Origin of the sequence: Paenibacillus campinasensis (genome assembly GCF_002272015.1) — a bacterium.
Lineage (GTDB): Bacteria > Bacillota > Bacilli > Paenibacillales > Paenibacillaceae > Paenibacillus_AQ > Paenibacillus_AQ campinasensis.
On record NZ_NPBY01000047.1, the window covers coordinates 1 to 57671 of the forward strand.

Genomic DNA, 57671 nt, shown 5'->3' on the forward strand with positions numbered 1-57671 from the left:
TTTCTATACCGGTGCGGGGCAATTTTGCAGCTCTATTCGCTGCAATAACCCGGCCATAGGGTGCGCAGGAAGCGCAAGTGGCCGGATTACGACTTGCCAATCAGCAGCGACAGCAGCCCTGCCGCAATGAGCGGGCCGACCGGTACGCCGCGCAGCAGGGCGACGCCAAGCACCGTGCCGACCAGAAGGCCGGCGACGACGGTCGGGTTGCTGCCCATGAGGGAGGCGCCGCGCCCGCCAAGATAGGCAACGAGCATGCCGACGGCAATCGCAAGCAGCGACTTCCAGTTCAGAAATGATTCCCCGATGGTGGCCAGGCTCATCTTGCCGCTCGCCAGCGGAGCCATCACCCCAATCGTCAGGATGATGATTCCGATATTCAGTCCATGCCGCTCCAGCCAGGGAAAGGCTTGGTGAAGACCGGTTACCCGGACGAGCAGCAGCACAATCATGGCGATGGCAACCGGAGCGTTGCTGCTGATGATGCCAAGTGCGGCCAGTCCGAGCAGGACCAATGCGATAACATCCATTCGTATCATCCTCCTTTCGAATGAGGTGGTTTCTACCTCAAGCTCATTCAGGCCTGAGAGAATTGAAATGACCGCAGTTCCGATCAGCGCCTGGAGGCGATAATATCCTCGGCGATAAGTCGGCCGTGGAAGCGGCCGGTCTCGATGAACACTTCGTTGGCGTTGCGGCCGGATGCGATCACGCCGGCCACGTACAGTCCGTCCACATTGGTTTCCATCGTCTCAGGGTTCAAGCGAGGCTTGTCCATACTGTCGTCCAGTTCAACCCCGGAGGCTGTCAGCAGCTGCCGGTCCGGGCGGAAGCCGGTTAATGCCAGCACGAAGTCATTGTCGATCTTCTTCGTTTCTCCGCTGGCAGAGGTGATCGTAATGGTGTTCTGCTCGATCTGGGTTACCCGGGATTCCAAATGAAGCTGGATGCGCCCTTTTTGCACCATGCTTTCAAACAGCGGGCGCACCCACGGCTTGATGTTGTCTGATACGGCGCTGCCGCGGTACACCATCGTAATGTCTGCCCCGACACGAATCAGCTCCATGGCAGCGTCTACCGCGGAGTTGCTGCCGCCGATAATGGCTGTTCTCATTCCTGCATACGGATGCGCTTCGCGGAAATAATGCGTAACCTTGTCCAAATCCTCGCCCGGAATGCCAATATAATTTGGATGATCAAAATAGCCGGTGGCGATGACGACATGCTTCGCTTGGCGGACGGATTCCTCCCCGCTGCGTTTGCGTGTCTTCACTTGGAAGCTGCCGTCCGGCTGCTTCTCAACCGCTAGCGCCTCTTCATAAGCCGAGATTCTGAGATTATAATGAGCCGCGACCCGGCGGTAATAGGCCAGTGCTTCATGCCGATACGGTTTGTCATTGGATATGGCAAAAGGAATATCTCCGATCTCGAGCATTTCTGCCGTACTGAAAAATTGCATATGTGTAGGATACAGGTAGATGGAATGAACGACATTATGCTTGTCGATCAGCTCCACGTCAAGACCGCGCCGGCCGCATTCGATGGCCGCCGCAAGCCCGCACGGTCCTGCGCCGATGATGAGTACATCTAACATGGGTGAACCTCCTTATGTAAATAGCTTAGGCGAGATCAATCAGCATATTCATCCTACAGCAATTGACGGCATAAATCCAGAATGAGGCCGGATTTTTCATAGGTCTTGTAGGAGGGGGTGTTGACTTTGGTTTAATAATTAGATTAATATCTAATTAGATGATTGTATAATTAGATTGGTATTAAATGATGGGCCTAATAACAGGTGAGAAACGAAGGAGATGCGGAGACGGGAGAAGCAGAGCGCATGCCTCTTGTCCCTGGATATCAACCGCCAGAGACGGTGAATGAAGAAATCCGGGGCAGAGCGATCGGAGTGTCCTCTCCATCCTGCCTTATTGTGCCGTTATCCTTTCCATATCATTCTGGTCATTCTGGGCAGAAGGAGCAAGGAGATGCAGCTGGATAAAATCGTAAATGTACATAAAGTGCTTGGAGATCCGAACCGGATGCGGATATTGATGATGCTCAGCGGAGGGGAGATGAACGGACAGATGCTGGCGCAGCGCCTGCATCTGTCGCAGCCGACAGTGACCTTCCACGCTTCCAAGTTGAGGGAGGCGGGGCTTGTCCGGGAGCGGAGGGACAAGAACCATGTTTATTTTTCGCTCCAGCCCGAGTATATAAAGGAAGTGTTTGATGCGTCGCTGTCGTTTATTTTTAACAAAGGAGGTGAGTCGTCTATGTCAGTGGCCACGAATGAGACGTTTAAGGCGTCGGTGCTGAAAAATTTCTTTGGCAAGGATGGCAGGCTTCGCTCGATTCCGGCCCAATATAAGAAGAAGCTGGTGGTGCTTGAATTTATGGTGGAACAGTTGTCTCCGGGGCAACCATACAGCGAGAAGGAAATCAATGAATTTATTAAGCAATTCCATGAGGATTATGCTACGATCCGCCGTGAATTTATTATGCATGAGTATATGTACAGGGAGAACGGCATTTATGTGCGGAACCCGCGCGAGATGTGGACGAAATGGGAAGAAGTGCATTAAGCGAATGAGAAAACCGCCTGCGGTCAAGACCGTCAGGCGGTTTGGGTTTACATCGGAGTCTGTGCTTATTCACAAGCCGGGAGCTTATATTAGAAGCCTGCAGCTGTTTTTCTTACAAGCTCAAGACCGGATTGGACAATGTTCTCTGCTTCAGCAGGAAGCTGGTTGTGACCTTCGATGACGATGGTCTCGATGTCTTGCACGCCCCAGAAACGAAGGGAGTTGGTGATGAAGTTAACAGCCATTTCCGCTGCAGCCATTGGGCCTTCGGAATATACGCCGCCGCGGGCGTTCAGGAGAACGACCTTTTTGTCCGTTACGAGACCGACAGGGCCCTCAGCTGTATACTTGAACGTTCTGCCTGCTTGGTTCAGGTAATCCACATAGGTATGAAGGACGGCAGGAACAGTCATGTTCCACAGCGGGAAAGCAAATACGACTTTATCGGCAGCCAGGAATTGGTCCAGATATTTATTTACAGTGTCTGCAGCCGCTTGCTCTTCCGCAGTCAACGCAATGCCGTTAGCCGCTTTATAAAGGCCGACAATTGCATTGTTGTCATAGTAAGGAAGATTCTCCGCGAACAGGTCCAGCTCCGTAATGCTGTCTTGCGGATGGTTCTGCTTGTAAGTTTCTACAAACTCATGATACATTTTCACACTGACCGATTGATCAATGCTGCGGTTGTTGGCTTTGATGAATAGTACGTTAGACATAAATAGGTAACTCTCCTTAAGAAGTATTGTGATTAACTTTACAAAGTATAGTATATATCCTTTCTCCTGTTTGTCAACCGCATCATTGTACAATCGTAATATTGCCGGAGTAGGTTTCCACTGTAATCGTATCGGTCGTTTCCTTCGGTGAATCAGGTGCCTTTACGTTGCCGGAATCAGTTTTTAGATCATAGAACCCTCGGAAGGTGGAAGCCGGTTGTACCGAAATATTGCCTGATCTTCCCTGAATGTTGACGGGGAAGTTGTCGCGCATGACCAGATTGATGGAGCCGGAATACGATTCAATGTTTACCGGACCGCTGACTTGATCAAGCTTCACATTTCCGGAGCGGCTCAGCAGCTCGATGGGAGCCTCGATGTCGGAAGCTACAATGTTGCCGGAGGATAGATCCATGTGGAGCTGATCTGCTGTTATGTTGGCCAGTGTAATATTGCCGGATCCGACAGAGATGTCAATGCGCTTGGATGCGGCGTTATTTAATTTGATATTATTGGCATGAGAGGAGATCGTAAATTCCTCAAGACGGCTCTGGTCCGGGAGCACGACGTCAATTGTGCCCTTGGGCGTACGGATATCGGCAGCCATAATTTGTGGTCTCATCGGAGACATAATGTCCATATCCAATACGGAGCCTGAAAGCTCCAACCCTTCGAGCGCCTCAACCAGCTCAGGAGGAATGAGTCCTTCGAACCGGATGTAGCCGCTGCTGCTTTCACCGGCACGGACGGAAATGTTCATGTTGATGCCGCTTTTAATATCGAGTGATACTAACTGATCTTCCTTCAGTTCCCACTCGCGGGTATAGTTCATATATTCCGGGCCGAACTTGAACTTGTTAACTGCCATGCCCGCGAAACCGACAGCGATAAGTAGGACTGCCAGGATCTTCATCTTTTTGTTCATTGGTGTGTTCTCCCTTTCATCACGCGCGTATTCCAGTTTGAATAGCCGCGGGTAAGCTTGGTCAGCGCGGAAAAAATGAGCCGCGATGCCTGCCACAGAAATAGGCCGAATCCGACGAGCGCGATGCTCAGAAACAGCTTGGCGGGATAGAAGCTGTCTTGAAGTATATAATCCACGACGACCAGGGCAGGGCTTATGACAGCGGCGGCTGCGCTTAAAGCGACGCCTCCGCCGGTGATCCACAGAGCGGCCAGGAGCGGATAGGCTATCAGCCCGAACAAGGCCAGGCCGGTTGCAATGAATGCTTTAGCCACGGTGTTCCGTTCGTTGGCAGGCGGTGCCTGAAGCGGGTGTAGATCTCCAAGCGCCTCGCGCGCGATTACGAATGGGTCCCCAAGCTCCTCGGCAATCTCCTTCTCCGTGCGGCCGTTCTGAAGCCCGAAGGCAAAATGGGCTTCCATATCCTGAATGAACTCTCGCCGTTCATCCGCAGGTAGAATGGCAAGCCTTGATTCCAAAATGGAGATAAACTGTTTTTTTGTCATATTAATTTCCTTCCTCTATCAAATTGGTGACATTGCGTACGAATGCCGACCATTCCTTCACCATCTCCTGCATGTAAATGATCCCGCTTTCGGTTAGCCGATAATACTTGCGTGGCGGCCCCTCCGTGGACTCGCGTAAATAGGTTGTGCAGTAGCCCTCCTTGACCAGCCTGCGCAGAAGGGGGTACAGGGCGCCTTCGGCCACCTCGATATGCCTGGACACGGACTGGGCCAATTCGTAACCATATTGATCCTTGCGGTGAATCAATACGAGAACGCACAGCTCCAGAACGCCTTTTTTAAATTGAATATTGACATCCATGGGTCATGGCCCCTTTTCAACTCATTGGTAGTAATTAATAATCAGTAGCTGATAATAAATATATCATTCAGTACTGAATAATGCAATGTACTAGTTATAAAAACGATTCAGAATGGAGACGTGCCGCATCATTTCGGCGTTTGAACGCGTCAATACGAGGTTAATAGAATTTACAGAACATTCGTGAACAGGGTTCATTTTCCAATTCCCAATGAAAGGATGGGCAGCATGTCGATCGATCGGTTTATCGTCAGGAAACTGGAAACATGCCGGGAGTTAACGACAAGGAGTAATCTCGTCAAATTGCTGCAGATTCGGATTGCTAAAGTATGGGAGGCGGAGGAGAGGAGCCGGAAAGGTTAAATGACAGTGGTACGATTATATCAATGGTCCGCTCATTCCCCGTAGCGGGTACTTTGCTTGAAGCGAAGCACGGGTTCGGGTATGAGCCCAAAAAAAGGGCTATCCCTCTTTAGAAGAGGGATAGCGCAAGGGAATCATTTTCACTTTTGCTGTGGAGAATAGCCTCGGAGCCCTCGATTTCAATGCTGATCAGGGAGTTGAGGCATTTTTTCAGCGCTTTTTTACCATTGTGAATTTTATGATCAAGTGCGCTGCTCAACAATTTTAACACCTTTTGTACCGGTTGCTTGCTATCTGTCGTAAAATAGACAGGGACCGGCTTGTTTTGAAACATGATCAACGTTCTCATTATAATCACCTCACGAAAGTTATTTCATGATATTTGCATTATAAAGGGCCAATCTTAAAATAACCTTAAATTCAGAATATTAATCAGCAGCTATTTTGCAAGATTGACAGATTTGTGAACGCAGGCAGGAACCGGGATTCAGCTCGATTCGATGGGAGATGGCTTGCTCTTGAATCTTGCAATTGAGACTCAAGTATCATATCTTTCATATGGAGTGATAGTACATAGGAAATATGACACAAATTGACAGGGTCAGATCTGGAATGATATAGTTACAATAATGTAACTTTTTAAAAAGGATAAATGGAGGGAAAGTTTCTTCCTTAATGAACAAGAGCTAGTAGGGATAGAAACGACGAAATTTTCCGGAAAATCCCATAAAAATTGCCGAATTAAGACTTTGGACATATGTTTGGACTTTCGTAATGGAATAAACTATGATTACGATGATTTCAGGAGGGCGAGCTCACGATGATACTCACCGTGATCAGCGGACGTAATGAACGAGATTGGTTTGATATTGAAGTGCCTGACCATTGCCAGGTCGGAGAATTGATCGAATTGCTGGGATTGCGGCTCTATCAAAGTGCATCTCAAGAAGGAATTCAATATATATTGGAAGGGAAATTTCCGGAAGGTCTGTGGTTTAAGGTCGAGGAGGGGGCGAGCCTCGCGGAAGCAGGACTGAGGGAAGGCACCTGTATCCGGTTACAGCGGGCGTTCTCCACAACGGAAGAGGAAGCGCCGATCTACGGCAGAAGATCGCTGTTTCAGGAAACTTGAGTTTGGGTATATAACCCTTTGATTTCCATTGAATCGATCGCCTGCATATTTCAGATGCTCTGGATTAGGGGGAAATGAGAATATGAACTTGCTGTATCAGCGTTCGCCGCGCATTAAGCCGGCTTTGAGTAAAGAAGATCTAGAGATTTTAAGGCCTCCGTCAGAGCCGAGCAAACCGTCATTCTCGATCATTTCGATTATTATACCGATTGTTATGACCGCGGCTACCGTCGGGATGTATGTGTACATGTACATGAGCGGAAGAATGGGCAACAGCAATCTGATGATGATTCAGTTAATGATGGTTTTTATGATGATGACATCTTATACGCTTCCGTTTTTTGTGTACTTGAGCAACAAGAAGACGTATCAGAAGAAATTGGAGGAACGGAGTCAGAAATACCGTGCTCAGCTGGACATTCACCGTGAACAGTTGAAGGAGCGGCAGCAGGAACAGGTTCAGGTGCTGTTTGATATTCATGGCGATCCGGAGGTTTGCTATCAGATCGTGAAGAATCGGAACAGCAGCCTGTGGGAGCGTTCGCCGGAGGATTCGGATTTTCTCGAGGTGTGCGTAGGGCAAGGGGAGGTCCCTTTTCATATCGAGGTGAAGCCTCCAAGAGCTGACGGGTATGATAAGGAACCGCTCATTGCTGCGGCAGAGGAGCTTGCGGCGGAATTTCAGACCGTTGAGAACGCGTCGATATGTCTGCCTTTGTTCCAGTCCAAAGTTATAGGCATTGTAGGCGCGAGGGAGCAGGTGCTCAGCGCGCTGCGGGTCATGATGGCCCAAATTACGGTAAGACATTCGCCGGATGAAGTGAAGCTGGCTTCCTTCTATGAGGAGAAAGAGGCGGCCGAGTGGGAATGGCAGCGCTGGCTGCCGCATATATGGGATGATGATCGTTCGCTGCGCTACATGGCCGACCGGAGAAGCGTTGCGCATCAGCTGGCGGACCAGCTGTTTACCCAGCTTCAACGCCGCAAGAGCAACCAGACCGAGTATAACAAGAAGACGATTGAAACCCCGGTGTACGTCGTTGTGCTGTCCGACACCCGCCTGATTGAGGAGGAGCCGCTGTTGCCGCTGCTGCTGGAAGATGCGGAGAAGGTCGATGCGGTGACGATTATACTGTCGGACCGCAAGGAAAGCCTGCCGATGCAATGCCAGCTCATTGTGGACGTAGAGCGTGGACGGGCGGTTTCAACCATGAAGAAGCCGGATGCAACCGTCTCCTTGCAGAGCTATGTTCCGCATACGATCAGCCGTGAGCAGTCGGAAGCGATGGCCCGCTATATGGCGCCGATTCGGCTCAAGCGATCGTCCGCCTCGGATATCCCGAGTGTTCTGACACTGTTTGAAATGATGGATGTCCAGAAAGTGCCCGAGCTTGAGGTGCTGCGGCGCTGGAGACAGAATCGTTATCCGGACACATTGCCGGTACCGATGGGCGTAAGAGCCGGGGGCAAGAAGATTAACCTGAATCTTCATGATAAAATCGAACGTCAGGGTCATGGGCCCCACGGGCTGATTGCGGGCACAACCGGCTCCGGTAAAAGCGAAGTCATTCAGTCGATCGTCGCTTCGCTTGCCGCCGAGTTTCATCCCCATGATCTGGCGTTCATGCTGATCGACTACAAGGGCGGCGGGATGTCCAATACGTTCATCAATCTGCCGCATGTGGTGGGCACGATCACCAACCTGGACAACAATCTGATCGAGCGGGCCAAAGTGTCGCTGAAGGCCGAGCTTGTCAGACGCCAAAAAATATTGAACGATGCCGGCAACCTGCAGCATATCGATGAATACTACAAGCTGCTGCGGAGCCGGCATGGCGAGCCTCTTCCGCATCTTGTCATCATCATTGACGAGTTTGCGCAGTTGAAGAAGGATCAGCCTGAGTTTATGGACGAGCTGATCAGCATCGCCGCGATCGGACGTACGCTCGGCGTGCATCTGATTCTTGCCACGCAGAAACCGGCAGGCGTCGTGGACGACAAGATATGGAGCAACTCGCGTTTCCGAATTTGTCTTCGCGTACAGAGCGAAGGTGACAGCCGGGACATGCTGAAAATCCCGAATGCGGCCTGGATCAACAAGCCGGGCAGAGGTTACTTTCAGGTGGGCAGCGACGAAGTGTTTGAGGAGCTCCAGTTTGCCTGGAGCGGTGCTCCTTATATTGAAGATACCAAACAAGAGGGAACGATTGTGGTCAAGGAGGTCCGCATTAACGGTAAGAAGGAGCCGATGCTTAGCGTCGATCCGAGAGGCAGCGCCCAAGAGGAAGTTCCGAAGCAGCTTCAGGTGTTCATCGACCATTTGGCCGAGCTGGCCAAGGAAGAAGGCATCCGGAAGCTGCAGGGGCCTTGGCTTCCTCCGCTGCCGGAGCATATGGACCTTGACGAGGTGCCAGGCAGCGATGCTGCCGAAATCCAGGGCGAGGCGCTGGCAGCTTATGTCGGAATGCTGGATGATTTGCCGAATCAGTGCCAACGGCCATTCGTGTTAAATCTGGAGCAGGGCCACTGGGCTATCTATGGAATGCCTGGACTAGGCAAAACGACATTTGTACAGACGATCCTGATGTCGATCGCCAGACGTTTTACCCCTGACCAGTGGCATGGCTACATTGTGGATATGGGGAGAATGCTGCGCGATTTCAGCGGATTGCCGCATATCGGCGGCGTTATGAATGCGGAAGCGGATGACCGGATTCAGCGCTTGTTCCGCTATTTGTCGAAGACGGCCAATCAGCGCAAGGATCTGATCGCGGAGGCCGGTGTCAAGACGATTGCCTCCTACCGCCGGACGACAGGGGAGCAAGTCCCGCAGATTGTGGTCATCATCGACGGCTATTTGAACTTCCGGAACAGCTATCCGGAAGAGAACGAGATGATCGAGTATTTGCTCCGGGAAGGCGGCAGCCTGGGCATGACGTTCATTATAACGGCGAACCGGATATCCGACATGTTCGAGAAGGTTCGCAGCAACATTGCCAACGCCGCAACCTTTGAGCTTGCCGACCCGGCGGACTACTACTATGCTGTCGGGCGTCCGTCCAGAGCGCCAAGCCAGCTTCCTCCGGGAAGAGGACTGGTGAAAGGACAGGTTCCGCCGCTGGAATTCCAGATTGCGCTGCCTGCAGCCGGTCAGGATGAAGGCGCGCGTTCCGGCGCATTGCGGGCAACGATCCAGGGGCTCAAGCAAGCGTGGCAGGGCGATGCCGCACCGCGCATCGAATCGCTGCCGGAGAAGATTATGCTTCACCCGCTGCTTGAGCGGATCGGCAGCGGGCCGGCAACGGACCGATTGGCCCGGTACGAGGTGCCTGTCGGCCTGACCACCGATGATTTATCGCCGTTTCGAATCAATCTTCAGGACGGCCCGCATTTCATCGTTGCCAGCCCGATGGAGGGAGGAAAGTCGACGTTCCTGCTTAGTTGGATTTTATCTCTTTCCTACTGTACAGCGCCGGAGAACCTGGAGATTTATACTGTGGATACGAGGTATGGGAGCAGCGGCTTGAGCAGCCTGCGCGACCTGCCGCATATTAAAGGCCATGCAACAAATGAAGAGGAGCTGCGTCCGATTATTGAGGAGCTGTATCACAAAATCCAAACTCGTACGAAGGACGGGGATGATCCGGCGATCGTGCTGTTTATCGACGATGCCGATGTGCTCAGCAAACAGCTGGCCGACTTTACGGTCAAGGATCAGCTGACCGCGATTGTGCGTCAGGGTCGGGACCGCGGGGTTCATGTCGTGCTTGCCGGCGTGCCGGCAGACTTCCCGACCTTCGGGGTGGACTGGGTAACGGATGTAAAAGCAGCTCAGAACGGATTTTTATTTGGAACATTGGATACGAACGATTTATCGTTCTTTAGAATTCCTTTTTCAGAGTCTACGAATAGTCCTGGAGGGCTAAAGATCCTTCCGCCGGGACAAGGGTACTATGTCAAACGTAAGTATTTCCGGATAAAAAGTGCCGTTCCGTTCGATGACCAGTGGAACGCCCAGAAATGGGTCTCAGAAATTCGCGACATATGGCATGTTGTAGTTTGAGAGGAGGTGGCTCATAATGTTGACGATTCGTGCTTCCAAACAGGATACGATTGCACTGAGCGAGAAGGAATTTTTCTTCTTGGCCGGAATCATCGGTTCGGACCGGTTGCTTGGCGTGGAGGACCCGTTTAGCGGGTATCTGGCCGAGGAAATTGCCGAGGAATGGGAAAGAACGAAGGAGTCGCTGCTCAGCAAGCAGTATTTGCTCCTGAAAGAGAGCGGGGAATTGTCTATCCCGCCTGAAGTGTTCTCCCGGGTGGCGATTGCAGGTCTTTCGGACCGCGCATGCTGGTTGAAATACGAAAATCAGGATAGGGAATTTGAAGGATATTTGCATGTGACCGATGAACGTGTCATTCAGGTATGCAGAAGCGGCGAAAAAAACCGATATTACATGTTGAGTGAACTCGGTTCCATCGAGCAAACCTGCGATCAACTGGTGGAGGATTTGGCGCTCAGCGATCAAAATTGGGGGGATATTCCCGCCTTGCTGCTCAGCCGAAAAGAATTCGGGGACATCTACACCTCCGCCTCTGAATTGACATCGGACGAAATCAGCGATCGGTTGGCCAGATTAACCGATGATGAGGAAGGTTCCATCGCGCTTGCAAAATGTTTGAAAAACAAGGTTTCCTCAGGGGAGCTTCAGCTGTCCATATGGAACGGATTGAATTGGGAAAGTCAAAATGCTGCATTTGTTGTGAATGAGTCCATGAATTGGCTGCTGCGTATGAGCCTGGAGGGGGACCAGGACTGGCTCACCGCGGCGCCAGCTACAAAAGAGCAGTTTCGTCATATGCTTCTCATGTGGCTGAAACAGTAAGATGCCTGTATGACCGTATGAAAGGTGAGGACCTATGCGTATTTCTGTTGAGCCGGAATCTCTCCGGACGTTAAGCCGCCAGCTTAAGCAAAGTGGCGATGAATATCTGGCGATTACGAGAGCGCTGAACGAGGCGATAACCTCGTTAGTCTGGGAGAGCTCTCACAGCACCGCAGTGATGGATGAGTGGCAGACAGCCAAGCGTCTTGGAGAGCATCTGGGGACTCTGCTTGGGCAGATGAGCCAATATCTTCAGAGCAAAGCGGATCAGTTCCAGGAAACCGATCACGAGTATCGAACGATTCTGGAGCATGTCCCGGCAGGGGCGGTGTCCGCGGCTGCATTGTTTGCCGCTTCCAAATTGGAAGGGCGCACGTCGATATTGCCCGAATATGGGAACTACTCAACAGTGATTTCAAATCCGAGCTCAGTTGCCGCGGTGGTCGGCGTAAGCAGTTCGGAGAGTGGCAGCACGGTGAAACAGGCGGCTCTGGAAGGACAGGGATGGACGTTTACCGATCCTTCTCTAGGTATTGCTAACTGATCGGACTGCCATTTTTAGGGATAAAGACTGGAAAATGATTCAAACCGGGACGTTCAGGGTAATTGGAAATTAGGTCCGATGACATTTTGATAATCAAAGACCCATAGGCTAAGATTTCAAGTGTCACAAAAATCAGAAAAGTTGATCAAGGAGGTTACATACATGGCAGGACGCATTTTAATTACACCCGAACAAATCGACCAGGTAGCGAATCAATTTAAACAAAGTGGTGATCAAAGCCAGCAGATCGTCACCAGCCTGACTCAATCCATCAACGGGATGGAAGGTCAATGGGATGGTATGACGAAGCAGCGCTTCTTCCAGGAGTTTCAAGAAGCCAGCCGTCTGATGAACTCTTTTGTTCAAACGCTGGAAAGCATCAGCACTGAGCTGAGAGCAATCTCTCAAAAGTTCCGCACTGCAGACGAATCCCGTTAATTCGGAAAATCAGTCATCATGGTTCCTTTTACTATATAATAGCTGCATAGACACAGAAAACCGGGTCTGCTTCTTCAGCCCGGTTTTCTTGCCATCCAGAAGTTATTGTGGGTGCGGGACGTCTATGTAAATTGAATGAAGCGCTACGTGAGGTGATGTTCATGGCTTTTCAGCCCAACCCGGGCGATCGGATTACGATTAATGAAACAACGTATATTGTTGGACAGCATCCGGCGGCTCCAGGCTTAGCTTATGCCCAGGCCGGAAGACAAGGTATCGTGTACCAGCTGATTCCGGAACATGGTGAAATTTCTGAGGCGAGGGCCTTGAAGGTGTTCTTCCCTAAATTCCGGATTCCGGCGATGGTGTATCAATCGGAGCATATGAGCCCATACAGCGAAGTGCCGGGGCTGGCCGTATGCAGTCGAGAGGTGCTTACTCCCGAAAAAAACGGAGACTTGATAGCGGCATATCCGGATCTGCTCTATGCCGTCGTGATGCCGTGGATTCATGGGGTCACCTGGTTTGATGTCATCAGCGAGCAGCGCTCGCTGAATCGCTCCGAGAGCCTGATGCTGGCCAAGTCGCTTGCTGCGATCGGCTCGAAAATGGAGCAGCGGGGACTCGCGCATTGCGATTTGTCCGCCCCCAACGTCATGCTTCCGTTTTTTTCGGAAGTAAAGTTACCGGAGGAACAATCGGCTGTCGAACTGGTCGACGTTGAGCAGATGTATAGTCCGAAGATGGACCGGCCGGATGTGCTCCTTGCCGGCTCGCCGGGATATGCGGCTCACCGTACCGTGCACAGCGGTTTATGGAGTGCGTACGCCGACCGCTTCGCCGGCGCGGTCATCATTGCCGAAATGCTAGGCTGGAGCGATCCGGCGGTGGTCAGCAAGGCATGGGGAGAGAGCTACTTCGACCAGCATGAAATGCAGACCGCTTGCGAGCGGTACTTTCTGCTGAAAAAGTCGCTGGAGAACCGCTGGGACCCTGCGGTTGCCGAGCTGTTCACACGCACCTGGGACAGTCAGGATGTGCGAAGCTGTCCTACGTTCGGCGAGTGGTTGATTACGCTGTCTGCACTCTTGCCGGCGGAGCCCGAACCGGAGCCGGAGCCGGTCCAGGAGACGGCCTCGCCTGCGCCTGTATCAGCCGCAGCTTCAACTGCGGAAGCGGCCGACATTCCGGACGAAGTGCTGGCGGCAATTCATTTGCCGGCCGGGACGCGGGAAGTGAATGAACAGGTCATTGAGCGTCTGTTTCATCAGGCCCGCGATCTGGAGAACGAGGGGGATCTGTCAGGAGCGCTCGAAATATTCCGTTCCGCCTATCATTTTGTGAAGAAGGGGAGCCCGCTGGAGGTTGAGCTGGCAGCGGCGATTCGCGGTTTGGAGGAGCAGCTTTATCCGCCGGAGTCGGATAAAGCGAAAGGATTTAAGGCGCTTCTAACTTCCCGGAAGTTTATGATTTCCTCGGCGGCAGCACTCGTCATTTTGACTGGCTCAGCCTTTACGGTGAATCAGATCCTGGCCGACAAAGCGGTCAGCAAGCAGCAGCAGGAAGAGCAGCGCCGGCTTGAAGAGGAAGCTCGTCTCCAAGAAGAAGCAAGATTGCAGGAGGAAGCGCGCAAGCAGGAAGAGGAGGCGCGGCAGGCTGAGGAAGCCCGGAAAGCCGAGGAAGCGCGGCTGGCTGAAGAGGCGAAGAAGGCGGAGGAGGCCGAGCTGGCCCGCAAGGAAGAGGAACGGGCAGCGCTTCAGGAGAAGTATGAGCGTCAGGCCAGATATGAGGCCTATCTGGCTCAGCTGGAGGAGAAGAAGAAGCGGCAGGAGCTTCAGGAGAAGTATGACCGCCAAGCCAAGTACGAGGCGTATCTGGCCCAGCAGGAAGAGAAGAAGAAGCAGCGGGAGCAAGAGGCCCAGCTCGCAGCCGCGCAGGCGGCAAAGACCGAAGCGGAAGCCAGAGCCAAGGCGGAGCGGGAGGCGGCTGCCAGAGCAGAGGCTGCGCGCAAGGAGAAAGAAGCAGCCGAGCGCTTGAGGAAGCAGCGGGAGGAGAACGTTACCGAGCTGACCGCGCTATATAAAGCCGCTTTTAACGCCCAGAAGGCAGGGAACAAGGATCGCGCGAAAAATTTTGCCCGTGAATTTGTCAAAATCTATGATTCGGATGCGGCCTATTACCGAACGGTGACGAATATGAGAAGCCGCTACAACAATGCCGTGAAGTTTATAGAAGACGAAAGTCACTGGATGCCAAGTCTGTAACAGGGGTGAACGTAACTCACGATGAACTATACCATTCAAGCATCGCAGCGCACGCCAGCGCTTATCATATACCTTATTGACATCAGCGCTTCGATGAACATGCTCATGGAGGATCGCAGACGGATCGATATCGTCTACGATGCCTTGTCCCTTGCCATCCGGCAGATGGTGTTCCGTTCGACCAAAGGCAACCGCCTTACACCGCGCTACCGGATTGCGATTCTGGCCTATAGCGACGATGTGTATGACTTGCTGAACGGAATCAAAGGGATCGACGAAATTGCAGCGATCGGCTCTCTGCCTGATTTGACGCCGAAGCGTTTCTCCGATTCGGCGAAGGCGTTTCTGCAGGCCGAACGGATTCTTCAGGCCGAAATTCCGAATATGCAGGATTGCCCTGCGCCGCTCGTCTGCCATATGACAGATGGTGTGGCAACAGGCGATGATCCAGAGCCGATTGCACGCCGAATTATGAGCATGAGCGTGCCGGATGGCAATGTGCTGGTCGAGAATATATTCATCTCTGACCATCTGCTGGATCAGCCGATTGCCGAGCCGCGGCGATGGAAGGGCATTCTGCCCGATACCGATCTGAAGGATGAACACGCCCGGAAGCTGATGAACATGTCCTCGGTGCTTCCGGAAAGCTACAGGGAGATGCTGGTGGAAGCCGACTATCAATTGAGCCCGGGCGCCTTGATGATGCTTCCTGGCACTTGCCAGGAGCTCGTGTCGATCGGGTTCCAGATGTCGGCAGCGACACCGGTGAGGTGAGCCTCATGAGACGGTCGAATGCAAGAGCAGAGGCGATGTCATCCTATTCCTTTACGGATACCCGTTATCGTTACGAGAGCAAGCAGACCGGGGAGCAGCCGCTGACAAGGGTAGAGGGGCGTTTTACGTGCCGATACGCATACGGCAGAGCTGCGGAGACGGTGAAGCTGTCCGAGCAGGGGCAGGACTTTATGGCATTCAGTATGAATGACCAGACCTGCTGCTTTGTGCTGTGCGACGGGGTCGGTCTGAGCTATCGCGGCGATGTGGCTGCACGCTTTCTGGGACAGCGTCTGATGTCCTGGCTGACAGCAGCCGACCAGCCCTCCGGCGCCGCACTGGAGAAAAGGCTGAAGGAGCTGACGGCGGAAGCGGAGGGGGAGATCAATCGGCTGGAGGTCGATGACGGCACCCCCGAGCTGCTCCGTGACGTGCTGCGGGAGAAGCAGCGCATGGGCAGCGAGTCGATGTATATATGCGGCCGCATCGAGCTGCCTGGCCGTTTCCAGCGCAAGGGCAGGCTGTGGCTCGCCTGGCAGGGCGATTCCAGAGTGCGCCTGTGGCGGCATCACCAGGAAGTTACCGCCGAGCTTGGCGACCGATTCCGGACGACAGAGCGCTGGTCCACACGTACAGGTCCGATCGGCGGCAAGCCTCATGAGTATGAATGCAGGCTCGATCAAGGAGCAGGCTATCGGCTGCAGCTGTACAGCGATGGCTTGAATGATCTTGATCCGTTAACGGAGCTGATCCCTGACGAGCAGGTGCAGGTGCTGTTTAATGCGCGTCACACTGACGGGCTTGAGGATGACGCTTCCTTTCTGGAAATTGTATGGTAGTCCGCGAGAATGGCATAAGGATGATAAGAAGCTGAGCGAACGATAGACTGACATATCGGAGGACGATATGGCCGAGGTCTCGTTAGGCTCGGCTTTTTTTGTGATGGGATTTTTTGCGAAAGCGATTATAAATCTGTTGCAATTGGGTAATCTTGTGACAGGTGAACCTAAGCTGTTACTAGAAAAGGAGCGTGGATCTGGATGAACCAAGCAAAGGAACGATTTCATGGGAAGACGGCTATCATTACCGGTGCAGGATCGGGCATCGGCAAGGCAGCAGCGCTGAAACTGGCTGCGGAGGGCGCGAATGTGGCGTTGTTCGATTTGTTGGATGATCGCACGAACGAGACGGAAGCCGAGATCAATGCCATTCGGAACGGGGCGGCCAGAGCGTTTGATGTCGATACGAGCGATCCTGCCCGTGTTGAGAAGGCGGTTCTGGAAACGGTTCAAATCTTCGGCGGCGTAGACATCGTGTTTGCCAATGCGGGCATTAACGGCGTGCTGGCTCCGATTGAGGAGATGGAGCTGAAGGACTGGGAGAAGACGCTTCAGGTTAACTTGAACGGAACATTTCTGACCGTGAAATACTGCATCCCTCATCTGAAGCAGCGCGGAGCCGGCAGCATTATTGTCACCAGCTCGGTCAACGGCACGCGCACGTTCTCGGGCTTTGGCATGGGCGCATACAGCACGACCAAGGCCGGGCAGGTCGCGTTTGCCAAAATGGCCGCACTGGAGCTGGCCCGGTACAAAATCCGGGTGAATGTCATCTGTCCCGGCGCAATTTCCACCAACATTGACCAGAGCACGAAAAAGAGCGAGGAGCTGGAGGAGATCGTCATTCCGGTAGAGTACCCGGAAGGCAGCCAGCCGCTGAAGAATGGACCGGGCAAACCGGAGGAGGTGGCCGATCTTGTCGCTTTCCTCGCCTCGGAGGAATCGCGTCATATTACAGGCGCCCAAATCTTCATCGACGGAGCCGAGTCGCTGCTGTAAGCGCCCGACAGGCCCCCTTGCTTGGATTATGACCGGCTTTCGGATAAGATAGAGGTAAAGTGAAACCGAAGGAGGATGCAGAAAATGGGCATCTTTTCCCGATTGGCCGAGGAGCGGATCGAAGAGGCTGTGCGCAGCGGGGAGCTGGACAATCTGGCATATGCCGGAAAGAAACTCCCGATCGATGATCTTGCTCATATCCCAGAAGATTTGCGCATGTCATACCGCATGCTGAAAAATGCCGGTTATGTGCCGGAAGAGGTCAGTTTGCGGAAGGAATGCGTCCGCCTTCATGACCTGCTCACGGCTTGCCGCAATGAAGGAGAGCAGGCGGAGCTGAAGCGCAAGCTGAGTGAGAAGGAGCTGCGGCTCCGGATGCTGCTGGAAGAGCGGGGGCTTAGCGGAAGCAGCGCCTTTTTCCAGTATGAGGACAAGGTGAGAGATCAGCTGACCGGCAGCGGTAAGGCGGAGCAGGAGTAAGACGGTTTGCGTTATCAACTGCTTGTATTCGATCATCGACAAAGCGCCAGCGATTTTCCTGGATATCCGGGAGTCGCTGGCGCTTTGCAGTTCAAGGGTGTAGCGGGAACAGGAGCCGGAACGCTTCGTCGGTCAGCCGGATCGGCTCGCTGTGGACCTTCGAGAGGTCGAATCCGCCCACTAGTTCGCTCGGGGAAACATCTTCCGGGCGGTCAAGCAGGCCTGCCGACCAGGCGAGCCATCCGACCACATGTTGGGGGCGGATGCCCTGGGCCCGCAGAAATGACAGGCTGAGCCCGCGGCTTCGCTTGGCCAGCCGTCGGCCTTCCGCATCCACGATCAGCGGCGCGTGGGCGAAGCTTGGCGCGTCATAGCCCAGCTTCTGGTACAGGAGGAGCTGCCTTGGCGTCGAATCCAGCAGATCAGCCCCTCTTAATACATGCGTGATGCCCATCAGCGCATCGTCCACAACGACGGCGAGCTGGTAGGAAATGATCCCGTCCGCCCGCTTCACAACGAAATCGCCGCCATCGGACAGGCGGCATTCATTCACCCCGGCAATGCCGTCTTGAAACAAGAGAGGATCTTCAGGCGTGATGATCCTCAAGGAGGGCTGCTTGCGCACGGCCTTCGCCTGGGCTTCCTCGGGGCTAAGCCGTCGGCAAGTGCCGGGGTAACGCTTGCCCTCGGAAGCCAGTCCGTGCGGGGCGCTGGCCGCGGCAGCGATGTCGGCACGGCTGCAGTAGCACGGATACAGCAGCCCTTGCTCATGCAGCTTCTGAAGCTCGTGCTCGTACAGCTCTTGCCGCAAAGACTGGCGATACGGTCCGCACGGACCTCCCCGGTCAGGGCCTTCATCCCAGTCCAGGCCCAGCCACTTCAGATCGTTCACCAGCGCTTCGGCCAGGTCCTCTCTGGAGCGGTTCACATCAATATCCTCGATACGCAGAACGAATTGACCGTCCGCGCTTCTCATCTGCAGCCAGCTCAGCAAGGCGATCAACGCATTGCCGATATGCATCTTCCCCGATGGGGTCGGGGCGAAGCGCCCGCGTGGCATGTTGTGCTGCATCATCATTTTCACCTTCCGACTTATCCGACCTCAGTACGATTCATGCTATCGTTAACCTTACGCGAGCAGGAAAGCTTGAGCGGCGCTTAGCCGGATTCTCACTTCCTGAAGCTTGGTTTGCGGTTCAACTCTCTATTATAATAAAAAGTACTTCAGAAAAATAGGATAGGATGACGTGAGGTTCATATGAATAATTCCTTGTTACCGATTCATCAAGTGCTGCCCCGACTACAAGCCGCTTTATCCGAAGGGTCGGCCGCTGTGCTCATTGCGGAGCCTGGCGCAGGCAAAACGACACAAGTTCCGCTGGCTCTGCTTAAAGAGCCATGGCTTGGAAATAAGAAGATCATCATGCTGGAGCCGAGGCGCCTTGCTGCGCGCACGGCCGCCCGTTTCATGGCTTCTGCCATGGGCGAGCAGACCGGGGAGACGGTCGGCTACCGTGTGCGTTCGGAAAGCGTTGTCGGCCCGTCTACCAGAATCGAGGTGGTGACCGAGGGCATTTTGACCCGGATGCTGCAAGGTGATCCTTCGCTCCCGGACGTCGGGATGATCATCTTTGACGAGTTTCACGAGCGAAGCCTTCCGGCTGACACGGGGCTTGCGTTTGCGCTTGAATCCCGCGCTGTGCTGCGGGAGGATCTCAAGCTGCTGGTGATGTCCGCCACGCTTGATGCGGAGCCTGTCGCCCGTCTGCTGGGCGGGGCTCCCGTCATTCGGAGCGAGGGTCAAAGCTACCCGGTGGAAACGGTCTACTGGCCGCAGTTCAGCGCAGCCGGGAAAGATCTGCCTCACTCGGTTGCCCGAGCGGTTCTCCAGGCGCTGCACGAGCAGGAGGGGGACATGCTGGTGTTTCTCCCCGGCGCAGGAGAGATCCGGAGGACGGCGGCAGCGATTTCGGCCGGCCTCACGGGCACCGGTGTCGTCATTCGGCCGCTGTACAGCGCGCTGCCGTTTCGCGAGCAGGATCTGGCGATTCGGCCGGATGCGGAGGGCCGGCGCAGAATCGTGCTCGCCACCTCGATTGCGGAGAGCAGTTTAACGATTGAAGGCGTGCGTGTGGTGGTGGACAGCGGTCACGTTCGGACAGAGCTTGTATCTCCGCGCACTGGCCTGCCGCAGCTCGTCACCAGGCGGGTGTCCAAAGCCTCGGCCGATCAGCGCCGCGGCAGAGCCGGACGTCTGATGCCCGGGGTATGCTACCGGCTGTGGAGCCCGGAGGAGCATGCCAGGTTGCCGGACATGGAGGTGCCGGCAATCCGGCAGTCAGATCTGGCTCCGCTGGCGCTGGAGCTGGCTGCCTGGGGAACGCGCGACCCGGAGCAGCTCGCATGGCTGGACCCGCCTCCGGCCGCCGCGCTCGGGTCGGGGCAGCGTCTGCTCCGGCGACTCGGAGCCCTGGATGAGCGCGGCGCGATTACCGATCACGGACGGGAGCTGGCCACCCTTGGCCTGCATCCGCGCCTGGGGCATATGCTTGTGAAAGCGAAGGCGCTCGGAGCTGCCGCGCTCGCTTGCCGACTCGCCGTGCTCCTGCAGGAGCGGGATCTGCTGCGCGGAAGCGAGGCTGCCAGAGACTGCGACATGAGGACGCGGCTTGCGCAGCTGCTGACTTATGAGAGCGCCGGACGGCTCTCGCAAGCGGACGAGGAGCAGCTGCCGGCCATGATGCGGGAGGTCAAACGACTGGTCCGGCAGCTTCAGATTGACGAAGGAGAACGGGTGGAGCCGGAGCTGTGCGGCCTGCTGTTATCCTTTGCCTATCCGGACCGCATCGGCAAGAACCGGGGGGATGGATCCTTCCTTCTGGCTAACGGCAGGGGGGCCAGGCTGGCCGAGCTGCAGCCTCTGAGCCGCGCTTCATACCTAGTTGCAGCCGCTATTGACGACAAGGGAACCGACGGGCATATCCAGCTTGCGGCTGAACTGGATGCGGCGATAATCGAACGCCATCATCCGGAATCCATCCTTGTTCATAAGGAGGTCAGATGGGACGCAGGCGCGGGGGCGGTCAGGGCGAGAAAGAGCTGGAAGCTGGATGCGATTGTGCTCAAGGAGACGCCGGACCCGAATCCGGCAGCGGAAGAGATCGCAGCAGCCGTGCTGGACGGTATGCGATCCGAAGGTCTGGGACTGCTGCAATGGGGTAAGGCTGACCTTCAGTACCGGGAGAGAATGGCCTTCATGCATGCCCATAATCCCGATTGGCCGGACGTATCGGATGAAGCGCTGCTTGACCGCATGGAGGACTGGCTGCTTCCCTTCCTGGATCGGGTGGAATCCCGGCGCGATTTGCAGCGGCTGAAGCCATCAGCGATGCTGGAGCAGCTGCTGACCTGGGATCAGCGCCGCCTGCTTCAGTCCGAGGCGCCGACGCATATCCAGGTGCCGAGCGGCTCGAAGATTCCGGTCGATTACAGCGATCCGCAGCGGCCGGCCCTCGCCGTGCGGCTCCAGGAAATGTTCGGATTAAGCGAGACGCCGCGAATTGCAGGCGGGAAGGCGGCGCTGACGATTCACCTGCTGTCGCCCGCCCAGCGGCCGGTTCAGGTGACTTCGGATCTGGCAAGCTTTTGGGCTCATGGATATTTTGAAGTGAAGAAAGATTTGAAAGGGAGATATCCGAAGCATTACTGGCCGGATGATCCGTTAAAGGCCCAGCCGACGAGCCGCGTCCGGCCCAAGTCATAATCCCGGGGGGACAGGCGTGTTTTGCCGCTGGCAGATGAGGGTAATGGTTACATATTGATGAGAGCAAGCAGCCTGCTTCCGCTGCGATAAGCGCATGATGTTGATCGGGACGAGGGGCAGGCGGCTTGGCTGATCAATATTCTGTAATTTCACTATATGAAAAATTCACAGAAATAAAATGACGGGTATGCCGTATCCCTTGCTCCTTCGTCCACTTAGCTACTTTTCGTGCTCCAGCTTCCTTCTCCCATGCTGTTATAAAAGCGGGCTTCCGTTATGCACCAAGGGAAATGTTGGTTTATAATGGTTACAAACGGACAAGCTGCGGAAAGGAGACGGGACGGATGGCATTTATGATTGCGCAAAGAGCGTTTATTAAACTGTATCTGATCACGATGGTGGAACAGCATCGCGGGTACGGCTATCAGATGCTGGAGGAGCTCAGGCAGCAGTTCAAGAGTCATGGCTATGCGCCGCCGCAGAGCGAAATCTATCGTGCGCTGCATGAGTTGGTGCAGGAGGGAGTGCTGTACCGGACCAAGCAGCTGAAGGGAAACGACCCCCGTGTCGATTTCCAGGAAATCGTGCTGTATCATTTTACGGCGGATGGTGCGGAAAAGGCTAAGCTGTACAAACAGCAGGTGAAGCAGGATCTGGATCGCTGTCTGGGCATTCTTCATAAAGCGGTGAATGACAACTACGGATGACCTGAACATCCATCGCAACCAAAGGAGGAATGACCCTATGGGGAAAAAACTGCGCTTTGGGATTATGAGCACGGCTCGGATTGCTAAAAATTCAATGATACCCGGGATATTGAAGTCTGAACGCTGCGAGGTGGGGGCGGTGGCCAGCCGCGATGCGGCCAAGGCCAAGGATTTGGCGGATCGTTATCAAATTGGCAAGTCCTACGGCTCCTACGATGAACTGTTGGCGGACCCTGAGATTGATGCAGTCTACATTCCGCTGCCGAATCACCTTCATAAATCGTGGACCATCAAAGCCGCGGAAGCGGGAAAGCATGTGCTGTGTGAAAAGCCGGCAGCGCTGACCGTAGCCGATGTGCGCGAGATGGCCGAGGCAGCCCGGAAGAACGGCGTGCTCTTCGCGGAAGCCTTCATGTACCGTTATCATCCGAAGCATGCGCGGGTGCGCGAAATTATCGAGAGCGGGGAGATCGGGGAGCTGCGCGGCATACACGGCTCGTTCACCTGCAACAATGCGGATGATAAAAGCAATGTCCGCTACAGCAAGGAGATGGGCGGCGGTTCCATCTATGATCTGGGCTGTTATCCGATCTCGGCTGCGCGGATGATCTATGGCCGCGAGCCGCTCGCTGTGACGGCCCATGCGCTGTTCTCCGAGGAGCATGGCGGTGTCGATATGATGGTGCATGGCATGATGGAGTTCGAGGGCGGTCTTGGCCTGACATTTGAATGCGGCATGTGGACCTATGCTCGCTGCTCGCTGGAAATCGCCGGGACAGAGGGAAGAATTGAACTGCCGTCAGCCTTTGGCTGGGAGCGGATGGAGCATATGAGCCAGATTCTGGTTCATACGCCGAAAGGAACGCGGGAGGAGAAAGTCGGCATCTACAATCACTTTGCACTCCAGGCCGATGCGCTGGCTGCTGCGGTGTTCGATGGAGCCCCGCTTCCTTACGGTCCGGAGGATGCCATTCGCAATATGAGCGCGCTTGAAGCATGCCTGACTGCGGCACATTCCTCATCGCGCGTGCAGGTTCTCACAGAATAAGAAGGCATACCGCATTTCAACGTAAATCGTCCTGATCAGGGCGGTTTATTTTTTTTGTTGCAATTTTCCTCCACATCGTTAAAATAAAATTAACGTTAAAATTATTTTAACGTTATAAAAATATGAACGTTTGTATAATTTTAACGAGAGGAAGATGGAAAAGTGGAGAGGACCGCCGTATTGGAACAGAAGCAAGGGCTGCGCGAGCTGATGAAGATTCGCTCGTTCATGGTGTATGTCGCCGCTCAGACGATGACGAGATTCGGGGATTCCGTGGATTCGATTGCTTACAGCTGGCTTGTCTACATTCTGACTGGTTCGGAGCTGCTGATGGGATCCTTGTTTGCTTTCAATTTTGTGCCTAATCTGTTATTCAGTCTGTTTACAGGAACGCTCGTCGATCGCTGGTCGAAAAGGAAGGTGCTGGCTGCGGTATATATCGGGCGGGGCGGGATGGTGGCTGTGACCGCAGCGCTGTATGCCTTGGGATGGCTTGAAGTATGGCATTTATTTGCGATCACCTTTATCATCTCCACGCTGGAGTGCTTCTCCAAGCCGGCCGAGATGTCGGTTGTGCCTAGGCTGCTGCCGAAGGAGCAGCTGCTGGCAGGCAATTCAATCTTCAGTTCCTTGAATCGAACGGCGGAGCTTGTTGGCTTATCGGCTGCCGGGGCGCTGATCGCTTTCATCGGAATATCGGGCACGATTCTGGTGGTCAGCGTCACTTTCACTGTTGCAGCGGTGACCGTGCTGACGTTGAGGGGGCTGGACGCCCAGGATCCGGCAGCTGATGAAGAGGAGAAGGCAGGCGGGGCGGTGCAGAAGAGCAGGACCATGATCGCAGATATTAAAGAGGCGCTTGCCTTTGTGAAATCCCATTCCTTGCTGCTTGGCACCACGGCGCTGGCTGTCGTCATTAACTTCTGTGTGGCGCCGCTTAATGTGCTTCAGCCCGTCTATGTAAGAGAGTCGCTCGGAGCGGGCAGCGCGGGGATGAGCGTGCTCGGGACGGCGCTGCTGCTCGGCATGATAGCCGGCAGTCTCGGGGTCGGACAATACGGCAAACGTTATAAAAAGAGCACGCTGATCTTTACCGGCTGTGTCCTGCTTGGCGCATGCTATGCTGCGCTCAGCATTCCGGTAATGCTGCCCGCCTATCGCCTGGAGACCGCGGCGGTGTTCATGTTCTTGCTCGGGGCTTCCGTCAGCATCCTGAACACTCCGATTTCCACCTACCTGATGGAGGTCACGCCCCGACATATGCTCGGCCGCATCGGCTCGTTGCTGGGCGTGCTCAGCACGTTGGCCATCCCGCTGGGTGGCTTTCTTACAGGGGTGGTCGCACAATATCAGACACCGCAAACGCTGTATATGATCATGGGGCTGTTCATGTTGCTGCCGGTGATCGTTCTGGGCAGGCGGAAGAGTTTTCGGGAAATCTAGTATGGGGACACTTTGATATTTCCCCATCCACACCCTATAATAAGAGACGGTAACTATTTTCAATCCGGAACTGGGGTGTTCGATGTGGAAACGAAAGAGCTGAGAACGCTGGAGGAAGTTAAAATATATTCGGATCCATATCGTCTCCAAATTTTGCAATTGATGCACAAAATGAACCGTCCGGCTACGGTGAAGGAGATTGCCGACGAGATCGGGGATGCGCCGGCCAAAGTGCATTATCATATGAAGAAGCTGGAGCGGATCGGCATGGTGTCCATGGTGTCCACCAAGGAGATTAACGGTATTATTGCGAAATATTACGAGCCGTTTGCCGGAATGGTGCAGATTAAGCATGCCACCAAGGAAGGCCATGGCGAAGAGCCGATGATCAAGGAACTGATTCGCTCGGAGACGAACAAGCTGCTGTCCACGATTTTTAATCAGAACAAGGAGCATTTCTTCAAGCAGATGGAGCAGTCCGAACCGTCGGCTGGAAATATGATAACGAGCACGCTCTACATGACGGAGGAAGAGAACAAGCAATTCGTGCTGGAGCTGGATCAGCTGATTGAGAAATACAAGAGGAAGCGCGATGAAGAAGACGTTCATGAATATGAGTTCTTTACCACGATGGTTCAGAACAAAAGGAAATAGCGTCATTGCAGGCAGAAAGCTGGCCCCCGACCGGGAGCCAGCTTTCCATTCTATTTTCTGCGAATCTTTCATATTCATGTATAGAGAGGGAGAAGCTTCAATATGGGACGGAGGCGACCTTAATCCTTGTAATCATCGGTCCCCGGCTGTGGCGACAGTGCAGGCGAGGTGGACGTTCCGTAATCCTGGACGGCTTCCCATGCGCCAGCATCGTCGAATTGGCCGGCATTCCGCTGGCGATTAACCCCTGCGCCCGAAGGTGGAGGCGTCATGACCTGTTCTTCTACAGGGCGTGAGTCCTCGGAGCTGTGGCTGGATGCATGCTCGATGCAGTGAATCGTGCTCGGCAGCGCCTCCAGCCGTTCATAGGGAATGTCCCGGCCGCACACGGCACAGGTGCCGTAGCTGCCTTCGTCCATTCGTTGGAGGGCGGTATCAATCCGATCCAGCTCTTGTGCCTGCTTGTCATGTATGGCGAGATTGCGACTGCGTTCGAACTCCTCGGTGGCCAGGTCAGCAGGGTGATTATCGGCTGCGCTCAGTTCCCCGGTGGAATCGCGAAGAGAATCCTCGCCGGATTGCTCCGGAGACCCGATCAGCTGTTCCAGCCTTGCTTTGTCCTGAAGCAGACGCTGTTCAAGTTCGTTCAATTGCGGTTGTGTCAACGCACTCATCGTGAGTCTCTCCTTTCGAGTCGTTCTATGTTTTGCATTACCCGCATGGACGGGACGGCAATCAGTCTTTCGGAAGGACAGGGAGGTGTTTTTGGAACTTTCTCTAAAAAAGCCCTGGGGTGGTTTTATTCTAAGACCCGGATATGATATAAAAAAGGTAGCAAGTTACTGGCTGCATCAACGGATGGAGGTAAATCGCAATGGATGAGCATATGAAACGCCGATTAGACAAGCAGAAGAAACTTTTTCGGCAGCTGGGTATTCAATTGGATGCTTTGTCAATCCATGAGAAGGAATTTTCAACCAAGCTTCGCGGCTACGATCAGGAAGAGGTCGATACCTTTCTGGACGATGTGATAAAAGATTACGAGCGTTTTTACGCCACAATTTCCGACTTGATGGATAAATGGCAGGAGCAGCAGATCATCATCCGGGATTTGAAGGCCGGCATCAAGCCTGAGCCTGAACGGCCGACCCTGGACCCGCTCAAGCTGGAGGAGACGGTGGCCAGACTTGAAGCGGACCTGAAGCTTTTGAAGAAGCAGATTCGCCCGGAAGAGAAGTTCTTTATCGAGTGAACTACATAGATTTGATGCTGCAGAACAAAAACCACGATGCAACGCGTTTAACGGTTGATCGTGGTTTTTCGTTGGTTGGCCAGCCACGGCGGGGATGGGGAGACAGCGTTCTGCCCGGATTTAAGCTGAGTTGTCTGATTCGCCGCCTGATTCGCCGCCTGTTCCATCACCGGATAAATTTCGCCTGAACGCCACGGCAGCAGCTCTTGTTGATGAGGCCTGTCCTGATTGTAGATCAGAAGGAGTTTCGTGCTCGGGGTTAGCGGTGTCAGCCAGTGGTACCATCCCGGTGGCGCATACGCGGCTTGACCCGGCTGCAGCAGGTAGATATGCGGGTTCTGCGCGGAAGGATCGGCAAGCGCGTAGCTTATTTCTCCGGATAAAAGGTAGCATAGCTCCCCGGCATCCGGGTGGCTATGGGGTGGAAGATGACCGCCGGGCTCCAGATGAACCTCGCTCACACATATCGATTCCATATGTGGAAGCTGCCCCGAGGAGAGATGGGCATAGCCTCTGCCCCGAAGGCTGCTGGCCTGGCTTCGTAGATCATAGCGATGTCTTGTCATCGTTATCCAGGACTCCTTCTTTGCCAATAATAGATGAAGAGGGATTATTCTATCTTATTCCAGGTCCGTTCCAGGTAGAATCGCTTTGAGCCCATATTACAGGCCGGGTTGTTGACGATAGGAAGCATCGGCATGAAGGTGCATGTCCGGATAGATGTAATGGACGGGCACGGGAAAAAGATCGAACATTGACGAAATCCGTGCAATTGTTTATGATGGCAATATCTATTTATATGGCGTGTTACCTTTACAGGGCATGAGCCAAGAAGAGATTCCCGTTAGCGGGTGTCTTATTCTTGGCTTTTTGTTGTGGATTCCCTGAAATGATCCTTGTCCATAAGGTTATGGCATTATCCAGGCATACTATACAGGAAAGGGGGAAGAACATGCGCGGAGACGAGACATATACAGTGGTACGGATCATAGGCAATAATGTGGTGATGGTGCACGGCGGAGCGAAAGCTTCGGAGTATGTCATACTTGGCAAGGGCATCGGCTTTGGAACAAAAATCGGCGATGAGGTGTCTTTGGATGACTCCCGCGTAGAGAAGCTTTTCAAGCTGGAGGATCGGGACCAATTGAATCAGTTCCATGATCTGCTTGAGGAGTTCGACCCCCTGGTCATGGAGGTTGCGGACAGCATCATTAACAGCATTTCTCAGGAATTTCCGGGCACGCTAAATAACAAGGTGTATCTGGCCCTTCCAAGCCATATCCAGTTTACCGTATTTCGTATTCGCAAAGGCATGGACATTATCAATCCTTTTCTTGAGGAAACCCGAATCAGCTTCCCCAAGGAGTACGACATTGCCGCCAGAGCGGCCGCAATGATCGAAGAAGCGTTTCACATCGAGGTTCCGGAGGATGAAGTCGGTTTTTTGACCTACCATGTCTATTCGGCTGTCAGCCATGTGCCGGTCGGACAGCTTGTCAAAGCCTCAAACCTTGTCAGCCGCCTCGTCGATACGATTGAGCAGGAGCGGAAGATCGAGTTCAACCGGAGCAGTATGGATTATGTCCGGCTGCTGACGCATTTGCGTTTCTCGGTGGACCGGATCATGAACCAGACAATGGATGTTGACAATCCGTTTGCCGATCAGATTCGCAGCAGATTTAAGAAGGAATATGCACTGGCCAAGCGTCTGGGTACTTATATGAAGCAAGACTTGAACCGGGAAGTTCCGGAATCAGAGATCTGCTTTCTGGCGATGCATCTGTATCGCTTGTTTCAGGGAAGGAAAGCCTCTAAAGATGACCCCAAGAAACCACATTAAGGGAGGAAACCATCATGTTTGGAAAATGGAAGAAGAAAAAAGCAGCTTCACCTATCGAGATCAAAGCTCCGCTGACAGGAAAGGCGGTGCCGCTGTCCGAGGTGCCTGATGAGGCTTTTGCCGCAGGACATATGGGACAGGGTATTGCGATTGAGCCGGCCGAAGGCCGGTTGGTGGCTCCTTTTGACGGGACAGTCGCGCATGTAATCAAATCCAAGCATGCTGTCATGCTCGAAGATGCACAAACGGGACTGCAGTATTTGTTCCACATCGGCATCAACACCGTCGGTCTGAAAGGCGAGGGCTATACAAGCCATGTCAACACAGGCGATCAGGTGAAAGCCGGTCAGGTGCTGATCGAGTTTGATATGGAGGCGATCCGAAATGCGGGCTATCCGCTCATTACTCCGATCATCGTCACCAATGCGGATGAACTGGCTTCCAAGGTGGAAGGCCAGACGGGACATGTTGCTGCCGGTCAGGATGTTGTCCTGAATGTGGAGCTTAAAGCATAGAATATGCTATATAGGCTGCGCTGGTATGAGCAAGACCGTAAAAAACTAGGAGTCTATAATAAGTATTGACAGCATTGACATGCTGAATTAAGCTTGAACACAGCATTATATCATTCATTGGCGTGTTACCAGTTGTGGGCATGAGCCAAGGAAAGTGGACCTGATGACGCAGGTTTCTTTTCTTGGCTCTTTTTTTGCTGCTATTTTTCTTCCGGATCACTTCTCGCATGGCAGAATAGTTCCTGCTCCCTTGCCGGATGATAATCGTAACCGCCGGAATAATTATGAATTTTGTCCGCAACTAGCCGGGCAGCAATCAGGTAATAAACCGCTGACGATTGACGATCAGCTTGAAGTTGAGCAGCAGGCCTGCGACGGCAGGGAGACGCGTCATTTTGAAGACGGTTTTACAATAAACCATTTTAGATCAGAGAAAGGATGATTTGAATGTTAGCCAAGTTACAAAGGCTGGGGAAATCGCTGATGCTTCCTGTGGCGACATTACCGGCAGCTGGGATTTTGCAAGGTTTTGGCCTCATCGATTATGAGAATGACCTTCATCTCGGGGCAGCAGTCGGTGGATTCTTGAACACGTATTTTGCTCCCTTCTTGAATGCAGGGGCAGGAGCGATATTTGGGAATTTGGCGCTTATTTTTGCAATTGGGGTAGCGATAGGATTTGCAGGGGATGCCGTAGCGGCGCTGTCAGCTCTTATTGCTTATCAGGTATTGATCAATGTGATGGATGCAGCTCCGGCTGCTTTCGGTTGGATTCCGGATGATACCAGTCTAAATATGGGGATTCTTGGCGGTATTATAGCGGGGATATGGTCAGCGTACCTGTACAAGAAATTCCATAATATCAAACTTCCTGACTGGCTTGGCTTCTTCGCAGGTAAACGTTTTGTTCCGATCATTACAGCGGCGAGCACGATGGTGCTGGCCGTATTGATCGGCATGATCTGGAGTCCGATCCAGGAAGTGATCAGCTCATTCGGCATGTGGGTGGTCGGCCTTGGCGGCATCGGCTCATTTGTGTTTGGCGTTGCCAACCGCCTGCTGATCCCGATCGGGCTGCATCATGTTATCAATGCAATCGCCTGGTTTCAAATCGGCGACTTTACGAATGCGGCCGGTGAAGTTGTGCACGGTGACTTGCACCGCTTCTTCGCCGGAGACAAATCGGCCGGCATGTTCATGACGGGCTTCTTCCCTATCATGATGTTTGCCTTGCCAGGGGCAGCTTTGGCATTTGTCCATACCGCAAAACCGGGGAAAAAGAAAATTGTTGCCTCCATCTTTATGGGTTCGGCGCTGGCCGCGTTCCTGACAGGCATCACCGAACCGCTGGAGTTCACTTTTATGTTCGTAGCGCCGATCCTATATCTGGTGCATGCAATCTTGACAGGGGTAGCGGGTTACATTATGTACGCCTTGGATGTGAAGCTCGGCTTCGCATTTTCGGCAGGCTTGATTGACTATCTGGTCAATATGAAGCTTTCGACGAATGCCTGGCTTCTCATTCCGGTCGGTCTTGTCTTCTTCCTCGTATACTACTTCCTGTTCCGGTTCATTATCCAAATGTTCAATCTGAAAACACCGGGCCGATCTGACGACCCGAATGAATTTGAGATGGACAGCGATGCCGGGGAAGCTGGTTCAACCGCCACCGCCTCGACAGACAGCAGGGCAGCCAAAATTTTGACTCACATCGGGGGCGCTGACAACATCGAATCCGTGGATGCATGCATTACCCGCCTTCGCCTCGTTGTCAAGGACGATCAGGTTGTCAACGATGCAGCGCTGAAGCAGCTTGGCGCATCAGGGGTCATGAGACTTGGCAAAGGCGCAGTCCAGGTTGTGTTCGGTCCGCAATCCGAGTCGATCAAGGACGAGATCAAAAAAATGCTGTAGGGCAACACATGAACCGGCAGGGCCGGAGACGATAGTCTCCGCCCTGCTTTTTATATATACATACAAGAGAAAGACAGCGGGTTCATTTACTAATTGGCCGTTGTGTACATAATGTCGAAGCAAACCCTTCATACTAGATTCAACTGTGCACAAAATCGCTCTGTGTGTGAATCGGGTAGGGAGGACAGAACGTGGAACATACTAAACATCGTAAACGAACTGAAAATACGCTGACCTGGTGGCAGCTGGCGCTGCTGGGGGTCGCCTCGACGATTGGAACCGGTTATTTTCTCGGCTCCAGTCTGGGGATTCGGCTGGGCGGACCGGCCGTGCTGATCTCGTTTGTGCTCGCGGCAATCGCTACGTTCATTGTTTTTGACGTGCTGGCACGCATGACAGCCGAAGACCCGCGTGAAGGATCGTTTCGTTCCTATGCCAAAAAAGCCTACGGCCGCTGGGCAGGCTTCTCGTCGGGCTGGATGTACTGGTGCTCGGAAGTGCTGATTATGGGCAGCCAGATGACGGCGCTCGCGATCTTCTCGCGCTTCTGGTTTCCTGCTGTTCCGATGTGGATATTTGCGGCCGGCTATGCCGTCCTCGGATTGTTGGTCATTTGGATCGGGAACAAGGGCTTCGACCGGCTGGAGAACGTGCTTGCTGTCATTAAAGTGGCGGCGATTGTGATGTTCCTCGTCATTGCCGCTGCGGCTCTGATGGGCTGGCTAAGCGGCGGCACACAGCCGAAGGTGCCTGCGACGGCAGGAGAATGGTTTCCGACGGGCGCGCTGGGCCTGTGGTCCTCCCTCATCTTTGCTTTCTATGCTTTTGGCGGCATCGAGGTGATGGGGGTGATGGCCATCCGGCTTAAAGATCCGAAGGAAGCGCCGAAATCGGGCCGGGTCATGATTCTGCTGCTCTCGATTGTGTATGTGATCTCGCTTGGACTGTCGCTGATGATGGTGTCATGGCGTCAATTTTCACCGGAGAAAAGTCCGTTTGTGGTCGCGTTAAGCTCGTACGATCTTCCGTTCATCCCTCATATCTTTAATGCGGTGCTCATCGTGGCCGGCTTCTCCACCATGGTAGCGTCGCTGTATGCGGTGACGACCATGCTCGTGACGCTGTCCGAGGACAAGGATGCGCCGAAGCTGTTCGCCAAAAAGAAATTCAAACGCAAAACTCCGGTGTTCGCGCTTGGATTGACCGCTGGAGGACTGATCGTATCGATTGTTCTGTCGCTCATTATGCCGGGGAAAATCTATGAGTTTTTGACGACCGGCGCAGGGCTGATGCTGCTGTACAACTGGTTGTTTATTCTGATCTCCGCCGGAAGAATACTGAAGCTGTCTGTCTGGGGTCAGATCAAACGCTATACAGGAATGCTGCTCATCGTGCTGGCCGTTGCAGGCACCGCCTTCCATCACACCAGCCGACCGGGGCTCTGGATCAGTCTGGCATTTGCTGCAGTCATCTTGATCGTGGTGCTCATCATGCAGTACATCTGGCGGAAAGCCGAGAAGCGCCAGAAGGAGCATGGCAATGACTCCAGGCTGCGGCCGAAGCCGGTCAGATGAGTGCCATGAAGCGGGTTATCCAAACAGGGCAAACACAGCCCGAATTCCAAAGTAGATGCCGAAGCCGACGAGGGATAGTCCGGACAGAATGGAGATCAGGGCAAGCGCGCCGTCGCTCAGAAACTTGCGGAAGGTGCTGGACAGCGTTGCCATGAAGAAGTCCCAAACAATGACACCGAGAATGACCGCCAGGCTGTAGAGCATCAGATCGCCCGTTCCGTGGTCGGCAGCGGTTTTGACCAGGACAGAACCATAAATGCCAAGCCAGAACAGAATCGTCATCGGATTAGAGATGGACATGAGGAAGCCGGATACAACCGATTTCCACAGCGACTCTTCCCCCTTGGCCTCGCTGATGGAGACGGTCCTGGAGTTCAGGATGCTCTCTATGCCTGTATAGATGAGTACAAATGCGCCAAAGAGCCACAGAAACGTCTGCATGAACGGTGTCTCAAGAAAATGGACAACGCCGAGATACACCATGGCCATGTACAGGATGTCCGCCGTCACCGCACCGATACCGAACATCCACGCATGCCAGAAGCCGCGTTTGATTCCTTTGTCGAGCTGAGCCGCATTAATCGGGCCGATTGGGGCCGAGAGGGACAGTCCAAGAAGCATGTAGCTTAAAAATAAACTCATCGTTATCCACCTGCCGTATCATTTATTATTACGAAGACTGCGAAGGCTTGTACGACCACTGTTTGTTCCCATTGTATTCAGGGGCATGTCCTATTTATGACACCATGAACGAAATAATTGATGGATTGCCGCTGAATAACCGCGCCGTTGAGGCGCGGTTTTATTTGGGCTTCAAAGTCTGGTAGGATATAGATTGAAGTTGGGACATCAGGGTAAGTATGAGGTAGCGTCTCTATAGAAACGCTGGCCGTTATGGAACAGATGGAGTGAGTGCTTATGTCGAGTGAAGAACTTGCGCAGCGTGTACATATCGGGTTGTCCGGCTGGGGCGATCATGACAAGCTTTACGATGAAGGCGCGAAGGCCGGCGATAGGCTGGGGATGTACGCGCGGCATTTTCCGGTAGTGGAGATGGACAATTCGTTCTACGCTATTCCCTCACCGGAGCAGATGGGCAAATGGTGTGATCAGACGCCGGAAGGCTTCGGATTTATTGTGAAGGCTTTTCAAGGGATGACCGGACATGACCGGGGCAAGGGGAAAAGTTATTACCCGAACACAAAGGCGATGTTTGATGCGTTTAAGCAATCGGTGGAGGTGCTGAGGGAGAAGGGGAAGCTGCGAGCTGTCCTTTTCCAGTATCCGCCATGGTTTCAATGCGAGCGGAAGCATGTTGAAATATTGAAGCGGACCCGGGAATGGATGGGCGACGCTCCGCTGGCGCTTGAATTCCGGCATCAAAGCTGGTTTGAGCCGGGGATGCGCGAGAAGACGCTGGCATTCATGCAGGACGAGGGCTGGATTCACAGCATCGTGGACGAGCCGCAGGCAGGATCCGGCTCCGTGCCGACTGTCCTTGAGCCGACCCGTGAGGATGCGGTGATGATTCGTTTACACGGCCGCAATATGAACGGGTGGAATTCCGGCGGGCAGGAGAACTGGCGCGAGGTGCGGTACCTGTACCGCTACAATGATGAAGAGCTTAGAGAGTGGCGGAATCACGTGCTCAAGCTGCTTAAGCATGTGCGGCAGTGCTGGATGATTTTCAACAACAATTCCGGCGGCGATGCCTCCGACAATGCGAAACAGCTGCTGCAGCTGCTCGGCATGGACAGCGGTCCCGAGCCGCTCAGGCAATTGGACTGGTTTGAATTACCCGGTATTTCTCAGGAAATAGAATGAAATGGAAACTCATACAAAAGTTATGTTGAAGAAAGGCGAAATCGTCAATATTTTGTCGCAAATCCATCTGTTTCCGAGATCAATATTATATAAAAAGGTTATTTTCGGTCTGATGCGGTTGTGTATTATAATGGGAGTGTAAAGAAAACGTTTAAATTTTAATAAAGAAATTCCGTCCAAGTACTATCAAAATAATCTGACGGAGGGAGTCAGCGATGAAGACCCTTGACAGAATGGCAGAAGGGCCCTGGCAGAAATATCACGGTCCGAACTTGGGGTACATTCAAGACCAATACGAGAAATATTTACAGAACCCTGATGAAGTGGAGCCTGGATACCGCGAGCTGTTTGCTAGCTGGGGACCGCCTCCATTTTTGGAAAACAATGAAAAGAAAGCGGATTCGCAGGGACAAGTAGCCCCTCTTGACCGCAACTTGCTGAAGAAGAGTGTGGATGCAGGAAAACTGGTATGGAATATTAGAACCTACGGCCATCTTGCCGCGGATATCGATCCGATCGGCATCGGCGAAGAAGCCGACACCCGATTGCTTCAACCGGAAACTTATCAGCTCAGCCAAGCAGACTTGGCTGCTCTGCCCGCGGAGATTGTGTGGGAGAATGCGCCTGGGGATGTGAAGAACGGCTGGGAAGCTGTTCAGCGGCTGCTGAAATTATATACGGGCACCATCGCATATGAATTCAGTCATATCCATGATGAAGAAGAGAGAAACTGGCTTAACCATCAGGTGGAGTCCGGGCGGTTCCCGGTCAGTCTGTCTGCGGAAGAGCGCAGGGATCTGCTGAAGAAGCTGCTTGAAGCCGAGCAGTTTGAAGAATTTTTGCACCGGACCTTCGTAGGGGCCAAGCGTTTCTCCGTCGAGGGGAATGAAGCGCTTGTTCCGCTGCTGGATGAGATTGTGCGTGAACTGGCCGAGGTGGATGTGGATTCGATCTTGATCGGCATGGCTCACCGCGGACGTCTGAATGTGCTGGCTCACGTGCTGGGCAAGGACTATCGCAAAATTTTCTCCGAATTCATGCATTCGCCGAACAAACATCTGGTGCCGTCGGAAGGCTCGATGGGCATCAACTATGGCTGGACCGGCGATGTGAAATACCATCTTGGCGCAGACCGTTTCCTGAAGAAGGGCGAAGGGCATGATGTCCGCATTACGCTTGCGAACAACCCGAGCCACCTGGAATATGTTAATCCGGTCGTAGAAGGCTTCGCCCGGGCGGCGCAAGAGGATCGGAGCCAGCCGGGATATCCGAAGCAGGATGTCAACAAGGCGGCAAGCATCCAGATTCACGGCGATTCGGCCTTCCCTGGCGAAGGCGTTGTTGCCGAGACGTTGAACTTTAACAAGCTGCCAGGCTACCGGACCGGGGGAGCAATTCACATCATCGTGAATAACCGGATCGGATTTACAACGGAAGGCAAGGATTCCCGTTCTACCCACTATGCCAGCGACTTGGCTAAAGGGTACGAGATTCCGATCATTCATGTGAATGCGGATGATCCGGAGGCTTGCATTGCCGTTGCGCGACTGGCAAGTGAATATCGCAATAAATTCAAGAAGAGCATTCTGATCGATCTCGTCGGCTACCGCAAGTACGGTCACAACGAAACCGATGATCCGGAAACGACACAGCCGCTGATCTATCAGAAAGTGAAAACTCATCCGACGGTCAGCACCATTTATATGAAGAAACTGGTGAATGAGCAGGCGCTGAGCCAGGAAGAAGTGGATCAGCTAAAGGACCAGGTTGTTCAAGTACTGAAGGATGCATACGACAATGTGAAGTCGAAGGAGCTCTCGGATTCCGCTCTGCTCGAACTGAACGCCAGCGACGGCAAGAGCCGTCCGGAGCCAGCCACGAACATCTCGGCTGAAAGCTTGCGCGGAATCAACCGTGAGCTGCTGAAATGGCCGGAAGGCTTCACGGTGTATCCGAAGCTGAAGCGGATTCTGGAACGGCGCAGCGGCGCCCTGAATGAAGGCGAGAAGGTGGACTGGGGGCATGCGGAAACGCTGGCTTTCGCCACCATCCTGTCCGAAGGCAAGCCGATCCGGATTACGGGCCAGGACGCGGAGCGCGCGACCTTCGCGCACCGGAATCTGGTGCTTCATGATTCGGTGAACGGCAGCACCTTCTGCCCGCTGCACCGTCTGCCGCAGGCGAAGGCATCGTTTGCCATTCACAACAGCCCGCTGACGGAAGAGGCGGTTCTCGGATTCGAGTATGGCTACAATGTGTACTCACCGGAGACCTTGGTCATTTGGGAAGCCCAGTACGGCGACTTCGTCAACTGCGCCCAGGTTATCATTGACCAGTTCATCTCTGCGGGACGTTCGAAGTGGAGACAGAAATCGAGCCTGGTCATGCTGCTCCCTCACGGCTATGAAGGTAATGGCCCGGAGCACTCCAGTGCGAGATTGGAGCGTTTCCTGCAGCTGAGCGGCGAGGATAACTGGGTTGTTGCGAATTTGTCGAGCGCGGCTCAATATTTCCACCTGCTTCGCCGTCAGGCTGCCATCACGAATACAGAGGACGCTCGTCCGCTTGTGCTGATGGCACCGAAAAGTTTGATCCGCAACCCGCGGGTGGCATCGCCGGTCCATGCCTTCAGTGAAGGCGGCTTCCAGAAGGTGTTGGAGCAGCCGGGACTTGGCAATAATCCGAAAAAGGTAGAGCGTCTGATTCTGTGCTCCGGGAAAGTGGCAATCGATCTGGAGGATGCGCTGGATAAACAGAAGGATGAAGATCAGTCCTGGCTTCATATTCTGCGGGTAGAGCAGCTGTATCCGTTCCCGAAAGAGGAGATTTCCCGCGTGCTGCAGAAGTTCCCGAATCTGAAGGAAATTCTGTGGGTTCAGGAAGAGCCTCAGAATATGGGTTCATGGTTCTTCATGGAGCCGAGAATTCGCGAAATTGCGCCTCAGGGAGTCGAAGTCCGCTATAACGGACGTCCGGAGCGCTCCAGTCCTGCGAGCGGCTATCAGGATGTGCATGCATACGAGCAACAGACGATCATTTCTTTTGCCCTTAATCGAAAAACCATTAATCAACAGATCTCATTGGGGAGGTAGCGGCTGTGAGCGAAATTACTGTACCAGCTATGGGCGAGTCCATCACCGAAGGAACGATATTTAAATGGCATGTCAAAGAAGGAGATGCTGTAAGTGTCGGTGATGTGCTGCTCGAGTTAGAAACGGATAAGGTCAATCTGGAAATCAGCGCGGAAGCGGAAGGGGTTGTGGAGAAAATCCTTCGTCAGGAAGGTGAGAATGTCACCATTGGCGAAGTGATTGGACAAATCGCTGCGCAAGAAGGCGTAACGAAGTCGGCTCCGGCTCCGAAGGCAGAGGAGCCAGCTCCGGCGAAGTCAGAGGCTGCTCCGGCAGCGGAAGCTGTGAAACCACCAGCGCCGGCACCGGTGGACAGCGGAGATGCTTCAGGCACAACCGCTTCGCCTTCGGCACGCAAGCTTGCACGCGAGCGCGGGATTGATCTGGAACAGGTACAGGGCCGCGACCCGATCGGTCGCATCTATCATGATGACGTGAAGAACCATCAAGCGGGTGAAGCCAGCGCATCGAAGCCGGCTTCCCCGGCTGCGGCAGCCCCAGCTCCTGCTGCTCCTGCCGAATTCACCAAGCCTGTTGAGCGTGTCAGAATGTCGCGCCGCCGTCAGACGATTGCCAATCGTCTGGTCGAGGCCCAGCATACGGCAGCGATGCTTACTACCTTTAACGAAGTTGACATGAGCGCCATTCTGGATCTCCGCAAACGGAGAAAGGATTCGTTCAAAGAGAAGTTTGAAGTCAACCTCGGCTTTATGTCCTTCTTCACTAAAGCGGTAGTGGGCGCGCTGAAGAAATTCCCGCTGTTGAACGCGGAAATCGACGGCGAAGATATTATTGTGAAGAAGTTCTATGATATCGGTATTGCCGTCTCGGCGAAGGAAGGTCTTGTGGTGCCGGTCGTGCGTGATGCGGATCGCCTTGGCTTTGCAGAGATTGAGAAAGAGATCGTGAATCTGGCAGGCAAAGCCCGCAACAACTCGCTGTCGCTGTCCGAGCTTCAAGGCGGCACGTTCACGATTACGAACGGCGGCGTGTTCGGATCGCTGCTCTCGACACCAATTCTGAATACCCCGCAGGTCGGTATTCTCGGGATGCACAAAATCCAGCTGCGTCCGGTTGCCATTGACGAGGAGCGGATGGAAAACCGTCCGATGATGTACATTGCCTTGTCTTATGACCACCGGATTGTAGATGGTGCTGAGGCTGTAAGCTTCCTTGTCACCGTCAAACAGCTTCTGGAAGATCCGGAATCGCTGCTGCTGGAAGGGTAAGCAAGGATCGAACTTGTGCGAACATAACAAAGGCAGGTCTATGGATTTCCATAGCACCTGCCTTTTTTGTGCTGCACTCCAGCCAGCTCCGGTTGTTTCTCCTATGCGTATTTGCAGGAGGGGTTGCCAGAGAGGTCGGCCGGGAGCTTAGCGGGACTTTTCTTTACTCTTGGTCTTCTGCGGCTCGAGGTCGCGAGGATTCCAGTTCTCCGCCTGGGGCTCCACGTCCTGATGCTTATTTACCTTATCCCGCTGCTCCTGCGAATCATTATCCGTATATTGACGATTTCTGGCTTCATCACTGCTTGGTTGCTTCATCATACATACCTCCTTCAGGATGATGTAGAGTATACATACCCGGTTCCACGAAAAATAAACGGGAGCAAGGCAGCTTAGCATTTGATTTTCGATGGGGTTATCGTTAACATGGAATTTAAAGGTTTAACATATCTCATTGCACGGATGGATGAGAAAGGAGATACATAATGACGATTTCAAATTCACATCAAACCTTATTGTTTACCGGATCCTATGCCGAGAAGGACAGCCCGGGGATCGGGGTGTATCAGTTCCACCAGGAGCGCGGGGAATTAAAGCTGCTGGACGAGGCATCCGGCATTAAAAATCCGACTTTTCTGAATGTGGATATTTCTGCGCGCCGATTGTATGCCATTGGCGAAATTTCGGTACAGGGTCAGAAGGCGGCTGAAATTGTAACGTTTGCGGTCGATCCGGAGCTTGGGAAGCTGCAGGAGCTCAGCCGGGTACAAAGTGTCAGCAGTTCAACCTGCCATATCCAGCGGGATGCAGAGAGCAAATTTCTAATTGTATCGAGTTATCATGGCGGCTTGATCGGGCTTCATGCCATCCAGGATGACGGCACTCCGGGGCCGCTTCTGGATGAGAAGCGTCATGCGGAGCTTGTGCAGGTCGCGGACGGACAGCAGCCGCGGGCACATTCCGCCTTTTACAGTCCGGATGAGCAGTACCTGTTTGTGCAGGACCTCGGTTTGGACAAAATTATGGCTTATACGGTGGATGCCGATGCAAAGAAGCTGAGCTTCCACGGAGAAACCCAGCTGGCACAGGGGGCCGGACCACGGCATTTGACCTTTCATCCGCGCGGGGTCTATGCTTATGTCATCAATGAGCTTGACTCCACTGTAACGGTGCTGCGATACAACCGTGATCAGGGAAGTCTGGAAACGGTGGAGACGGTATCCACATTGCCGCCCGATTATGAAGGCGAGAGCTACTGTGCCGAGATTGCTATATCAACGGACGGGAAGACGCTGTATGGCTCCAATCGGGGACATGACAGCATCGTTGTGTATCGGGTTGACCAGAACACAGGCAAGCTGACTCCGCTGCAATATATGCCGACCGGGGGAGGGCATCCAAGGCATTTCAGCTTGATGCCTGGCGGCAAATTTCTGGTGGCTGCGAACCGTGATGGCAACAATCTGGTGCTGTTCACTGTTAATCCGGATGACGGATTGCTCGCTCCGAGCGGGCATACGGTTACCCGGGACAAGCCGGTATGTGTGAAGCCGGTCGTATTTTAACCAACCGAATGATGCGTTCTTCATCAGGAGCTGTTCTGCATGCTGTACTTGCAGAGCAGCTTCTTTTTCCTCGCTTATCGCAGCAGGAACACGATTCAGAGCGGAAGCGAACGGGTTATGTTATAAACAGAGCAAGCGAACTTTAGAAGGGGGTGGCACTTGATGCACAAACGATTGAATGGTAAAGTCGCAGTCATTACAGGAGCCGGGTCCGGGATCGGTCGTGCCGCAGCCCTTCTGATGGCAGAGCATGGAGCCAAGGTGCTGCTGATCGACAAGGAAACTGAAGGCATTCAGAAGGTCCGCAGCCTAATCGAGGAGGCGGGCGGCGAGGCGTTAACGGGTCAATGCGATATTTCCGATGGAGCCGCGGTGTCTGAATGCTTGCAGCTGGCTGCCAGAGAATGGGGCGTCATCGATATTGTGTTTGCCAATGCAGGGATTAACGGCGTGATCGCGCCGATCGAGACGATGGAGGACGAAGAATGGGATGCCACCATGAACACGAATCTGCGGGGCACCTTTCTTACTGTCAAGCATGCGATTCCTCACTTGAAATCAAGAGGCGGGAGCATCATCATCACCAGCTCGATCAACGGCAACCGCGTATTCACCAACTTTGGCTTCTCTGCCTACAGCACAACCAAGGCGGGGCAGGTTGCTTTCATGAAGATGGCTGCGCTCGAGCTCGCCCGTTACAAAATTCGTGTCAACGCGATCTGTCCGGGCGCCATCAGCACGAACATTAGCGCCAATACGTTGATCAAGCCGGAGGTGAAGGAGATCCGGGTTCCGATTGAGTATCCCGAAGGCGATCAGCCGCTCGCCCACGGTCCGGGACAGCCGTCCCAGGTTGCGAAACTGGTGCTGTTCCTGGCTTCGGATGATTCCGATCATATTACCGGCTCGGAAATCTATGTGGATGGGGCTGAATCGCTGATCCATTAGTCGGACTGCGAGGCTTCCGGATTTGACAAATCACCGCAAGTTCCCCATAATGAATTCATATTTTTATATAGAGGATTGTGGTGATCAGGATGGGCATTGTCGTGGTCGAGATCTGCGACAGCAACTTGATGAGTGCTTTGGAGCTGGAGCATTTGGAGGACTTGTATCCCGAAATCGCAGTCCTGCGCGCGGATTGCATGAATCTGTGCGGCCTGTGCAAGCTGCGTCCCTACGCGCTCGTCAACGGGAAGCGTGTATTTGGTAAATCGACCGAAGAATGCATCGAGAAGATCAAGGCAGCGATTGAAGAAGAGCTGGCGGTCTACGGTATGTAAGTATTCCGGAAGGAATGTGTCATAGATGAGGAAGAGGGGCCGTGTGCGTCAAGCTAGTGACGCTTGCGGCTTCTTTTCTTATGCACATGGCCAATAAAGTAAAAAAATGCGAGAACACGGAACGATCGTCCGTATCTCGCATAATATTGGCGTTACCGTTAGCTTCTGCCGATCAGGAGGCGTTGTGGCCTGCCAACACAATCTCCTCGCATTCCTTGGAGCAGCAGGCATGATGCAGCTCTTCGCACTCCTCGCAGCAGATGTGCTGAAGATGGCAGGCATCGTTGTCACAGTTGATGTAGCGGTCTTCCGGTTTGCCGCAGTGATGGCATTTGCCTACAATGACATCCTCGTCAGTCTGGTTGATCGGAACCGAGATCCGCTCGTCGAACACATAGCATTTCCCGTCGAACAGGCGTCCCTGCACCTCAGGGTCCTTGCCGTAGGTGACGATGCCCCCGTCAAGCTGGGCCACGTCCTGAAAGCCTTCCTTGATCATGAAGCCGGTCAGCTTCTCGCAGCGAATGCCGCCCGTGCAGTAGGTGAGGATCGTTTTGTCCTTGTGTTCGCTCAGGTTTTCCCGAATCCACTCCGGAAACTCGCGGAACGACTGTACATCCGGACGAATCGCATTGCGGAAGTGTCCGATATCATACTCATAGTCATTGCGGCCGTCAAGCACGATGACGTCATCGCGCTGCAAATATTCGTAGAACTCCTTCGGCGCCAAGCGCTTGCCGCTGATTTCGTTCGGATCGAGCTCGTCCTCCACACGGAATGTGACCAGCTCCTGACGGTGACGGACGAACATTTTGCGGAAAGCGTGGCCTTCCGAAGGATCGACTTTAAATACCATGTCAGCAAACAGCGGGTTTGCTTTCATGTCGCGCATATACTGCTCGGTCTGCTCGATGGTGCCGGACACGGTGCCGTTAATGCCCTCGGAGGCGACGAGAATACGGCCTTTAAGCCCGAGTTCCTTGCAGTATTGAAGATGCTCATCCTTGAACGCTTCCGGATCGGGGATGTGCACGAATTTATAGTACAGAAGAATATGGTACGATTGTTCAGCCATGGTTTTTACCACCTATTCTATATTGGAAATTACTCATTGGATTGAAAATTAGGTATACTTATAGAATTGTAGTGAATTGAGCCCACTTAGTCAATTTAAATGTATAGAAAGTTTGTCATCATTTGCCGGAAATCCGGATTGACGAAACGGGGGAGCAGCATATAATATATTCATAATAGACCGTTGTTCAAATTGTTCAATTGGAACAATATTTATTTTTACTTTAATGCTTTTTCCGGTAAAAGCGGGGAAGCGTTGTCGCTTTTAGTCGAAACGAACGGTTTATCAAGTAGAGAGAGGGGTTATTCTTTTGAAGAGAAAAATGTGGCTGTCCATGGCCTTGTCCGCATTGCTGCTGGTCGCGGCAGGCTGCGGCAACAATAGCAATAATACAGAGCCGAGCGAAACGCCGGGCACCGGTTCCGGTGAACAGGCGGAGACAACATCCTACAGCATTGCCTTTTCCCAGTATGTAGAGCATCCGTCGCTAGACGCGACAAGAGAGGGGATTCTGGCGGCGCTGAAGGAAGCTGGTATTTCCGAAGAAGACAACACATTGAGCATTGACTATAACAATGCACAAGGCGATCCGGGCAACAACTTGTCCATCGGCCAGAAGCTGGGAAATACGAAAGCGGATCTCGTCATTGCGATTGCAACGCCTTCCGCGCAAGCTGTGGCCGAGAACGTGAAGGAGAAGCCGATTCTGTTTGCAGCCGTTACTGATCCGCTTGATTCCAAGCTGGTCAATGACCTGAAGCAGCCTGGCGGCAATATTTCCGGAGCTTCGGACACGAACCCTGAAGCTACGAAGCAGCTGATGGGCTTTGTGAGCTCCCATTTCCCGGATGTGAAGACCGTGGGTCTGATCATTAATGAAGGCGAACCGAATGCAGTCGTGATGGCAAGAACGGCTGAAGAGGCGCTCAGCGAGCATGGGATTGAAATGGTGAAAGCCGCTGTCACGAATACGTCGGAAGTAAAGCAGGCCGCTGAATCGCTCGTAGGCAAGGTAGATGCGTTCTTTATTACCCTTGATAACAATGTTGTCAGTGGTGTGGATACGATTATCGAAACAGCCAAAGCCAACCAGATCCCGTTCTTCTCCAGTGACCGTGACACGGTGGAGAAGGGAGCCTTCGCGACTGTCGGCTTCAAATACTACGATCATGGTTATCAAGTAGGCCAGATGGCGGTTGAAATTTTGAAGGATGGCAAAAATCCGGGCGAGATGGAAATTACCGTACCGGATAAGCTGGATCTGATCCTGAACCTTGGGGCTGCGGCTGATTATGGCATTGAAGTGACCGATGCCATGAAAGAGGAAGTTAAAGATCCGGAAAACAACATCATCGAGTAACGCCAAGGCGCGGAGTGAACAGCCCGCGCCTTGCTTAATGCTGAAGGAGGTCAATACATGCTGGATTTTCTGAGCCGGCTGGATGGTCCGATTGAATTGGGACTGTTATACGCTTTAATGGCGTTAGGAGTATATATTACATTTCGAATTTTGGATTTCCCTGACTTGACGGTCGATGGGAGCTTTACCACAGGCGGCGCGATTGCCGCAGTCATGATCACTAGCGGGATCAATCCGTGGCTGGCGACCTTGTGTGCGTTTGCCGGAGGGGCGCTTGCCGGGATCTGTACAGGCCTGTTGCATACGAAAGGGAAGATCAACGGCCTGCTGTCCGGGATCATCATGATGATTGCCCTGTATTCCATCAATATGAGAATCATGGGCAAGCCGAACATTTCACTCAGTCAGCAGGACAAAATTTTCGGGTCGATGGACCCGCTCTATGTCATGCTGATCATTGTCATCATCGGCAAGCTGCTGCTGGATGCTTTCTTCCGGACCGATCTTGGGCTGTCTCTTCGGGCTACAGGAGATAACAAACGGATGATTCGCAGCTTCGGGGCGAACACGGACAATACGACGATTCTCGGACTCTGTATCTCCAATGGTCTGGTGGCGCTCTCCGGGGCTGTAGTGGCCCAGCAATCCAGCTTTGCCGACATTGGGTCCGGTATCGGGATGATCGTAATCGGCCTGGCATCGGTCATTATCGGGGAAGCGATTCTTGGAACAGGCTCGGTATTTCGGACAACGCTGGCCGTTATTTGCGGTTCGATCATTTACCGAATCGTTGTTGCGGCAGCATATGAAATTCGATGGCTGGAAGCATCGGACCTTAAGCTGATCACAGCCATTATCGTCATCATTGCCCTAGTGGTCCCTACGATCCGGAAAGCGTTTAAGCAGCGCTCACAAGCGAGAAGGCGAACGATCGAACTGACAAACGCCACGCACGGGCAAACGACAGAAGGGGGGACGCGATAATGCTGGAACTGAAACAGGTGTCCAAGCTGTTTAACCCCGGAACGGTCGATGAGAAGGTTGCGCTCATGAACATTAACCTTCATCTGAAGCCAGGTGACTTTGTTACAGTGATCGGCAGCAACGGAGCGGGCAAATCGACATTGATGAACATCATTTCCGGCGTTATGAAGCCGGATGCCGGCGAGGTGCGGATTGACGGCAGCCCGGTGGGCCATCTGCCGGAGTTTCGCCGCAGCCGCTGGATCGGCCGGGTCTTCCAGGACCCGATGGCTGGAACAGCACCGCAAATGACGATTGAGGAAAATTTAGCAATGGCTTACCGGCGGGGACAATCCCGAGGCTTGAGCATCGGCGTTACCGCTGCGAAGCGGAAGCATTTCCGGGAGCAGCTGGAGCGGCTTGGCATCGGGCTGGAAAATCGTCTGCGGGCGAAGGTTGGCATGCTGTCAGGCGGAGAGCGGCAGGCGCTCAGCCTGCTGATGGCGACGTTCACCAAGCCGCAAATTTTGCTGCTGGATGAACATACGGCGGCGCTTGATCCGGCCCGGGCGGATTTGATCACCCGGATTACGGAGGAAATTGTCCGTGATATGAAGCTGACAACTTTAATGGTTACCCACAACATGGAGCAGGCGATCCGTCTAGGAAACCGTCTGATCATGATGGATAAAGGCCGTATCATTCTGGATGTGAACGAGGAGCGGAAGCAGACATTGACGGTGGAGCAGCTGCTGGGTGAATTTGAACAAATCAGCGGTCAGAAGCTCTCCGATGATCGTATGGTGCTGGGATAACGCTGGACACGATGCGAGATGGAGCCGTATCCTTACTGAAGTTATTATAGGAGGCGAACATTTGGGCTTTACTTTAGCCCGGAGGTTTGCCTCCTTTTTGATTCCATCGATTATTATAGGGTTCGGCATCCCCCGTTTGGGTACAATAGGTGTACCCTCTTCCCTGATGCTCTCCTGAGATTCGGAAAGCGGGGGTAGTCCTTTTTAATGTCATATGTTAAAATCTGATGAGTTAATTTTTACATATTTTTTTGGTGAGGAGTTTGCAAAAATGGTTTCATCTTCAACAAGAGAATCCAACCCAAGATCATCGAATACGGTCAGCACCGGATTGTTGTTTGCAGGAATGATTCTCGTTGCGATTAACTTAAGAGCCGCGATAACGTCGGTCGGACCGCTGATCGGCATGATCCGCGAAGGTGTTGGCATATCCAATACCATGGCCGGCATGCTGACGACCATCCCGTTGCTGGCCTTTGCGTTATTATCCCCAATCATTCCATCCATTGGGCGCAAGCTGGGCCTGGAGGCTACACTGCTCCTCAGCCTGGTCGTATTGACACTCGGTATCGGGATGCGATCGATTGCATCCCCGATAACGCTGCTGCTTGGCACAGCGCTGCTCGGCTCCGCAATCGCTGCAGGCAATGTGCTGCTCCCCAGTCTGGTGAAGCGGGATTTCCCGCATCGCATCGGCCTGATGACAGGCGCTTATTCGGCCTCCATCAATCTGATGGCTGCAGTGGCATCAGGAGTCAGCATCCCGATTGCCGTGCAGCTTGGATTCGGATGGCAAGGCTCGCTGGGGATATGGTCGCTGCTATCGGTTGGTGCGGCCGTTCTATGGTTCCAGCAGTGGCGAAATCGGCCAGCAACCAAAGCGGTGAGCGTCGCTAATGCCCCCGGCAAGCAAGCGCTTTTTCGTTCAAAGACGGCCTGGTGTATTACGCTGTTCATGGGCATGCAGTCATTTACGTTCTATGTCAACATATCGTGGCTGCCGGAAATTTTGCAAAGTCAGGGCATTCCGGCGGTGACTGCTGGCTGGATGCTGTCGATCATGCAATTTGTCAGCATTCCGTTCTCCTTCATCATTCCGATTCTGGCCGGGCGAAACCCGGATCAGCGGACATTGCTCGCCGTGTCCCTTGTGTCGATGTTTATCGGGTATGGCGGCCTGCTGATCGGATGGACTTCGCTTACCTGGTTCTGGGTGATTCTGGTCGGGATTGCAGGCGGCGCCAACTTCAGCCTGTCCCTGATCTTCTTTACGCTGCGGACCCGCACTGCCCAGGGCGCTGCAGCGATGTCAGGCATGGCACAGTCCATAGGTTATCTGTTAGCCGCTGTCGGACCGATGCTGATCGGACTGCTGCATGATATGACGTCCGGATGGAGCCTGCCGTTGATGATGCTGATGGTGGTCACGAGCTTGTCTCTCGTTGTCGGTCTGGGCGCTGCCAAGCCCGGCTACGTCAGCGACAATTAATATGGATCCCCGCCGAACAGGATGAAAGGATGAATGGTGGTTAACAGCCACACTACGAGGAAGACTGCACCCGCGCGGATTAACAACGCGTTTAGGTGCAGTCTTTTGTAGGTTAAGAGCGTGATCCATCCTTCTGGGCGTTTGTTAATAAAAAGCACTAATTTATTTTACATAGCGTTAACAAAAATATGTAGATGGGTTGTTTCTGTTTATAATATGCTAAATGGAGGATTTCATGGACTAGTATATTGTCAAAAGAGAAAAAGGAGCGTTACGCTGATGTCGAATTACAACGGGCAAGGAATGGAACAAGGGGAGCGAATCAGCAAAGGAAGAGCGGTATTTGAGGCGGGCTGGACCGCGCTCAAGCTCGGATTGACTTCTTTCGGTGGACCGATTGCGCATTTGGGTTATTTTCACCAAACTTATGTCAAGAAAAAACGCTGGATGGACGAAGAGAGTTATGCCGATCTGGTGGCCTTATCTCAGTTTCTTCCGGGTCCGGCAAGCAGTCAGGTCGGCATTGGGGTAGGTCTGACGAGAGCAGGGATGTGGGGAGCCATTGCGGCCTGGCTAGGGTTCACGCTGCCTTCCGTCGTTGTGCTGATGATTTTTGCAGGACTGATGCATACGTTTGATCCGGGAGCAGCCGGCTGGATTCAAGGCTTGAAGATTGTTGCTGTGGCCGTTGTGGCCCAGGCCGTGCTCGGCATGGCAGGCAAGCTTGCAACAGGGCCTGTCAGGGCGGGGATTGCCTTTCTCGTCATGGCGATTGTTCTGCTGTGGCAAAGTCCGCTTGCTCAAGTGATTACAATTGCGGCCGCAGGTTTGGCCGGACTGTGGCTGTTCAGAAGAGAGCAGGCGAAAGAGGGGAAACCTGACCTGCCTGCCATTATTAGCCGCAGGACCGCCATCTTCTGCCTCGGGCTATTCGCTGTGTTGCTGGTTGGACTGCCGATTGTAAGCGGCATGACAAATAATGAATGGATTGCCATTGTGGACAGCTTCTACCGGGCAGGCTCCCTCGTATTCGGGGGTGGACACGTCGTTCTGCCTCTGCTGGAAAGCGAAACGCTGGCCAACGGCTGGCTGAGCCGGGAGGAGTTTCTGACCGGATACGGGGCGACACAGGCCGTACCTGGGCCGCTCTTCACCTTTGCGGCCTATCTCGGCATGATGATCAACGGCATTGCCGGCGGGATTGTGGCGACACTTGCCATCTTCCTCCCCGGTTTTCTGCTGATCGTGGGCGCCCTGCCATTCTGGAACGGCATGCGCCGGAACGCCAAGCTTCAAGGGATGCTGACAGGGATGAATGCGGCGGTGGTCGGCATTCTGTTCGCTGCGCTGTATCACCCGATCTGGACGTCCTCGATTCATTCTCCGGTTGAATTTGTCATTGGGGCAGGGCTGTTCGGGATGCTGATGTTCTGGAAGTGCCCGCCGTGGCTGGTCGTATTGGCAGGGGCAGTGGCCGGTCAGCTGCTGCTGTAACGAATGGAATGAGGAAAGCGGGGGGGGGGGATGCTGCTGCTTTCCAAACGGTTCAGGAGTTATCTCCTGGGCCGTTTTTTTGTGCTGTCATATGAGGCGATTCTTTCATGAATGGATCATAATTCGGGATTTATAACCGAGTAATTCCCGCCGATTGGTTAAATATTAAATGGGACTCTTGCATAAGAGCAGCCTGGTATTGCAGATACGGAATGCGTAAAATGGCAGCGGCGCTGCCGGAATCCGGAGCAGCAAGCCAGCACAAACCAAAGCCAGGAGGGAACAGCCATGGAAGATTGCATCATCATCGGCGGCGGGATCGCCGGTTTGCAGGCCGCCATTCAATTAGGCCGCTATTCAGTGCATCGGGTACTGGTGATCGACAAAGGAACGGGGAGATCGACGCTATGCCAAGGCTATCATAACATTTTGGGCTGGCCTGACGGGGTGGCGGGAGAGACGCTGCGGCGCCTTGGCCGAGATCATGCGGCCTCCTATGGCGTTCAGTTCGTCCAAGATACGATTGAGGATGCGGAGAAGATGGAGAGCGGATTCCGGCTTCGAGGCGCAAGCGGGAACCGTTATGAGGCCAAAACCTTGTTGATGGCAACGGGGGTCACAGATCGTTATCCGGAGCTGCCGGGTCTAGTGCCAACCCTCGGACGTTCGGTATATGTGTGCCCGGACTGTGACGGCTATGAGATTCAGAATCGCAAAACGGTTGTGATCGGCTCAGGGGAGCCGGGCGCTTCCATGGCGGTGCTGCTGCATGAGCGGACACAGGACATCATGTACGTGAATCACGAGGGCGTTCAGCCAGATCCGGAAACGATGACAAAGCTGTCCGAGCTTGGCATCCCCTATATCGAGAAGCCGATAGCTGAGGTGCAGTGCAGCGAAGATGGAATCATATCCGGCCTGCTGCTGAGTGATCAGCAGGTCCTAACTGCGGAGCGGGGGTTCATCGCTTTTGGCGGGAATACAATTCATTCGGATCTTGCGGCCAAGCTTGGGGCGGAGCTGGAGCACAACCGTCATGTGAAGGCGGATCCGCGCTCGAAACAGACCAGTGTGAACAATCTGTGGGTCGCAGGGGATCTGGCGGTACACTCGGAGCTGTCGACGGCAGCGATGGGCGACGGAGCGATTGCTGCCATCTGGATTCATAAAGCGCTGAACAAAATGAATCATAAAGGCTAGAGCGTAACGAGAGCGATGTGCCCGTCCATCATGGAGCCGGTCCCCGAGAATGGCCACCGGCTCCGCTCCGGACGTCGCTGTATGGCTGGATGCCCCAGCCATTATTCAAGGGCGGATCGGGCGCTTATGAGGTCCGGTCGTTGATCGATTATACTTCTGTCAGTCCGAAGCGCGGGATATGCTGGTCGTTCGCATACTTTTGCAGCAGCTCAGCCTGTCTCGGACCGATCAGGTCAAAATGCGGGTAGGGCTGTCTGTTGTGAATGTATCGCGGATCCAGCCCGTTCTCTTTACACCAGCGTGTGAGCAGATTCAGATCCGAGCAGCCGACTTTGGTGACGGTGGTGTATTGCGGAAAGCGCGGATCAAACCAATAGTGAGTCAACAAAGCGATCCCGCCCCGGCCCACAATCTCCTTCCACTGCTGCAGTTCCTGTTTGGATATGCCGAAGGCCATGTCTGAGTCATCATCCTTACCTGAGGTATTCATAGGTATTATACCAGCATATACTGGGATGACCTAATCAATTCAAATACCGGCAGTCGTACAGTCCGAGCGCTGTCAGCTGCTGAAGCAGGGGGAGATGGATCATGATTCTGCAAACCGCCACATTGCATATTAAACCGGGTCTTGCCAGTGAATTCGAGAGCGCCTTTCGGGCTGCTTCAGGCAAACTGATCACCAAAAAAGGATACATAGATCATGAACTGCATAAATGTGTGGAAAACAGGGACGAGTATTTGTTTTTTGTACGCTGGACCGGCATCAAGGATCATCTGATCGGCTTTCGAGGCCACCCCGATTATGCGGAATGGCTGTCAATGCTTGAGCCCTTCTACAGCCAGGCGCCGGAGATGCGGCACTATGTCGATATTCGCGCGACCGGAAGAGAGCAGGAGGACGAGGGGAGTGAAGAGCTGCACGCATCCTCTCGGGAGGAGAGCCCGTAGGAGAGCTGCGGGCGATTTCTTCGATATCACGCGCCGGCCGGAATCCCGATAGATTACTCGCTGGGCTCGTGTGCCAGAGCTGCAAGCGGTTGATTTTTGCGCGCTTAAACAGGAATTAAGGGGAGGCGTGACGAATTTTGATGTAACCCGATGATAAAGGATGAGGAGGGATTACGATCGAGAATCTGGATCATGTTCGTCAGCTAGCCGAACAAATACGAAGCAATGTATCGACGGTCATCGTAGGGAAAGAGTCTATGATTGACAAGTTATTTATCGCAATGGTCACCGCAGGGCATGTACTGCTGGAGGATGTGCCGGGCACGGGGAAAACGCTGCTGGCTAAAGCGGCCGCCAAATCGGTGAACTGTCAGTTTACGCGGGTGCAGTTCACACCGGATCTGCTGCCGTCGGATTTGAGCGGCATTTATTTTTATAATCAGAAAATATCGGAATTCGAATTCCGCGCCGGCCCGCTGTTCACCAACATTTTGCTGGCCGACGAGATCAACCGGGCAACGCCCCGTACGCAGTCCAGCCTGCTGGAATGCATGGAGGAGCGGCAGATCAGCATCGATGGCGTCACTCATCGTCTTGCCGAGCCGTTCCTCGTCATTGCAACGCAGAACCCGCTGGAGCAGCAGGGAACGTTTCCGCTGCCGGAAGCCCAGATGGACCGCTTTTTGTTCAAGCTGAGCATGGGCTATCCTTCTTCCGCGGAAAGCGTTCAAATTTTAAAGCGCTTTAAGGACAGGCAGCCGCTGGAGGAGCTTCAGGCGGTGGCGTCTTCTGACAGTATCATCAAGGCGAGGGAAATCGTCAGCAGCGTGCATGTCAGCGATGAGATGCTGTCTTATATCGTCGCTTTGGCGGAATACAGCCGCCAGGAGGCGTCTGTTGCGATCGGAGTCAGCCCGAGGGGTTGCCAGGCGATGCTGAAGGCGGCGCAGGTACAGGCTGTGCTGCATGGCAGAAGCTTTGTTGTCCCTGATGATGTTAAGGAGCTTGCGGAGCCTGTATGGGCCCACCGTCTTCAGCTTAAAGGGCTCGGGATGAATCGCGGAGGCGGTGTGAAGGCGGAGGAGATCATTCGCCGTATGCTGAGCGAGGTTCCGGTGCCGGCTGAAGAGGGTGTATCGTCCTAGGAGGGATTCTGATGGATGCATATTGGATGCTGCTGCTCGCAGCGCTTGTCATTGGATTCCAAAGCTTTATATTTCGGAAAACGGCATTTCGCAAGCTGAGTTACAGCCGCTCCTTTCAGGTTTCTTCCTGTTACGAAGGCGACAAAATCGAGCTGATGGAAACGATTGGGAATCGAAAGGCGCTTCCCGTGCCATGGCTTCGAGTGGAGTCCCGGTTCCGGACCGGGCTGCTGTTTGGGAGCCAGCTGAATCTCGATATTAGCGAAGGCCAGCACAGTCAAAATCACAAAAGCTTCTTCAGCCTGATGCCCTGGACCAAAATCGTCCGCCGCCACCAGATTACCGCTGCCCGCAGAGGGGTGTACAAGCTTGGCACGGTCACGATGACCTCCGGCGACCTGCTCGGACTGTCATCGATGGTGCGGAGTCAGGCGCTCGAAGGTGAACTTACCGTATACCCGAACCCGATTGATATGCACAATATGGAGCTGCCTGTACGCAGCTGGATTGGCGATCTTGTCGTCCGCCGCTGGATTATGGAAGATCCGTTCCTGCAGTCTGGCGTTCGGGCGTACCGTTCGGGAGACCCGCTCAAGGATATTCACTGGAAGGCCAGTGCCAAGGCAGGCAGCCTGCAGGTGCATCAGCGAGATACGACTGCGGACGGCCGCGTCCTGATCTATTTGAATGTGGAGGATCACGAGCAGATGTGGACGCATGCGACGAAGCCGGAGCCGATTGAATATGGCATCCGGCTAACCGCCGGGATCGTCGTACATCTGCTGTCACAAGGGATGGAAGCGGGTTTTGGCACGAACGGGACGCTTGAAGATGAGCCGGAAACCCATGTTTCGATTCCCGTAACCGGGGGGAAGAATCATCAGGAGCAGATTTTGAGCACCCTGGCAAGGCTGGAATTAACACGCAGAATGTCATTTCATGACTATCTGGCAGCGGAGCTGGAACGGTTGGAAGAGGCGCGGGACATTCTGATTCTGTCCACGTATATCAGCCCGCGACTGGAAGAGATGCTTAGCCGATTTGTGAGCCGGGGCCATACGGTAACGATTCATATACTGGATCAGCAGGCTGACGGGGACCAGGAGGAATCCGCATGAAAATAAATCGTTCAGGCATCGGATATCCTGTTGTACTGCTTCAGGCCGTGGTTGAAATCCTGTTGTTGTTTCCGCTTATCTATATTCCGGCTTACTATTTGCTATCCGCCGAGAGCCTCTGGGGGTGGCCTGCGCTCATTCTCGCAGGTTACGTGCTGGGATATTCCGGAACCCGAGTGTGGAAGCTCAGTCGACTGGCATCTGCCGGGCTCTGGGCTTGCATTACGGCATCCGTGCTGGCGATCGCCATGACAGGGATCGGTCCGGCGCTGCTGTTCACATGGCCGATGATGTTTGCAGCCGGCTACCGGGGAATCCGGATGGCTCATAACGGCTGGGATGCATTGTTTCCCGGTCCCTATTATCTGGCCGGTCTGCTGATGCATGGCGGTTCAAGCTTCGTGCTAAGCTTCCAGGAGTCCGTGCATGATCTGCGGACGATGCTGGCCTGGACCGGCGCGCTGGCGCTGATCGCTACGCTGCTGGTGCTCAATCAGAGAATGGTGCTGGAGCAGACCCTGCCGGGGAAGGGGGCGCCGGTGCTGGAGCGCCGCGTCCTTCGGCATAACCGGGCGCTCATTGTCATCCTGCTTCTTATTACAGCGGCCGTTGTTGTTCTTCCGCGACTGCAGCAGTTCGTAGGAGACATGATCCGCAGGTTCGCTGCCTGGATCGCTCAATGGTTTCAGTCTACGCCTTCCGAGGTGCCTCCGCCCGAGCCTGAGGTGATTCCGCCGACGCCGGAGCTGCCTTTTGGCGATGAGACACCCTCGCCATCCCCGTGGCTGGCGTTGCTGGAGCAAATCGTGATCTATCTGGTATACGCGCTGCTGATCGCGGCGTTGGTATTCGCCTTGTACCGGCTGGGCAAGCATCTTCCGCGGCTGCTGCGCAAGCTTTCGGCGTGGATGAATCGCCGCTTCTCACACCGGGAAGGTCAGGAGATGCTTGGCTATGCGGACGAAATCGAGCAGATCGAGCATGAGCCTGCCGGACGTAAGCTGCTGCAAGGCCTGCGGCGGCGGTTTGCCGTCCAGAGGGATGAGCCGGCGGCAGACAACGCGGCGGCCGTGCGTCAGACGTACCGGCGGATATTGTCACGCAAGATCAGGGAAGGCTATCACTGGAATGCGGCGTTAACCCCGAGAGAAACCGGACGTGATCTGGACCACTGGAAAGGAACGGGCGGCGAGGCCGAATCGGAGCTGCCCCCTGAATTGATTGAATTATATGAAGTGGCCAGGTATGGCGGCAGAGCGCCGTCGGATGAAGAGGTGCAGCGCGTGCTGAAAGCAAGCAAGAGACATAAGGAGTGATCCGAATGGCGGTGCAGAAGGATAGGAATATCCGGATCGATTACGGGGATCCGGAAGTGACCAAGGGAGTATCTGTTCTATCACAGCAGTTCGACGAGTTATATGTCTATGATGGCGCTGACCTGGGACTGACGTATACCCCCGCACATTCCAGCTTCCGCTTGTGGGCACCGACAGCGAGCAAGGCGTATGTGCTGCTGTACAGCAATTGGCATTCCGAGACGCCGGAGCGTCATCCTATGCGGCGCGATGTGAAGGGGACGTGGGTGCTGCAAGTGGACGGGGATCTGTCCGGACGATACTACACCTATCTGGTACAGGTCGGGGAGCAGTGGAATGAAGCTTGCGACCCTTATGCGACTGCGGTGGGGGTTAATGGAGACCGGGCGGCGATTGTGGATCTTCAGACAACAAATCCGAAGCGGTGGAAGGCGGAGCGCCCGCCATTAGCCCATCCGGTCGATGCCATCATCTATGAGCTTCACATTCGGGATTACACCATTCATCCCGGCAGCGGCGTGCGCCAGAAAGGACGCTATCTCGGTCTGACCGAGCCTGGCACGAAGGGGCCTGCACAGATTGCAACCGGTCTGGACCATCTGACCCAGCTGGGCGTGACGCATGTTCAGCTGATGCCGGTGTTTGATTACGCGACTGAAAGCGTGGATGAGACCCGGCTTCATGAGCCGCAGTATAACTGGGGATATGATCCGAAAAATTACAATGTGCCTGAAGGCTCCTATGCGACCGATCCGTATAAGCCGGAAGTGCGGATTCGCGAGTTGAAAACGCTGATCCAGACGCTGCACGATCACGGTCTTAGGGTCATTATGGACGTGGTGTACAACCATGTGTACGACGGTTATGTTATCCATTTTACGAAGCTGGTGCCCGGCTATTATTTGCGGTACAAGCCGGATGGCTCGATGTCCAACGGGTCGGGGTGCGGGAATGACTGCGCGACAGAGCGCCCGATGATGCGGAAGTATATTGTGGATTCGGTTCTGCACTGGGCACGTGAATACCATATTGACGGCTTCCGCTTTGACCTCATGGGACTGATCGATGTGGATACGATGAATGAGCTTCGGCGCAGGCTGGATCAGATCGACCCATCGATTCTGATGCTGGGGGAAGGCTGGGTCATGGACACCGAGCTGCCTGACAACGAGCGGGCGAATCAGTCGCATGCGCCCCGGATGGCGAGAGTGGCTCATTTTAACGGGGACCTTCGGGATGCGGTGAAAGGGGAAGTGTTTGATGAGGCCAAGCCCGGCTTCGTGAATGGGGGGACCGGGTTCGAGACGCGTGTGAAACAGGCGGTTGCCGGGGCGATCACGTATTCGGAGCAGCTGCGCTCCTTTGCCGCCGAGCCTGATCAGTGTGTCAATTATGCCGAGTGTCATGACAATCATACGATGTGGGACAAGCTGAGCCTGTCGGCAAAGGATGCTCCGGAGGAGGAGCGGCGGGCCATGCACAGGCTGGCTACCGCTATCGTTCTGACCTGACAGGGGATTCCGTTTCTGCATGCCGGCCAGGAGTTTTACCGCACCAAGCACGGCGTGGACAACAGCTTTAATGCAGGCGATGAGGTGAATCGGATCGACTGGGAGGCGGCGGCTGCCCATCAGGCTGACTTGCGTGCGGTTCGGGAGCTTATTGAGCTTCGGCGCCGCCACCCGGCCTTTCGCATGCGAAACGCGGAACAGATCCGGAAGCATTTGCGGTTTGAAGAGGGACCGGCGCACACGGTCGCCTACACGCTGCGAGATCACGCCAACGGGGAACGTTACCGCCACCTGTATGTGCTGTATCACGCCAGGTCCGGGGTGACCAGACTTGCCCTGCCACCGCTGGGAAGCTGGGAGCCGGTGTTTGGTGCTGCCCATATCGAGCATCAGACGACCGATACCTTGACGGTTCGAGGCATCGGAATGGTCATTCTCGGCTGTGACAGGTAAAATTACCAGAAAGTGATGCATGCTTCCTTCTATCAACTTCTGATATGGTTGAACATATCTGAACAGATAGAATCGAGGCGTAACTGGTGAAAAAATGGATGTTGTCTTTCACGCTGCTGTCCTTAATGGCTGCAGCAAGCTGTAATCATGCATTGGCTTATGCTAAAGCTCCGAGTCCCCCTTCGTTTCATGACGTATCCGGAAGCTTCGCCCAGGAAGCGGTCGTTCGCCTGGCGGGCAAAGGCATCGTGAACGGAGATGGACAAGGGGCTTTTTTACCGAAGGATCCGGTCACGCGGGCCGAATTTACGGCCATGCTGCTGCGAATGCTGGAGCTCCAGCCGGTACATAATGATCTGCAAGCTTTTCGGGATGTCGATGAATCAGCCTGGTACTATGGCTACATTCATGCAGGGGTCAATCTTTCGCTCGTAGAGGGCAATGGCTATCTCTTTGAACCGAATCGCATGATCAACCGTCAGGAGGCTGCCGTGATGGTGATGCGGGCGCTGAAGCAAACAGACGGTTACACCGGCCATTTGGAAGGCGTTTATGGCGATGCATGGCAGATCGCATCATGGGCCCGCTCTGCTATAGCCCGCTCAACGGATGCCGGGCTGCTGACAGGCGACCGGGGGAAGTTCCGACCGCTTGACCTGATGACGAGGGAAGAGGCGGCGGCACTGCTGGACCGCGCACTGACGGCAGGCGATGTGTCGGCGGCGGTGGAAGCGGGGAGGAAGGCGAGTGATGCCACAATTCGGATGGGCTGGCTCTACAACGGAACAGCGTCACAGTACATCGCCTACGCCAAGCGAGCTCAGCTGGATGTGCTTGTTCCGCGCTGGTACTTTCTTGAGCCATCCGGAGCATTGACCGACCATACGGATGACCGGCTGCTTCAATGGTCGAGGTCAAGCGGCACGAAGGTATGGGCGATGGTCGGGAACAGAGGCAATGCCGAATCCACGCATCAGCTGCTGAGCAGTGCCGACAAACAGAAGGCGGTCATCAGCACATTGCGCGGTTATGTGAACAAGTACGATCTGGACGGCATCAATCTGGATTTTGAAAATGTGCGGCCCGAAGATCGTGCGGGGCTTACTGCGTTTGTTGCCTCTTTGTCGACAGAGATGCATAAAGCGAATGCGGTCTTGTCTGTCGATGTATCGCCCGACTTGAACACGGATTGGACGGCCGCCTTTGATTACGCGGCGCTTGGCCATT

At 53.9% G+C, this 57671-nt stretch carries 55 protein-coding genes (1 of these 55 running past the window's edge); 41 read left to right on the forward strand and 14 right to left on the reverse strand.

Annotated features, from left to right (window positions below; translation table 11 throughout):
* Positions 1-86: 86 nt before the first annotated feature.
* Together CHH67_RS15890 and CHH67_RS15895 are read right to left on the reverse strand one after the other, a co-directional pair.
* Positions 87-530, reverse strand: a complete 444-nt coding sequence (locus tag CHH67_RS15890) for a DUF441 domain-containing protein (RefSeq protein WP_095266187.1) — start codon at positions 528-530, stop codon at positions 87-89.
* Positions 531-613: 83 nt separating this feature from the next.
* Entirely contained in the window at positions 614-1594 is a 981-nt protein-coding gene (locus CHH67_RS15895) for a YpdA family putative bacillithiol disulfide reductase (protein ID WP_095266188.1), read from the reverse strand.
* Positions 1595-1988: 394 nt separating this feature from the next.
* On the opposite strand from CHH67_RS15895, the gene CHH67_RS15900 reads away from it, so the two are divergent.
* Positions 1989-2585, forward strand: a complete 597-nt coding sequence (locus CHH67_RS15900) for a DUF2087 domain-containing protein (protein WP_095266272.1) — start codon at positions 1989-1991, stop codon at positions 2583-2585.
* Between the two features lie 89 nt (positions 2586-2674).
* On the opposite strand, the gene CHH67_RS15905 is transcribed toward CHH67_RS15900, so the two are convergent.
* The 5 genes from CHH67_RS15905 to CHH67_RS15925 all read right to left on the reverse strand — a co-directional run bounded on the left by CHH67_RS15905 (position 2675) and on the right by CHH67_RS15925 (position 5805).
* Complete coding sequence (locus tag CHH67_RS15905) at positions 2675-3301, reverse strand: FMN-dependent NADH-azoreductase (RefSeq protein ID WP_095266189.1); 627 nt, start codon at positions 3299-3301, stop codon at positions 2675-2677.
* Between the two features lie 82 nt (positions 3302-3383).
* On the reverse strand, positions 3384-4226 hold the full coding sequence (locus tag CHH67_RS15910) for a DUF4097 family beta strand repeat-containing protein (protein ID WP_095266190.1): 843 nt from the start codon (positions 4224-4226) through the stop codon (positions 3384-3386).
* Positions 4223-4771 (reverse strand): DUF1700 domain-containing protein, encoded by a 549-nt coding sequence (locus CHH67_RS15915; RefSeq protein WP_095266191.1) that lies wholly within the window; start codon positions 4769-4771, stop codon positions 4223-4225. Before CHH67_RS15915 ends, CHH67_RS15910 begins: the two co-directional genes overlap by 4 nt.
* 1 nt (position 4772) lies before the next feature.
* Complete coding sequence (locus CHH67_RS15920) at positions 4773-5093, reverse strand: PadR family transcriptional regulator (protein ID WP_095266192.1); 321 nt, start codon at positions 5091-5093, stop codon at positions 4773-4775.
* 472 nt (positions 5094-5565) lie between these two features.
* Positions 5566-5805, reverse strand: coding sequence for a hypothetical protein (locus CHH67_RS15925; RefSeq protein ID WP_095266193.1), 240 nt, complete (start codon positions 5803-5805; stop codon positions 5566-5568).
* 471 nt (positions 5806-6276) lie between these two features.
* Here CHH67_RS15925 and CHH67_RS15930 point away from each other — a divergent pair, with 471 nt between their 5' ends.
* The 10 genes from CHH67_RS15930 to CHH67_RS15975 all read left to right on the forward strand — a co-directional run bounded on the left by CHH67_RS15930 (position 6277) and on the right by CHH67_RS15975 (position 17812).
* The gene (locus CHH67_RS15930) at positions 6277-6588 is read left to right on the forward strand and encodes a ubiquitin family protein (protein ID WP_095266194.1); all 312 of its coding nucleotides are present in this window, start codon (positions 6277-6279) and stop codon (positions 6586-6588) included.
* A gap of 82 nt (positions 6589-6670) precedes the next feature.
* Positions 6671-10651, forward strand: a complete 3981-nt coding sequence (essC, locus tag CHH67_RS15935; RefSeq protein WP_095266195.1) for a type VII secretion protein EssC — start codon at positions 6671-6673, stop codon at positions 10649-10651.
* 16 nt (positions 10652-10667) lie between these two features.
* Entirely contained in the window at positions 10668-11474 is an 807-nt protein-coding gene (locus CHH67_RS15940) for a hypothetical protein (protein WP_095266196.1), read from the forward strand.
* Positions 11475-11508: 34 nt separating this feature from the next.
* A complete protein-coding gene (locus tag CHH67_RS15945) occupies positions 11509-12018 on the forward strand; it encodes a WXG100 family type VII secretion target (RefSeq protein WP_095266197.1) in 510 nt (169 codons plus the stop codon).
* Positions 12019-12180: 162 nt separating this feature from the next.
* Entirely contained in the window at positions 12181-12456 is a 276-nt protein-coding gene (locus CHH67_RS15950) for a WXG100 family type VII secretion target (protein WP_095266198.1), read from the forward strand.
* A gap of 161 nt (positions 12457-12617) precedes the next feature.
* Positions 12618-14720: a serine/threonine-protein kinase gene (locus tag CHH67_RS15955; RefSeq protein WP_095266199.1), complete on the forward strand. Its 2103-nt coding sequence runs from the start codon at positions 12618-12620 to the stop codon at positions 14718-14720.
* 21 nt (positions 14721-14741) lie between these two features.
* Complete coding sequence (locus tag CHH67_RS15960) at positions 14742-15494, forward strand: vWA domain-containing protein (RefSeq protein WP_095266200.1); 753 nt, start codon at positions 14742-14744, stop codon at positions 15492-15494.
* Positions 15495-15499: 5 nt separating this feature from the next.
* Positions 15500-16333 carry a hypothetical protein gene (locus tag CHH67_RS15965; RefSeq protein WP_095266201.1) on the forward strand — a complete coding sequence of 278 codons (834 nt, stop codon included), beginning with the start codon at positions 15500-15502 and terminating at the stop codon, positions 16331-16333.
* A 201-nt stretch (positions 16334-16534) separates the two neighbouring features.
* Positions 16535-17332 (forward strand): SDR family oxidoreductase, encoded by a 798-nt coding sequence (locus CHH67_RS15970; protein WP_095266202.1) that lies wholly within the window; start codon positions 16535-16537, stop codon positions 17330-17332.
* A gap of 84 nt (positions 17333-17416) precedes the next feature.
* Positions 17417-17812, forward strand: a complete 396-nt coding sequence (locus CHH67_RS15975) for a DnaJ family domain-containing protein (RefSeq protein WP_095266203.1) — start codon at positions 17417-17419, stop codon at positions 17810-17812.
* Positions 17813-17903: 91 nt separating this feature from the next.
* Here the strand turns inward: CHH67_RS15975 and gluQRS are convergent, their stop codons facing one another.
* Complete coding sequence (gluQRS, locus tag CHH67_RS15980; RefSeq protein WP_095266273.1) at positions 17904-18872, reverse strand: tRNA glutamyl-Q(34) synthetase GluQRS; 969 nt, start codon at positions 18870-18872, stop codon at positions 17904-17906.
* A 198-nt stretch (positions 18873-19070) separates the two neighbouring features.
* On the opposite strand from gluQRS, the gene hrpB reads away from it, so the two are divergent.
* The 5 genes from hrpB (at position 19071) to CHH67_RS16005 (ending at position 25427) form a co-directional block, all read left to right on the forward strand.
* Positions 19071-21575 carry an ATP-dependent helicase HrpB gene (gene hrpB / locus CHH67_RS15985; RefSeq protein WP_095266204.1) on the forward strand — a complete coding sequence of 835 codons (2505 nt, stop codon included), beginning with the start codon at positions 19071-19073 and terminating at the stop codon, positions 21573-21575.
* Positions 21576-21919: 344 nt separating this feature from the next.
* Positions 21920-22282 carry a replication termination protein gene (locus tag CHH67_RS15990; RefSeq protein ID WP_095266205.1) on the forward strand — a complete coding sequence of 121 codons (363 nt, stop codon included), beginning with the start codon at positions 21920-21922 and terminating at the stop codon, positions 22280-22282.
* 37 nt (positions 22283-22319) lie between these two features.
* Positions 22320-23330 carry a Gfo/Idh/MocA family protein gene (locus CHH67_RS15995; RefSeq protein WP_095266206.1) on the forward strand — a complete coding sequence of 337 codons (1011 nt, stop codon included), beginning with the start codon at positions 22320-22322 and terminating at the stop codon, positions 23328-23330.
* Between the two features lie 180 nt (positions 23331-23510).
* Entirely contained in the window at positions 23511-24773 is a 1263-nt protein-coding gene (locus CHH67_RS16000; protein ID WP_244908217.1) for an MFS transporter, read from the forward strand.
* An 84-nt stretch (positions 24774-24857) separates the two neighbouring features.
* Positions 24858-25427, forward strand: a complete 570-nt coding sequence (locus CHH67_RS16005; protein WP_095266274.1) for a winged helix-turn-helix domain-containing protein — start codon at positions 24858-24860, stop codon at positions 25425-25427.
* Between the two features lie 119 nt (positions 25428-25546).
* On the opposite strand, the gene CHH67_RS16010 is transcribed toward CHH67_RS16005, so the two are convergent.
* Complete coding sequence (locus CHH67_RS16010; RefSeq protein WP_095266208.1) at positions 25547-26101, reverse strand: TraR/DksA C4-type zinc finger protein; 555 nt, start codon at positions 26099-26101, stop codon at positions 25547-25549.
* Between the two features lie 200 nt (positions 26102-26301).
* On the opposite strand from CHH67_RS16010, the gene CHH67_RS16015 reads away from it, so the two are divergent.
* A complete protein-coding gene (locus CHH67_RS16015; RefSeq protein WP_095266209.1) occupies positions 26302-26679 on the forward strand; it encodes a DivIVA domain-containing protein in 378 nt (125 codons plus the stop codon).
* 47 nt (positions 26680-26726) lie between these two features.
* On the opposite strand, the gene CHH67_RS16020 is transcribed toward CHH67_RS16015, so the two are convergent.
* Complete coding sequence (locus CHH67_RS16020; RefSeq protein WP_095266210.1) at positions 26727-27245, reverse strand: cupin domain-containing protein; 519 nt, start codon at positions 27243-27245, stop codon at positions 26727-26729.
* A gap of 410 nt (positions 27246-27655) precedes the next feature.
* Here CHH67_RS16020 and CHH67_RS16025 point away from each other — a divergent pair, with 410 nt between their 5' ends.
* The 5 genes from CHH67_RS16025 (at position 27656) to CHH67_RS16045 (ending at position 32522) form a co-directional block, all read left to right on the forward strand.
* Positions 27656-28519, forward strand: coding sequence for a BglG family transcription antiterminator (locus CHH67_RS16025; protein ID WP_244908218.1), 864 nt, complete (start codon positions 27656-27658; stop codon positions 28517-28519).
* 14 nt (positions 28520-28533) lie between these two features.
* Positions 28534-29034 carry a PTS sugar transporter subunit IIA gene (locus CHH67_RS16030; protein WP_095266212.1) on the forward strand — a complete coding sequence of 167 codons (501 nt, stop codon included), beginning with the start codon at positions 28534-28536 and terminating at the stop codon, positions 29032-29034.
* A gap of 163 nt (positions 29035-29197) precedes the next feature.
* On the forward strand, positions 29198-29476 hold the full coding sequence (locus CHH67_RS16035; RefSeq protein ID WP_095266213.1) for a hypothetical protein: 279 nt from the start codon (positions 29198-29200) through the stop codon (positions 29474-29476).
* Between the two features lie 5 nt (positions 29477-29481).
* Positions 29482-30948, forward strand: coding sequence for an N-acetylglucosamine-specific PTS transporter subunit IIBC (gene nagE, locus CHH67_RS16040; protein WP_095266214.1), 1467 nt, complete (start codon positions 29482-29484; stop codon positions 30946-30948).
* A 191-nt stretch (positions 30949-31139) separates the two neighbouring features.
* Complete coding sequence (locus CHH67_RS16045; RefSeq protein ID WP_095266215.1) at positions 31140-32522, forward strand: amino acid permease; 1383 nt, start codon at positions 31140-31142, stop codon at positions 32520-32522.
* 15 nt (positions 32523-32537) lie between these two features.
* On the opposite strand, the gene CHH67_RS16050 is transcribed toward CHH67_RS16045, so the two are convergent.
* Complete coding sequence (locus CHH67_RS16050) at positions 32538-33164, reverse strand: LysE family transporter (RefSeq protein ID WP_095266216.1); 627 nt, start codon at positions 33162-33164, stop codon at positions 32538-32540.
* Positions 33165-33440: 276 nt separating this feature from the next.
* Here CHH67_RS16050 and CHH67_RS16055 point away from each other — a divergent pair, with 276 nt between their 5' ends.
* The 3 genes from CHH67_RS16055 to odhB all read left to right on the forward strand — a co-directional run bounded on the left by CHH67_RS16055 (position 33441) and on the right by odhB (position 38706).
* Complete coding sequence (locus tag CHH67_RS16055; protein WP_095266217.1) at positions 33441-34346, forward strand: DUF72 domain-containing protein; 906 nt, start codon at positions 33441-33443, stop codon at positions 34344-34346.
* Between the two features lie 215 nt (positions 34347-34561).
* Positions 34562-37438, forward strand: a complete 2877-nt coding sequence (locus CHH67_RS16060; RefSeq protein WP_095266218.1) for a 2-oxoglutarate dehydrogenase E1 component — start codon at positions 34562-34564, stop codon at positions 37436-37438.
* A 5-nt stretch (positions 37439-37443) separates the two neighbouring features.
* The gene (odhB, locus tag CHH67_RS16065) at positions 37444-38706 is read left to right on the forward strand and encodes a 2-oxoglutarate dehydrogenase complex dihydrolipoyllysine-residue succinyltransferase (protein ID WP_095266219.1); all 1263 of its coding nucleotides are present in this window, start codon (positions 37444-37446) and stop codon (positions 38704-38706) included.
* 147 nt (positions 38707-38853) lie between these two features.
* Here the strand turns inward: odhB and CHH67_RS26235 are convergent, their stop codons facing one another.
* A complete protein-coding gene (locus CHH67_RS26235) occupies positions 38854-39027 on the reverse strand; it encodes a hypothetical protein (protein ID WP_179292146.1) in 174 nt (57 codons plus the stop codon).
* 164 nt (positions 39028-39191) lie between these two features.
* Here CHH67_RS26235 and CHH67_RS16070 point away from each other — a divergent pair, with 164 nt between their 5' ends.
* The 3 genes from CHH67_RS16070 to CHH67_RS16080 all read left to right on the forward strand — a co-directional run bounded on the left by CHH67_RS16070 (position 39192) and on the right by CHH67_RS16080 (position 41554).
* Positions 39192-40271, forward strand: coding sequence for a lactonase family protein (locus tag CHH67_RS16070; RefSeq protein ID WP_095266220.1), 1080 nt, complete (start codon positions 39192-39194; stop codon positions 40269-40271).
* A gap of 162 nt (positions 40272-40433) precedes the next feature.
* On the forward strand, positions 40434-41219 hold the full coding sequence (locus CHH67_RS16075) for an SDR family oxidoreductase (RefSeq protein ID WP_095266221.1): 786 nt from the start codon (positions 40434-40436) through the stop codon (positions 41217-41219).
* Positions 41220-41308: 89 nt separating this feature from the next.
* Positions 41309-41554: a YuzB family protein gene (locus tag CHH67_RS16080; RefSeq protein WP_095266222.1), complete on the forward strand. Its 246-nt coding sequence runs from the start codon at positions 41309-41311 to the stop codon at positions 41552-41554.
* 172 nt (positions 41555-41726) lie between these two features.
* Here the strand turns inward: CHH67_RS16080 and trhO are convergent, their stop codons facing one another.
* Positions 41727-42629, reverse strand: coding sequence for an oxygen-dependent tRNA uridine(34) hydroxylase TrhO (gene trhO, locus CHH67_RS16085; protein WP_095266223.1), 903 nt, complete (start codon positions 42627-42629; stop codon positions 41727-41729).
* 310 nt (positions 42630-42939) lie between these two features.
* On the opposite strand from trhO, the gene CHH67_RS16090 reads away from it, so the two are divergent.
* The 6 genes from CHH67_RS16090 to CHH67_RS16115 all read left to right on the forward strand — a co-directional run bounded on the left by CHH67_RS16090 (position 42940) and on the right by CHH67_RS16115 (position 49950).
* Entirely contained in the window at positions 42940-43989 is a 1050-nt protein-coding gene (locus CHH67_RS16090; protein WP_095266224.1) for an ABC transporter substrate-binding protein, read from the forward strand.
* Between the two features lie 57 nt (positions 43990-44046).
* Positions 44047-44973: an ABC transporter permease gene (locus tag CHH67_RS16095; protein WP_095266225.1), complete on the forward strand. Its 927-nt coding sequence runs from the start codon at positions 44047-44049 to the stop codon at positions 44971-44973.
* Complete coding sequence (locus tag CHH67_RS16100) at positions 44973-45767, forward strand: ABC transporter ATP-binding protein (protein WP_095266226.1); 795 nt, start codon at positions 44973-44975, stop codon at positions 45765-45767. The genes CHH67_RS16095 and CHH67_RS16100 overlap by 1 nt, the downstream gene beginning before the upstream one ends.
* A gap of 271 nt (positions 45768-46038) precedes the next feature.
* Positions 46039-47256 carry a CynX/NimT family MFS transporter gene (locus CHH67_RS16105; protein WP_095266227.1) on the forward strand — a complete coding sequence of 406 codons (1218 nt, stop codon included), beginning with the start codon at positions 46039-46041 and terminating at the stop codon, positions 47254-47256.
* A gap of 279 nt (positions 47257-47535) precedes the next feature.
* On the forward strand, positions 47536-48750 hold the full coding sequence (locus CHH67_RS16110) for a chromate transporter (RefSeq protein ID WP_095266228.1): 1215 nt from the start codon (positions 47536-47538) through the stop codon (positions 48748-48750).
* Between the two features lie 288 nt (positions 48751-49038).
* Positions 49039-49950 (forward strand): NAD(P)/FAD-dependent oxidoreductase, encoded by a 912-nt coding sequence (locus tag CHH67_RS16115; protein ID WP_095266229.1) that lies wholly within the window; start codon positions 49039-49041, stop codon positions 49948-49950.
* Positions 49951-50098: 148 nt separating this feature from the next.
* Here the strand turns inward: CHH67_RS16115 and CHH67_RS16120 are convergent, their stop codons facing one another.
* Positions 50099-50407, reverse strand: a complete 309-nt coding sequence (locus CHH67_RS16120) for a hypothetical protein (protein ID WP_095266230.1) — start codon at positions 50405-50407, stop codon at positions 50099-50101.
* A gap of 134 nt (positions 50408-50541) precedes the next feature.
* Between CHH67_RS16120 and CHH67_RS16125 the strand changes: the two genes are divergently transcribed.
* The 7 genes from CHH67_RS16125 to CHH67_RS16150 form a co-directional block, all read left to right on the forward strand.
* A complete protein-coding gene (locus CHH67_RS16125) occupies positions 50542-50901 on the forward strand; it encodes an antibiotic biosynthesis monooxygenase family protein (RefSeq protein ID WP_095266231.1) in 360 nt (119 codons plus the stop codon).
* A gap of 176 nt (positions 50902-51077) precedes the next feature.
* A complete protein-coding gene (locus CHH67_RS16130) occupies positions 51078-52046 on the forward strand; it encodes an AAA family ATPase (RefSeq protein WP_425320448.1) in 969 nt (322 codons plus the stop codon).
* An 11-nt stretch (positions 52047-52057) separates the two neighbouring features.
* Entirely contained in the window at positions 52058-53164 is a 1107-nt protein-coding gene (locus CHH67_RS16135; protein ID WP_095266233.1) for a DUF58 domain-containing protein, read from the forward strand.
* Complete coding sequence (locus tag CHH67_RS16140) at positions 53161-54480, forward strand: DUF4129 domain-containing protein (protein WP_095266234.1); 1320 nt, start codon at positions 53161-53163, stop codon at positions 54478-54480. The genes CHH67_RS16135 and CHH67_RS16140 overlap by 4 nt, the downstream gene beginning before the upstream one ends.
* Positions 54481-54485: 5 nt before the next feature.
* Positions 54486-55991 carry a type I pullulanase gene (pulA, locus tag CHH67_RS16145; protein ID WP_342351958.1) on the forward strand — a complete coding sequence of 502 codons (1506 nt, stop codon included), beginning with the start codon at positions 54486-54488 and terminating at the stop codon, positions 55989-55991.
* A gap of 54 nt (positions 55992-56045) precedes the next feature.
* Complete coding sequence (locus tag CHH67_RS27185) at positions 56046-56444, forward strand: hypothetical protein (protein WP_342351959.1); 399 nt, start codon at positions 56046-56048, stop codon at positions 56442-56444.
* Between the two features lie 86 nt (positions 56445-56530).
* On the forward strand, positions 56531-57671 hold the 5' portion of the coding sequence (locus CHH67_RS16150; RefSeq protein WP_095266235.1) for an S-layer homology domain-containing protein. The gene runs 473 nt beyond the window's last position; 1141 of the gene's 1614 nt are visible here — the first part of the coding sequence; it begins with the start codon at positions 56531-56533; the stop codon falls past the right edge of the window.

Excerpts from the sequence above, each read along its gene's own strand:
- CHH67_RS16070 (WP_095266220.1), top strand. The coding sequence starts at position 39,192 with ATGACGATTTCAAATTCACATCAAACCTTATTGTTTACCGGATCCTAT.
- CHH67_RS16010 (WP_095266208.1), bottom strand. The coding sequence starts at position 26,101 with ATGAGTGCGTTGACACAACCGCAATTGAACGAACTTGAACAGCGTCTG.
- CHH67_RS16055 (WP_095266217.1), top strand. The coding sequence starts at position 33,441 with ATGTCGAGTGAAGAACTTGCGCAGCGTGTACATATCGGGTTGTCCGGC.
- CHH67_RS15955 (WP_095266199.1), top strand. The coding sequence starts at position 12,618 with ATGGCTTTTCAGCCCAACCCGGGCGATCGGATTACGATTAATGAAACA.
- CHH67_RS16135 (WP_095266233.1), top strand. The coding sequence starts at position 52,058 with ATGGATGCATATTGGATGCTGCTGCTCGCAGCGCTTGTCATTGGATTC.
- gluQRS (WP_095266273.1), bottom strand. The coding sequence starts at position 18,872 with ATGCCACGCGGGCGCTTCGCCCCGACCCCATCGGGGAAGATGCATATC.
- CHH67_RS15960 (WP_095266200.1), top strand. The coding sequence starts at position 14,742 with ATGAACTATACCATTCAAGCATCGCAGCGCACGCCAGCGCTTATCATA.
- CHH67_RS15915 (WP_095266191.1), bottom strand. The coding sequence starts at position 4,771 with ATGACAAAAAAACAGTTTATCTCCATTTTGGAATCAAGGCTTGCCATT.
- CHH67_RS15940 (WP_095266196.1), top strand. The coding sequence starts at position 10,668 with ATGTTGACGATTCGTGCTTCCAAACAGGATACGATTGCACTGAGCGAG.
- CHH67_RS16120 (WP_095266230.1), bottom strand. The coding sequence starts at position 50,407 with ATGGCCTTCGGCATATCCAAACAGGAACTGCAGCAGTGGAAGGAGATT.
- CHH67_RS16095 (WP_095266225.1), top strand. The coding sequence starts at position 44,047 with ATGCTGGATTTTCTGAGCCGGCTGGATGGTCCGATTGAATTGGGACTG.
- CHH67_RS16075 (WP_095266221.1), top strand. The coding sequence starts at position 40,434 with ATGCACAAACGATTGAATGGTAAAGTCGCAGTCATTACAGGAGCCGGG.
- CHH67_RS16100 (WP_095266226.1), top strand. The coding sequence starts at position 44,973 with ATGCTGGAACTGAAACAGGTGTCCAAGCTGTTTAACCCCGGAACGGTC.
- CHH67_RS15905 (WP_095266189.1), bottom strand. The coding sequence starts at position 3,301 with ATGTCTAACGTACTATTCATCAAAGCCAACAACCGCAGCATTGATCAA.
- CHH67_RS16115 (WP_095266229.1), top strand. The coding sequence starts at position 49,039 with ATGGAAGATTGCATCATCATCGGCGGCGGGATCGCCGGTTTGCAGGCC.
- CHH67_RS16125 (WP_095266231.1), top strand. The coding sequence starts at position 50,542 with ATGATTCTGCAAACCGCCACATTGCATATTAAACCGGGTCTTGCCAGT.
- nagE (WP_095266214.1), top strand. The coding sequence starts at position 29,482 with ATGTTAGCCAAGTTACAAAGGCTGGGGAAATCGCTGATGCTTCCTGTG.
- CHH67_RS15910 (WP_095266190.1), bottom strand. The coding sequence starts at position 4,226 with ATGAACAAAAAGATGAAGATCCTGGCAGTCCTACTTATCGCTGTCGGT.
- CHH67_RS16105 (WP_095266227.1), top strand. The coding sequence starts at position 46,039 with ATGGTTTCATCTTCAACAAGAGAATCCAACCCAAGATCATCGAATACG.
- pulA (WP_342351958.1), top strand. The coding sequence starts at position 54,486 with ATGGCGGTGCAGAAGGATAGGAATATCCGGATCGATTACGGGGATCCG.
- CHH67_RS15945 (WP_095266197.1), top strand. The coding sequence starts at position 11,509 with ATGCGTATTTCTGTTGAGCCGGAATCTCTCCGGACGTTAAGCCGCCAG.
- hrpB (WP_095266204.1), top strand. The coding sequence starts at position 19,071 with ATGAATAATTCCTTGTTACCGATTCATCAAGTGCTGCCCCGACTACAA.
- CHH67_RS16015 (WP_095266209.1), top strand. The coding sequence starts at position 26,302 with ATGGATGAGCATATGAAACGCCGATTAGACAAGCAGAAGAAACTTTTT.
- CHH67_RS15975 (WP_095266203.1), top strand. The coding sequence starts at position 17,417 with ATGGGCATCTTTTCCCGATTGGCCGAGGAGCGGATCGAAGAGGCTGTG.
- CHH67_RS15970 (WP_095266202.1), top strand. The coding sequence starts at position 16,535 with ATGAACCAAGCAAAGGAACGATTTCATGGGAAGACGGCTATCATTACC.
- trhO (WP_095266223.1), bottom strand. The coding sequence starts at position 42,629 with ATGGCTGAACAATCGTACCATATTCTTCTGTACTATAAATTCGTGCAC.
- CHH67_RS16020 (WP_095266210.1), bottom strand. The coding sequence starts at position 27,245 with ATGACAAGACATCGCTATGATCTACGAAGCCAGGCCAGCAGCCTTCGG.
- CHH67_RS16030 (WP_095266212.1), top strand. The coding sequence starts at position 28,534 with ATGTTTGGAAAATGGAAGAAGAAAAAAGCAGCTTCACCTATCGAGATC.
- CHH67_RS16080 (WP_095266222.1), top strand. The coding sequence starts at position 41,309 with ATGGGCATTGTCGTGGTCGAGATCTGCGACAGCAACTTGATGAGTGCT.
- CHH67_RS15930 (WP_095266194.1), top strand. The coding sequence starts at position 6,277 with ATGATACTCACCGTGATCAGCGGACGTAATGAACGAGATTGGTTTGAT.
- CHH67_RS26235 (WP_179292146.1), bottom strand. The coding sequence starts at position 39,027 with ATGATGAAGCAACCAAGCAGTGATGAAGCCAGAAATCGTCAATATACG.
- CHH67_RS15895 (WP_095266188.1), bottom strand. The coding sequence starts at position 1,594 with ATGTTAGATGTACTCATCATCGGCGCAGGACCGTGCGGGCTTGCGGCG.
- CHH67_RS16140 (WP_095266234.1), top strand. The coding sequence starts at position 53,161 with ATGAAAATAAATCGTTCAGGCATCGGATATCCTGTTGTACTGCTTCAG.
- CHH67_RS15965 (WP_095266201.1), top strand. The coding sequence starts at position 15,500 with ATGAGACGGTCGAATGCAAGAGCAGAGGCGATGTCATCCTATTCCTTT.
- CHH67_RS15920 (WP_095266192.1), bottom strand. The coding sequence starts at position 5,093 with ATGGATGTCAATATTCAATTTAAAAAAGGCGTTCTGGAGCTGTGCGTT.
- CHH67_RS16050 (WP_095266216.1), bottom strand. The coding sequence starts at position 33,164 with ATGAGTTTATTTTTAAGCTACATGCTTCTTGGACTGTCCCTCTCGGCC.
- CHH67_RS15890 (WP_095266187.1), bottom strand. The coding sequence starts at position 530 with ATGGATGTTATCGCATTGGTCCTGCTCGGACTGGCCGCACTTGGCATC.
- CHH67_RS15925 (WP_095266193.1), bottom strand. The coding sequence starts at position 5,805 with ATGAGAACGTTGATCATGTTTCAAAACAAGCCGGTCCCTGTCTATTTT.
- CHH67_RS16035 (WP_095266213.1), top strand. The coding sequence starts at position 29,198 with ATGACGCAGGTTTCTTTTCTTGGCTCTTTTTTTGCTGCTATTTTTCTT.
- CHH67_RS15990 (WP_095266205.1), top strand. The coding sequence starts at position 21,920 with ATGGCATTTATGATTGCGCAAAGAGCGTTTATTAAACTGTATCTGATC.
- CHH67_RS15950 (WP_095266198.1), top strand. The coding sequence starts at position 12,181 with ATGGCAGGACGCATTTTAATTACACCCGAACAAATCGACCAGGTAGCG.
- CHH67_RS16110 (WP_095266228.1), top strand. The coding sequence starts at position 47,536 with ATGTCGAATTACAACGGGCAAGGAATGGAACAAGGGGAGCGAATCAGC.
- essC (WP_095266195.1), top strand. The coding sequence starts at position 6,671 with ATGAACTTGCTGTATCAGCGTTCGCCGCGCATTAAGCCGGCTTTGAGT.
- CHH67_RS15995 (WP_095266206.1), top strand. The coding sequence starts at position 22,320 with ATGGGGAAAAAACTGCGCTTTGGGATTATGAGCACGGCTCGGATTGCT.
- CHH67_RS15900 (WP_095266272.1), top strand. The coding sequence starts at position 1,989 with ATGCAGCTGGATAAAATCGTAAATGTACATAAAGTGCTTGGAGATCCG.
- CHH67_RS16060 (WP_095266218.1), top strand. The coding sequence starts at position 34,562 with ATGAAGACCCTTGACAGAATGGCAGAAGGGCCCTGGCAGAAATATCAC.